Source organism: Flavobacterium ginsengisoli, assembly GCF_029625315.1.
In the GTDB taxonomy this organism is placed as follows: domain Bacteria; phylum Bacteroidota; class Bacteroidia; order Flavobacteriales; family Flavobacteriaceae; genus Flavobacterium; species Flavobacterium ginsengisoli.
Window position 1 is genome coordinate 2,365,001 of the sequence record NZ_CP121110.1, and the last position, 57,671, is coordinate 2,422,671.

Here is a 57,671-nt window from a genome sequence, read left to right on the forward strand (position 1 = left end):
AGCATTCGGAGTTTGTCAGGAATTGGTAGGCGGTGAAGCCCCCGCATCCAATCAGTAGCTCTACCTCTATATAACTATATCCAGCGCTGCACCTAAATGCATTTCGGGGAGTACGAGCTATTTCCGAGTTTGATTGGCCTTTCACCCCTACCCACAGGTCATCCGAAGACTTTTCAACGTCAACCGGTTCGGTCCTCCACTGTGTGTTACCACAGCTTCAACCTGCCCATGGGTAGATCACACGGTTTCGCGTCTAACACTACTGACTAAAGCGCCCTATTCAGACTCGCTTTCGCTGCGGATCCATGGCTTAACCACTTATCCTTGCCAGCAGCGTTAACTCGTAGGCTCATTATGCAAAAGGCACGCCGTCACCCCACGAAAGGGCTCCGACCGCTTGTAAGCGCATGGTTTCAGGATCTATTTCACTCCGTTATTCACGGTTCTTTTCACCTTTCCCTCACGGTACTGGTTCACTATCGGTCTCTCAGGAGTATTTAGCCTTAGCGGATGGTCCCGCCAAATTCAGACAGGGTTTCACGTGCCCCGCCCTACTCAGGATACCGCTATCCATTACACTCGTTACCCATACGGGGCTGTCACCCTCTATGGCGCTCCTTTCCAGAAGCTTCCGGTTCCTTGCGCATGAAATGTCGCGGTCCTACAACCCCAACAATGCCGTAACAATGCTGGTTTGGGCTAATCCGCGTTCGCTCGCCACTACTTACGGAATCACTTTTGTTTTCTTCTCCTCCGCCTACTTAGATGTTTCAGTTCAGCGGGTTTGCCCACCTATCGGTGTGCTATGTCTTCAACATAGCGGGTTGCCCCATTCGGATATCTGCGGATCGATCGGTGTGTGCCCGTCCCCGCAGCTTTTCGCGACTTATCACGTCCTTCATCGCCTCTGAGAGCCTAGGCATTCCCCATGCGCCCTTATTTTGCTTATTGCACCAAATCATAATTTAATATGATCCGTTTTGTTTTGTTTCCTATCATATGCATTGCCGCCATAACAGAAAACGCTTTCTACTTTCTTATTATTTTCTTATCCCAATATGTCAATGAACTTATGCCCTTTCGGACCTGTGGAGAATAACGGAGTCGAACCGTTGACCTCCTGCGTGCAAGGCAGGCGCTCTAGCCAGCTGAGCTAATCCCCCAATCTAATTATGAATTGTGAATTATGAATTATGAATTTTTTTTGTAATTCGTAACCTTTCAACTCTAGAATTTCCTTCTTTTAAGTCAAATAGTAGTCCCGGGCAGACTCGAACTGCCGACCCCTACATTATCAGTGTAGTACTCTAACCAGCTGAGCTACGAGACTCTGTTTTACTTAAGTTTTATCATTTTTTTAAATTAACAGCAAGAGCAATACAATTTCAAGATCCAAAAAACCGATGCTGCGCATCTTATTTCCCAAACGTGTGCAAGCACTAACATTAGGGCTCTAGAAAGGAGGTGTTCCAGCCGCACCTTCCGGTACGGCTACCTTGTTACGACTTAGCCCTAGTTACCAGTTTTACCCTAGGCAGCTCCTTGCGGTCACCGACTTCAGGCACCCCCAGCTTCCATGGCTTGACGGGCGGTGTGTACAAGGCCCGGGAACGTATTCACCGGATCATGGCTGATATCCGATTACTAGCGATTCCAGCTTCACGGAGTCGAGTTGCAGACTCCGATCCGAACTGTGACCGGCTTTATAGATTCGCTCCCCCTCGCGAGGTGGCTGCTCTCTGTACCGGCCATTGTAGCACGTGTGTAGCCCAAGGCGTAAGGGCCGTGATGATTTGACGTCATCCCCACCTTCCTCACAGTTTGCACTGGCAGTCTTGTTAGAGTTCCCGACACTACTCGCTGGCAACTAACAACAGGGGTTGCGCTCGTTATAGGACTTAACCTGACACCTCACGGCACGAGCTGACGACAACCATGCAGCACCTTGTAAACTGTCTTGCGAAAGATCTGTTTCCAAATCGGTCAGTCTGCATTTAAGCCTTGGTAAGGTTCCTCGCGTATCATCGAATTAAACCACATGCTCCACCGCTTGTGCGGGCCCCCGTCAATTCCTTTGAGTTTCATTCTTGCGAACGTACTCCCCAGGTGGGATACTTATCACTTTCGCTTAGCCACTGAAGTTGCCCCCAACAGCTAGTATCCATCGTTTACGGCGTGGACTACCAGGGTATCTAATCCTGTTCGCTACCCACGCTTTCGTCCATCAGCGTCAATAAATTGGTAGTAACCTGCCTTCGCAATTGGTATTCCATGTAATCTCTAAGCATTTCACCGCTACACTACATATTCTAGTTACTTCCCAATAATTCAAGTCCTGCAGTATCAATGGCCGTTCCACCGTTGAGCGATGGGCTTTCACCACTGACTTACAAGACCGCCTACGGACCCTTTAAACCCAATGATTCCGGATAACGCTTGGATCCTCCGTATTACCGCGGCTGCTGGCACGGAGTTAGCCGATCCTTATTCTTACGGTACCGTCAAGCTCCTTCACGAAGGAGTGTTTCTTCCCGTACAAAAGCAGTTTACAATCCATAGGACCGTCATCCTGCACGCGGCATGGCTGGTTCAGGCTTGCGCCCATTGACCAATATTCCTCACTGCTGCCTCCCGTAGGAGTCTGGTCCGTGTCTCAGTACCAGTGTGGGGGATCTCCCTCTCAGGACCCCTACCCATCGTCGCCTTGGTAAGCCGTTACCTTACCAACTAGCTAATGGGACGCATGCTCATCTTTCACCGTTGTGACTTTAATACTAGGTTGATGCCAACTTAGTATGCTATGAGGTATTAATCCAAATTTCTCTGGGCTATCCCTCTGTGAAAGGCAGATTGCATACGCGTTACGCACCCGTGCGCCGGTCTCAAGCACCGAAGTGCTCTACCCCTCGACTTGCATGTGTTAAGCCTGCCGCTAGCGTTCATCCTGAGCCAGGATCAAACTCTTCATCGTATATTTTAATATTATATTGCGATGCGCTAAACTTAGCGGTTCTTTATCGAATCTCTCGATTCTAATGCTCTTATTCTTTATGTTCTGAAATCTCTTTCAGAACGGCTGTCAATTCAATATGTCTACGAACGTGTCTTTATTTCTTCATCGCTTGTGTTTCAAAGCGGGTGCAAAACTAAAACTAATTTTTTAAACCTGCAAGAAAAAATTTGAAAAATTTTGAAGCTTTATTTTCGCCTCCATTTTCCTTTTTCCTTCCCAGTCTATCAAAGAGCTTTCCGTGTTTTGCGGGGTGCAAATGTAAATCGCTTTTTCAAATCTCGCAAGCTTTTTCGAATCTTTTTTTAGAAAATTTCTTCCCTTTTTAATTCTTATTCCCTTGCCGGCATTTCGATGAGCGTTTTGCTGTTGCGGGTGCAAAAGTAGAACCTTTTTCCGCTTTTCCAAGCTTTTTTAGCCGCTTTTTTTAATCTTTTTTTGCCTTTTTCCGTAACTGTCTGGAAGCAGTCCCTTTACGCTCTGCTTTTTTTGGCGCTGTGTGGGGTTTTTCTGAACTGCGGTGCGGTTTTGCCGTTTTATCGGGGTTTTTCAATGCCGCTTTTGCGGAGTTTCCGCCATTTCATGCCCTTTTTGCGCGGCTCCTTATATTCTTAAAGGGGCGCTTTCCGCAAAATATCTTCCAGAAAAGCTCTCCCATGGCCCCGATGGAAGCGGAAATCCTTTTTGGGCAGGGGTTCGGGTGCAATCTTTTGCAGCCCATAGCCACAAACGGCTCCCATTTATCATCAAAACTTCAGCTTGGCCGCACTTAATATATAATATCCGTATAAAAACAAACCCGACAGGTTTTCAAAAAACTGCCGGGTTTGAAATAAAAATTACTCTTATATATAATAGGAAACAAAAGCTATACTATATAAGTAGGTGTTACTGATTCAAAGTGTCTATTACTTCTTTGGTAATTTGAATGCTTTTTAGTTTTGCTTGATGATCGAAGATCGGACTTGTTACCATTAGTTCGTCGATTCTTGCATAATCAATAAACTTTTTCAAATCGGTTACTAATTGTTCTTTGTTTCCTGTAAAGGTTCCTGCTGTCATTTGGTTTACATGAAAACGTTCTGCTTCGTTCATGATATCATCTAATGAAGGAACTGGTGGTTGCAATCCTTTGCGGTCATTCCTAATTAGGTTTAGGAACATTTGATACAAACTAGTAGACAATAATTCTGCTTCTTCATTTGTGTCTGCTTGCTATAATATTGACACATGCCATTGTTTTTGGTTTATCCAAATACTGTGATGGCTGGAAATTTTCTCTATAAAACTCAAATGCCTGAATCATCAATTTTGGTGCAAAATGACCAGCGAAAGCATAAGGCAAACCATAAGCTGCCGCCAAAGCTGCACTGTCCATACTTGACCCTAAAATCCAGATTGGCACATTAAGACCTTCTGCAGGAAATGCACGAACTTTTCCTGTTGCATTTTCTGCTGAAAAATATTCCTGAAGTTTGCTCACGTTTTGCGGGAATCGTTGTGCTTGCTCAAAAAAGTCTTTTCGAATTGCTTCGGCAGTTGGCTGATCTGTTCCAGGAGCCCTTCCTAAACCTAAATCGATTCTATTTGGATAAAGCGTTTCTAGAGTTCCGAATTGTTCTGCTACTACTAAAGGAGAATGATTTGGAAGCATGATTCCTCCAGAACCTACACGGATCTTTTCAGTTTGACTTGCCACATAACCAATTAAAACAACCGTTGCTGTACTTGCAACGTGTGCCATATTATGGTGCTCTGCCAACCAGATTCTTTTGTATCCAATTTTATCGGCTAATTGTGCAATGTCTTTTGTTTTTTGAAATGTTTCTGTTGCGTTACTATCTTGAGTGATAATTGCAAGCTCTAATATTGAGACTGAAATTGGGTTTTTCATATTAATTAAGGCTAAAATGCAAAATTAAGTCATTTATACGAATGCCTTTGTTTTCTAATGTTAATAGAATTATAATATTTGTAGCTACAAATATTATTTCTCCAACTGAATAAAAATCTGCTTGTGAGTTGTTTTTCCGTCGTCTTTTATTTTCAAATCTTTATTTGGCTCGACTTCAAATTTTGATGCAGTTTCTACATTCAATGAAATTTCACGATTTCTGAAAGTTTCTGGAATTTCAGGAAGCTGAATTGTAACGGTCACTTCTTTATTTTTCTGCTGAAAATCTGCTTTTATTCTATCTCTTAACCAAATATATTCGTAAACTTCCTGCCATGGCGCCATCCAAATCGAATCATTTCCTTTTAATCCATATTTATTGGCTAGCGTAGTCATATAATATTTAAATTCTGGAAAACGCATGCTTAGATTCCATAGATTTGTATTTCCTGTTCCGTGTGTGAATTCGTTAAACCAAACTGTATTTGGCTGTTTCACGATCGAATCTAACATTTGTAAATAATGGTCCATAGTTTTAAAAGTGATAGTATCTTTTGAGCTTTGAACAAAAGTTCTAGCAGAAATCATTTTATCTAAATCTACTTTTGAGTCAACTTTAAAAACTGGACCAACACCATAATAAGAAGCTACTGAAAAATGTCCATTATTAAGCGCTTCTTTTTCATATTCTAAATAATATTTTTCATCACCTTCTCCGCCAGGAACTACAAAATGAGACATTGTAAAATCTAGATTCTGCTTTATTGAAGTTTTATTTTCGGTCACTTCTGCAAAATAATTCGTTCCATGTTTTGTGGCGTGATGAAAACCGTGATTCAAAATGTCCCAGCCTGCATTGTACATTTCCTTTACCTCAGCCCAAGAAAGATGTCCGCGATTTTCTGGTAATTCACGAATCGAACCTCCATTAATCGCTAATGCCAATTTAAACGGAATTTTATTTCCCATTCCGTCTGAATAGAAAAGTCCTTCCGAAGTTGTTCCGTCTCCGCCTTGATCGATTTTCCATTCGTTAATCAAAGAATTACTGATTTTTCCTCCATTCAATAATGGAAAAGCTGTTAAGTAAGCAGATCTATAACCATCGTCGAGCGTAAAACTATAGGCTAAATGTTTATTGTATTTTAAAGGCGAAACGGTAATTTTTACTTTATCAGCCGATTTTAGTTTTATTTTGAATGAAATGGTTTTCGGTTTTAAAGAATCCTTTTCGATAATTCCGTTTGAAAAACAATTGAAATTGCTAAAAAATAAAGCAGTTACTATTAAAAGAATTTGTTTTGACATAAAATTTTAGTGGTTCATTTTCGAATTAAAATTACATTTCTTTTTCAAAAAAATATTTTAAAACTGATTCTAGCACTAAAATAATTTCTGTCGATTCAAAAAAGCGAACAAATTTAAAACCTAAATTTGTAGATCAAATACCAAAATTTGATTTAGCATCTCTGCAAATGACACACAAAATTTTAATTATAGACGACGAAGAAAAACTGAGAAGTCTGTTGGTTCGTATTATTAAATCGGAAGGATTTGAAGTTTTTGAAGCGAAAGATTTAAAAACTGGTTTTAAAAAACTGGAACAAACCGATATTGATGTTGTTTTGTGTGATGTAAAATTACCTGACGGAAACGGCGTTGATTTTGTTCAAAACATAAAAAGCAGTTTTTCTTTAACAGAAGTTATTCTGCTGACGGCTTTCGGAAATATTCCCGACGGTGTTCAGGCGATGAAAAATGGTGCTTTCGATTATATTGTAAAAGGTGATGATAACGACAAGATCATTCCGCTTCTTTATAAAGCAGTCGAAAAAGTACATTTGCAGAAAAAAGTAAAACAGCTTGAAAAACGCATTGGCGATAAATACTCTTTCAATACCATAATCGGAAAATCAAAAGGAATTGAGCAAGTTATTGATTTAGCTCAAAAAGTAGCCAAAACCGATTCGACTGTTTTATTGACTGGTGAAACGGGAACAGGAAAAGAAGTTTTTGCACAGGCGATTCATGAAAACAGTAATCGTGCAGGAAAATCTTTTGTGGCTTTAAACTGCAGTACCTTCAGCAAGGAAATTTTAGAGAGTGAACTTTTTGGTCATAAACAAGGTGCATTTACAGGAGCTTTGAAAGATAAAAAAGGTTTTATTGAAGAATCAAACGGAGGAACTTTATTTTTGGATGAAATTGGTGAAATGCCAATTGATCTTCAAGCGAAATTATTACGTGTTTTAGAAACTTCTGAATATATTCCTGTTGGCGATACCACTCCAAAAAAATCAAATTTTAGATTAATTGCGGCAACAAATCGAGACTTAAAAACAGAAAGTGATGAACATCGTTTTCGTTCCGATCTTTATTTCCGTTTGAATATCTTCGAAATTAAATTGCCTTCGCTTCGTGAAAGAGCAAAAGATATTCCGTTGCTAGCGAATTTTTATGTGAAACAGTTTTCAGAAAAAACAAATAAAAAGACTTTACAAACCTCAGCCGATTTTATAGAGAAATTAGAAAATTATTCTTGGCCAGGAAATATCCGTGAACTCAAAAATGTCATCGAAAGATCGGTTATTTTGAGCAATGGAGATATTTTAACTTCGGATGTTCTTCCTTATGAAATGCAACATCAAACGGAAAATAATTCGAAACCAATGTCGGCTTTTTCAATGCAAAGTGTTGAGAAATTGCATATTCAAAAGGTTTTAAATTATACGAAAGGAAATAAGGCTGAAACGGCAAGATTACTTGAAATTGGAATTGCGACCTTATATAGAAAGCTGGAAGAATACCAAATTCAATAACAATTACAAAAATCAATTTTTAAAAGCTTCGGAGAAGCGACATATTTATAGCATAATTTAACCGCAATTTATTAAAAGCTCTAGCGGAGCGACACCGCCACAATCTAAAAAACATGTCACCCCGCTGGGGCTCTTGTAAATGTGAATACATCATTTTCTATAAATATGTCGCTTCTCCAAAGCTTCAAAATAACATATCAAAACGAGAAAAGCTTATCAAAATGATAGGCTTTTTTTATGCCTGATTTTTTGCACAAAAATACATTCCTTTTATTTACAACACTTTATACTCAACCTGACTTTTTCGGAACATCTTTTGGCATAAGAAGGAAGAACATAAAAATTCCTTCTCATGAAAAATCAAGTTAATTCTATTTACAAACAGGCTGAACGCTTTGCTGAGATAACTAAAAAAAACATTATCTGCGGCAATATCGTTCGGGCTAAAAAATGTCTAGCACTTGCTGAACGATTATTTATTACTGGAAGCATCGAAACTAAAAATGCTATTTCGAACGTGTATATTTTCTCAGTTTCGTCTTTTATGGAAATGCGTCATTGCAATATCTCTCATCTTTTCCCTCAAACCCTTAAAGCGGAATATATCAAGCAGGTTAATGCTTCGGGAGTCTAAAAAGTTTAATCGGTTAACTGTTTAATCGTTTAATCGCTTCAATACAATCTAAAATCTGAATTCTAAAAAAATTTCCTATGATCACTTTTCTTTTACTCGCATTAGCCGTTGTGCTGTTTGCCATTTGTTTTCTGTCAGTTGAATTCTTTGAAAAAATCTAAATCATGACCGCACTATTTATTATTTCAATCGCCGTTTTCGTGTATTTGATTTATGTACTAATCAAACCCGAAAAATTTTAAAAAAAGAATTTTAGAATTTCAGATTCTTTCAAAGAAATCTAAAATCTAAAATCAACAATCTAAAATTAAATAATATGAACACAGAGTTACTTGGCGTCATTAGTATTTTTATCCTAACTATTGTTTTAGCGATTCCTTTAGGAAAATATATTGCTAAAGTTTATTTGGGAGATAAAACACTTCTTGACCCAATTTTCAATCCAATTGAAAAATTTATTTTTAAAATCAGCGGTATAAATCCTGCCGAAGAAATGAACTGGAAACAGCACTTAAAAGCACTTTTAAGTATCAACATGGTTTGGTTCTTTCTTTGCTTTTTCGTTTTATTGTTTCAGGGATCTTTACCTCTTAATCCAGATAATAATCCCTCAATGTCACCAGATTTGGCATTTAACACTGCTATTTCATTTTTAGTCAATTGTAATTTACAGCATTATTCAGGCGAAAGTGGGGTTTCTTACCTTTCGCAAATCGTCTTGATGTTCCTTCAATTTGTTTCTGCTGGTATCGGAATGGCTGCTGCCGCTATGATTTTTACAGCAATGAAAGAAAGAACAACAGAAAAACTGGGTAATTTTTATAATTATTTCATCAAAAGCTGTACTCGTATTTTATTACCGCTTTCAGCAATTGTAGCTGCAGCACTAGTATTTAGCGGTACTCCAATGACTTTTGAAGGTAAAGATGCTATTACAACGCCGCAAGGGGATCATGTAGAAGTTTCTCGCGGACCAGCTGCAGCGTTTATTGCGATTAAACATATTGGTACAAATGGTGGCGGATTTTTTGGAGCCAACTCAGCGCATCCATTAGAAAATCCAACTTATTTTACGAATGGAGTTGAACTTTGGGCGCAGATGATTATTCCGTTTGCAATGATTTTTGCTCTTGGATTTTACCTCAACAAAAGAAAACTTTCAAATATTATTTTTGGTGTAATGACGGTTGGATTTTTACTTCTGGTTGTTCCAACAGTTACGAGTGAAATCAACGGAAATCCCGCTATCGAAAAAATGGGCATCGCACAGACAACTGGAGCGATGGAAGGAAAAGAAGTTCGGTTTGGTCCAGCAATTTCAGGTTTCTGGAGTATTGCCACAACGGTAATTTCTACAGGTTCTGTAAACAGTATGCATGATAGTTCTATGCCTATTTCTGGGGCTATGCAATTATTATCGATGATGGTAAATGCCTTTTACGGCGGATGTGGCGTTGGTATTTTGAACTACTATATTTTTATTATTCTGGCTGTATTTATCTCTGGATTAATGGTCGGCCGAACACCTGAGTTTTTAGGAAAGAAAATTGAAGCACGAGAAGTAAAAATTGTCGCTTTTATTGCGATTCTTCACCCATTATTGATTTTAGCAGGAACAGCTTTGGCTTCTTATTTTGCTGCACATGATACTGCAATGGGTTATTGGTTCAGCGGAAATGCAACAGGTTGGTTAAACAATCCTAGCAATCACGGATTCTCTGAAATGTTATATGAATATACTTCAAGTGCTGCCAATAATGGTTCTGGTTTTGAAGGTTTGGGAGATAATAATCCGTTCTGGAATATCACTACAGGAATTGTATTACTTCTAAGCCGTTTTATTCCAATCATTGGCCCACTAGCAATTGCAGGTTTATTGGCCGGAAAAAATACATTCCAGAAAGTGCTGGAACTTTAAAAACTGATACCTCAATTTTCGGAATCATGACTTTTGCCGTAATCGCAATTATCGTCGCTTTATCATTCTTCCCAGCGTTGGCTTTAGGTCCATTGGCAGAATTCTTTACTTTAAAATAATATAAAAAATGACAACTAATAAATCCACATCATTGTTTGAAAGTAAACAGGTAAAAGAAGCCTTAGTGCAGTCTTTTGTCAAGCTGAACCCAAAAATGATGATCAAAAATCCGGTAATGTTTACTGTAGAAATTGGAACTGCAATTATGTTTGCCGTTTGCATTTCTATCTTAATGGGCGCAAGCGATCAGGGAAGTTTTATTTACAATTTGATTGTTTTTCTAATATTACTGGCAACACTTTTATTTGCCAATTTCGCTGAAGCCATTGCTGAAGCACGCGGAAAAGCACAAGCCGACAGTTTAAGAAAAACAAGAGAAGAAACTCCTGCAAGACAAATTATGCCTAATGGAGAAATCAGAAATATCAGCTCTTCAGCATTAAAAAAAGATGATTTTTTCATTTGCGAAGCCGGTGATTTAATCGCTGCTGATGGAGAAATTATTGAAGGTCTGGCTACAATAGACGAAAGCGCTATTACAGGAGAAAGTGCTCCTGTAATTCGCGAAGCGGGCGGAGACAAATCTTCTGTTACAGGAGGAACAAAAGTCTTATCCGATAAAATTAAAGTAAAAGTAACTTCAGAACCTGGCGAAAGCTTTTTGGATAAAATGATTGCTTTGGTTGAAGGCGCAAGTCGTCAGAAAACGCCAAACGAAATTGCACTGACTATTTTGTTAGTCGCTTTTACCTTAATCTTCGTGATTGTCTGCGTTACTTTAAAACCTTTTGCCGATTACGCCAACGCTCCTATTACTATTGCGGCTTTTATTGCCTTATTCGTTTGTTTGATTCCAACCACAATTGGTGGATTACTTTCTGCGATTGGAATTGCTGGAATGGACAGAGCTTTACGTGCCAACGTAATTACTAAATCTGGTAAAGCGGTTGAAACTGCAGGAGATATCGACGTTTTGCTTTTGGATAAAACAGGAACAATTACTATTGGAAACAGAAAAGCAACCAATTTTTACCCAACAAAAGGCATTCCTTTCGAAGACTTCGTTAAATCTGCTGTGTTGAGTTCACTTGCCGATGATACTCCTGAGGGAAAAAGTATTCTAGAATTAAGCGAAATGATAGATGTAAAAAACGAAGCAAAAGCTAGCTTTTTACAAACAACTTCTGACATCTCACACACAATCAAATTTACTGCTGAAACCAGAACTTCGGGTGTGATTTTAAAAGATGGAACCAATATTAGAAAGGGAGCACAAGATGCTCGCTAAAAAAATCGCAGAACAAGCAGGTAACACTTTCCCCGAAGATACTTTGCAACAGGTTGTTTCTATTTCTTCTAATGGAGGAACACCATTAGTAGTAATCAAAAACAACGAAATTCAAGGTGTTATTGAATTGCAGGATATTATCAAAACTGGAATGAAAGAACGTTTTGAACGCTTACGCAGAATGGGAATCAAAACAGTTATGGTTACGGGTGATAATCCGTTAACAGCCAAATTTATTGCCGAAAAAGCCGGAGTAGATGATTTTATTGCCGAAGCAAAGCCTGAAGATAAAATGAACTATATCAGAAAAGAACAAGCTGAAGGTCGTTTGGTTGCCATGATGGGAGACGGGACAAATGATGCTCCTGCACTTGCGCAAGCCAATGTTGGTGTTGCCATGAACAGCGGAACTCAAGCCGCTAAAGAAGCTGGAAATATGGTCGATCTTGACAACGATCCAACGAAACTAATCGAGATTGTTGAAATTGGAAAACAGCTTTTAATGACTCGAGGCACTTTAACTACTTTTTCTATTGCAAATGACGTTGCTAAATATTTTGCTATTGTTCCTGCTCTTTTTATTACTACGATTCCTGCGCTTCAAGGTTTGAATATTATGCATTTGCATAGTCCCGAAAGTGCGATTTTATCGGCTGTAATTTTCAACACGGTAATTATTCCAATTTTGATTCCGCTTGCGCTGAAAGGTGTTGATTATCGACCAATTGGAGCAAGTGCCATCCTTAAAAGAAACCTTTTAATTTATGGTCTTGGCGGATTGATTGTCCCTTTTATTGGAATTAAAGTTATTGATTTGTTAGTAGCACTTTTTATGTAAGATACTGAGATGCTAAGATTCTAAGGAACTAAGGTTTTCTCTTAGAATCACAAATACAGGAATCTTTAAAAACTCTAATTAAAAACATGACTTCGATTTGCTAAGCTTCTGAAAAAAAACTTAGAACCTTAGCAACTTAGTCCCTTAGAATCTTCAAAAAAATGAAAAATCTATTTTCTATAATAAAACTTACTGTGGCTACTTTAATCTTATTCGCAGTTATTTATCCTCTTTCGATTTACGGAATCGCGCAAATTGCTCCCAATCAAGGAAAAGGAGAAACGCTTTCGGTTAACGGAAAAGTAGTGGGTTATCTAAAAATTGGACAAAAGTTCGATAAATCGAATTATTTCTGGGGAAGACCTTCGGCCATTGATTATAATGCTGCAGGAAGCGCCGGAAGCAACAAAGGTCCAAGCAATGCTGAGTATTTGGCTTTGGTTCAAAAAAGAATTGATACACTTTTATTGGTTCACCCATATTTGAAAAAAACTGACATTCCTGCTGATATGGTTACCGCTTCAGGAAGCGGTTTAGATCCGAATATTTCTCCGCAAGGGGCGCTGATTCAGGTTAAACGAATTGCTAAAGAAAGAAATTTAGCTGAAGCTAAAGTAAAAGCTTTGGTGGAATCTAAAATTAATACTGCTGTTGTTGGTCCTGAAACAGTGAATGTTTTGGAGTTGAATGTGGCTTTAGATGCGCTTCGCTAAGACTCTAAGATGCTAAGATTCTAAGATACTAAGTTTTTCTGTGCACATTCTTGTCATTTCGACGAAGGAGAAATCTTCGCAAGAAGCTCCGCAAAGAATGTCTAATCTGTGGCGATCTAGCAACGAAGATTTCTCCTTCGTCGAAATGACAAAGATTGGCGATTCACTAGGTGGAATTTCTAGTGTGATTTCTCCTTCGTCGAAATGACAAAACGAGCCGTTGAATCAAAAACGTAAAAAATTAAATACCTACAAGGTTTTGAAAACCTTGCAGGAAATGAAAACGCCTTTTTACCCCAAATGCCCTAGCCCCGATAGTAGTGGAAATCCTTTTTCTGGCTTCTTTAGCCAGGAAAAGATTGAAACGGATAGCGGGATTAGCTCCTAAAAAATCTACTAATAAATAATAGAATACCACAAAAATGAAAAAAATAATACTTACCGCTTTAATCGCTTTTGGTTATAGCAATTTACATGCACAAGAAGAACCCAAAAGTCCGCTAAAATTTTCAGGATATGTAGAAACCTATTATAGCTATGATTTTGGAAAACCTGAAAATCATACTCAGCCAAGCTTTTTTTATAACTTTAATAAAAGTAATGAAGTAAACATCAATTTAGGTTTGGCAAAAGTAAATTATACGAAAGAAAATGTTCGTGGAAACTTTGCTTTAATGGCTGGAACGTACGCTGAATATAACATGTCGGCAGAACAAGGTTTGCTGAAAAATATATACGAGGCAAATGTTGGTGTGAAGATCTCACAAAAACATAATTTGTGGATCGATGCTGGAATTATGCCTTCGCATATTGGTTTTGAAAGTGCAATTGGAAAAGACTGCCAGACTTTAACCCGAAGTATTCTGGCTGAAAATTCACCTTATTATGAAACGGGTGTAAAAATTGGCTATACTTCTGATTCTGGAGAATGGTATTTGGCTGGTATGTACTTGAATGGCTGGCAGAGAATTGAGAAAGTTGAAGGCAATCAAACGCCAGCTTTTGGAACTCAGGTTACTTACAAACCGTCTGATCGGATTGCTTTGAACTGGAGTACTTATGTTGGAAATGAACAGCCAGATATTGATAAAAAATGGCGTTACTTCAATAATTTTTACGGGCAGTTTAAAGTAGCTGAAAAAGTAAATTTAACGACTGGTTTTGATATTGGTTCTCAGCAATCGGCTAAAGGAAGCAATAAATATGATGTTTGGTTCTCTCCTGTTTTAATTCTGCAATACAAACCAACTGATAAAATCCAGCTTGTAGCACGTGGAGAATATTACAGCGATGAAAAAGGTGTAATCATTGCAACAGAAACGCCAAACGGATTTAAAACTTACGGTTTTTCGGCTAACTTTGATTACTTAGTTACTGATAATGTTATGTTTAGAATTGAAGCCAGAAATCTTTCCAGTAAAGACGAAATCTTCACAAACAAAAACAATCTTCCAACGGATACAAATACGTTTGTAACGACTTCCTTGGCGATTAGTTTTTAGAAGAATATTTCTTGCCACAGATTACACAGATTAGAAGGATTTTTTAATGTCTTTGTGTAGATTTATTTGCCACGAATTACACAAATTTTCACGAATTATATTAAATAAAAATTTGTGCAAATTTGTGCAAATTTGTGTAATTCGTAGCGAAAAAAAATCCTTCTAATCTGTGTAATCTGTGGCTTTTAAAAAAAACTTTGTGACTTAGCGCCTTCGTGGCAAAAAATATGGAAAACGAAAATAATAACGCGCAACACTTTCTCGATTTAATTCAGAAATCACGAAAGGGGAAGTTTAAAATCTACATCGGGATGAGCGCCGGCGTGGGCAAAACTTTTCGTATGCTTCAGGAAGCGCATTCGTTATTGAAAAACGGAATCGATGTGAAAATTGGCTACATCGAAACGCACATGCGAAAGGAAACGCATGGATTATTAGCGGGTTTGCCGATTATTCCAAGACGGACTATTTTTTATAAAGGAAAAGAACTCGAAGAACTCGATGTTCAGGCGATCATCAACCTTAGACCAGAAGTGGTGATCGTTGATGAATTGGCGCATACGAATGTTGAGGGAAGCAAAAACGAAAAACGCTGGCAAGATGTCCTAGAGATTTTGGAAGCTGGAATTAATGTGATTTCGGCCGTAAACATTCAGCATATTGAAAGTTTAAACGAAGATGTAAAACGTATTACAAACATTGATGTTCAAGAAAGAATTCCAGATAATGTTCTTCGTTTAGCGGATGAAGTGGTAAATATCGATTTGACTTCAGAAGATTTGATTGCGCGTTTAAAAGAAGGAAAAATTTATACGGCAGATAAAATTCCAACTGCTTTAGCTAATTTTTTTAAATCGGAACAAATTCTACAATTGCGGGAATTGGCTTTGAAAGAAGTGGCGAGTCAAGTGGTTCGAAAAGTTGAAAATGAAGTTCCTAATCTTCATGCTTTAAGGCATGAGAAATTGTTGGCTTGCATTAGCAGTAATGAAAAAACAGCCAAAATTATAATTAGAAAAGCGACTCGATTGGCGAGTTATTATAATGGTTCATGGTATGTTTTATATGTAGAAACGCCACACGAAAGCAGTAATAAGATTGCACTTGATAAACAAAGACATTTAATTAATAACTTTAAACTCGCTGTGCAATTAGGCGCAGAAGTTATTAAACTGGAAAATTCAAACATTACAGATGCTATTTTGACAACAGTAGAAGAAAAACAAATTACAACTGTCTGCATTGGGAAACCACATTTTAATTTGTTTAAAGTAATTTTGTCTACCACAATTTTCAGACGTTTGCTAAACAAACTGTCTTTGTCAAATGTTGATCTTGTAATACTGTCTTGAAAAAAATTTTAAACCATATAAGTTATATAAGTTCATTTAATCGGGACGTTGAATTTTAACCGCAAAGAGCGCAATGATTTACGCAAAGTTCGCTAGAGTTTTTTGCTCGCAAAGTCACAAGGACACAAAGCTTTTACTTTAATCTTTGTGTACTTTGCTAAACCTTAGCGCTCTTTGCGGTTAAAAAAAACTAATATTTCTTATATCACTTATATGGTTCAAAAAAAATTAAATGTTTTATAAAATGAGAATTAAAACCAAATTGAATCTGGGTGTTGGATTGTTATTTTTGATGATCATCATTCTCTCTTTAGTGAGTGCTTATTCTGTTTTTTTGATTAAGCAGGACACCGAGAATATTCTGAAATCTAATTATAATACGCTAGAATATTCTCGAAATATGATTTTTGCTTTGGACGAAATGAAATCGGATTCAAAAGAAACGATTCAGGATTTTGAGGAAAATCTCGAAAAACAAACCCAAAACATAACAGAACCAGGTGAAAAACAAGCAACCGAAAAACTGAAAGAAAGTTTTGCTCTTTTAGAGAAAAATAACGCTGATGAAAATATAAAAGCACAAATTCGTCAGGATATTTTTGCTATTATGAAGTTGAATCTCGACGCTATAAAACAGAAAAGCGACATTGCCAAACATTCTGCTGAAACAGCTAATCTGTCGATTGCGATTGTTGGAACTTTATGTTTTTTAATTGCTTTTAACTTATTGGTTAATCTGCCCAATAATATTGCCAATCCAATTAAAGAGTTAACGCTGAGTATTAAAGAAATTGCCAATAAAAATTATTCAGAACGTGTTCATTTTACAAGCCACAGCGAATTTGGAGATCTTGCCAAATCGTTTAATACCATGGCTCAAAAACTGGAAGAATATCATGACAGCAATGTCTATAAACTTCTTTTTGAGAAAAAACGATTAGAAACGCTTATCAATAATATGAACGATCCAATTATTGGTTTGGATAATGAGGGAATTGTATTGTTTGTGAATGATGAAGCACTGAAAATTATTGGTCTGAAATCGGAAGATATAATAGGAAAACCTACATCTCAATTAGCTATTTCTAATGACTTAATTCGTTCTTTAATTTTAAAAGAAAACGAAACTCCCAAAAAACAGCCTCTCAAAATTTTTGCTCACGGAAAAGAAAGTTATTTCGAAAAAGAAATACATAATATTACCATAACACCAACAGGTGAAGAAAAAGAAATCAATATTGGCGATGTAATTATTCTGCGAAATATTACCCTTTTTAAAGAATTGGATTTTGCCAAAACCAATTTTATTGCCACCGTTTCGCACGAATTAAAAACTCCGATTGCTTCCATAAAATTGAGTCTTCAATTGCTTGAAAATGCTAAAACGGGTGATATGAACGATGACCAAAAACAATTAGTAGAAAGCATTAAAGATGACAGTCAACGTTTGTTGAAAATTACGGGCGAATTGCTCAATTTGTCACAATTGGAAACAGGAAATATTCAGTTGAATATTGGCAAAAGCAATCCGCATGAAATTGTGAAATATGCTGTTGAAGCTGTAAAAGTTCAAGCCGACCAAAAACAGATTCAATTGATTATTGATGCCAATGAAAATCTCAAAAACGTAAAAGCAGATGCAGAAAAAACAGGCTGGGTTTTAATTAATTATTTATCGAATGCCATTAGATATTCGTCTGAAAAAAGTACAATTCTCATTAAATTAAAAGAAGAAAATAATCAGATGGTTTTTCAGGTTATTGATACTGGAAAAGGAATTGAACCTCGATACAAAGACAAAGTTTTCGATAAATATTTCCAAATTCCAGGAAGTCAGAAATCTGGAACTGGATTAGGTTTAGCAATTAGCAAAGAATTCATTGAAGCTCAAAATGGAAATGTTGGCGTTGAAAGCAATTTGGGGCTAGGAAGCACTTTTTGGTTTACATTGAAGGTTTAAAGTTGTTTTTTCTTCTTGAAATTGTCATTGATTTCATAATTTCTATTCCCTTGATTAATATTCGCTTAAGGTTCAATTAAGCCCAAAATACCAAGGTATAACATTCGTTAATATTGCAAAACATAACGACTACAACAATGTTCCACAAAACGATTTTCCTAGTGTCTCTATTCGGATTATTTTCTGCAAATGCACAGCAAAACGATTCGATTACAAAAATTGACAGTACTTCACATCAGCTAAAATTCAATTATAAACAATTGATTATTCCGGGTGTATTAATTGGCTATGGTGTTATTGGGCTAGAAAGTGATCAGTTGCTGAGTTTCAATTCACAAATCAAAAATGAGGTCACCGAAGATATTGATAACAAAATTACCATTGATGACTTTTCGCAATATGCGCCTGCAGCATCTGTTTACGCTTTGAATGCTTTTGGCGTAAAGGGCAAGAACAATATGCGTGACCGTTCTGTAATACTTGTAACTTCGTATGCAATTATGGCTACAACGGTTTTGAGTTTAAAATCGATTGTACATGAAGAAAGACCAGACGGAAGTTCGAATAACTCCTTCCCTTCTGGACATACTGCAACTGCATTTATGGGTGCCGAATTTTTATATCAAGAATATAAAGATAAATCGATCTGGTACGGAATTGCTGGTTATGCCGTTGCAACAGGAACGGGATTATTTAGAATTTACAACAATCGCCATTGGTTAACTGATGTTGCTGCCGGAGCTGGAATCGGGATTTTGAGTACTAAAATCGCTTATTGGATTAATCCGTATATCACTAAAAAATTGTTTAAATCATCAGCCGAAAATAAATCGACTTCTATGATAATGCCTTTTTATAATGGACAACAATATGGATTGGGATTTGCGAAGGTTTTTTAAGTTTTTTTGCCACAAAGGCGCTAAGACACAAAGTTTTTTAAGCCACAGATTGCACAGATTAAAAGGATTTTTTTACTACTCTGTATAGTTTGTTTGCTACGAATTGCACAAATTTTCACGAATTTTCACGAATTATGTTGATTATATTTTGAATAAAAAATTTGTGAAAATTTGTGCAATTGCTTCGCCTATTCGCTATCGCTCGGGTCGTGGCGAAAAACAATCTTTTTAATCTGTGAATCCCGATAGCTATCGGGAGTGGCAAAACTCTTTTTATGTATTCGATGTATTATTTTTAATCTCCCTAACTTCCCTTTTCAATTCTAAAAGCAAATCTTTCATTGCTCCAGTTTCTGTCATTTCTTGTTTTTTATCCGAACGGCCGATATTACATTCGTATTCCCAAATCTCCAAAATATCAGAAGCTTTCACTTCATAATTGGGGTAAAAACTGTTATCGGATTCTAAAACCAAACTATTCTTTTTGTTTTTATTGAGACGCTTATAAACCATTCCTTCATTTTTAGTAATCAGAATATAGGTTTTGCCATCCATCACCTCTCCCAGTTTTTCCACATAACGGCCAATAATGATAGAACCATCTTCGTGTGGTGGCATTGAATCGCCTTCAACTGGAAATCCGCGGTGTTTTCCTGGACCTAAAAACGGAAGTGTAATTTGCTGTAAACTTTCAATATATTCTGGGTCGGCATATCCGTTTAGATAACCTGCTTTTGCTTTTTGAGATACAATTTCGATATAATTTTCTCCAAAACTATCCACTTGAATGGGTAAAATAAGTCGATTGCCTTCTAGTTTTATCAAATTTTGCACATCAATTTTGCGTATATCGACAGATAATATCAAGTCGATACTCATATGAAAATATAATGCAATCTTCTTTAAAATGTCATACGGTGCTTCCGAAGTTCCGTCTTCGTATTTCACGTACCTTCCTCTTGTAATACTTAGGTTTTCAGCTAATTTTTCTTGTGATATTTTATGCTTAACCCTTAGTGCTCTGATATTGTCTGAAAATAAGGACATAATTAATTTGTTATAATTTGGAACAGCAAATATACAAAAAATTGTTACCACCTGTACTAATTTTGTTTCATACAAAAACAAAAGGAAAAAATGGCACGGGCAATTGTACATATGGATTTGGATACCTTTTTTGTATCCTGCGAACGACTCACCAATTCTGAACTTAACGGAATTCCGCTTATTATTGGCGGAGGCGATCGTGGCGTTGTGGCTTCTTGTTCGTATGAAGCCCGCAAATTTGGTGTACGTTCTGCAATGCCCATTGCAATGGCAATAAAACTTTGCCCACAGGCAAAAATCATGAAAGGAGATATGGAATTGTATTCGCGATTATCTCACGATGTCACTGAAATTCTTCAAGAAAAAGCACCTGTTTTAGAAAAAGCAAGTGTCGACGAATTTTATCTGGATATTACGGGAATGGACCGTTTTCATGGAAGTTATAAATGGACAGATGAATTGGCGCAAAAAGTGATTAAAGAAACCGGATTGCCTATTAGCTTTTCGTTATCGATCAATAAAACGGTTTCTAAAATTGCTACAGGCGAAGGCAAACCAGTAGGAAATCTCGAAATTCCAGAACACAAAGTACAGAATTTTTTAAATCCGCTTTCGATTCAGAAAATACCAATGGTCGGAACGGTGACCTTTCAGCTTTTGTCCCGAATTGGCGTTCGTAAAATTCAGACTTTGGCCGAAATGCCTGCTGAGATTTTACAGCAAATGATCGGTAAAAATGGTTTAGATATTTGGAAAAAAGCTAACGGAATCGATCATACGCCCGTTGAACCTTATAGCGAAAGAAAATCTATTTCGACAGAAAACACTTTTTCTCAAGACACCATTGACATTGCAAAACTCAAAAGAGTGCTTTTGGGAATGGTCGAAAAACTGGCTTTCCAATTACGTTCAGAACAATGGCTAACTTCTACGGTTACAGTTAAAATTCGTTACGCCAATTTTGATACCGAAACCAAACAATGCCGCGTTGCTTATACTTCAGCCGATCATATTTTAACTAAAACTGTAATGGAGCTTTTTGAAAAAGTATATCAGCGACGTATGCGTCTCCGCTTGATTGGTGTTCGCTTTAGCGGATTAGTGCGTGGAACATATCAAATTGATCTTTTTGAAGATACTCAGGAAATGTTGGCGCTTTATGCTCGCTATGGATAAAATGAAAAGCCGTTACGGTTTTGATGCCGTTATGCGCTGTGCCGGAGCTCATTTTAAACCTAATACTAAAGACGAAATTTTAAAACGCACTAAATAAACCATGTATCTTAATTGTCATTCTTATCATTCTCTGCGTTATGGCACGATTCCGCTGAAAGATCTTGTTGGTCTAGCGGTTTCTTGTGGCGTAAAAGCAATGGCATTGACTGATATTAATACGGTAACTGGAATTTATGATTTTATAAGAGATTGTAAAAAAAACGAAATTAAGCCTTTGGTTGGAATGGAATTTCGTTTTAATCATCAATTCAAATATATTGGTTTGGCTAAAAACGCAAAAGGTTTAGCTGAAATGAATCGTTTTTTAACGGAACATAATTTCAGCGGAGAAACTCTGCCTTTACGAGCTCCAAAATTTGAATCGGCTTTTGTGATTTATACTTTAGAGAATGCTCCCGAAACACTTTATGAAAATGAATTTATCGGAGTTCGTCCTGAGGAAGTTTCAAGTCTTCTGACTTCAAAACATAAAAATAAAATTGCCAAAATGGTGGTTTTACAGCCTGTGACTTTTAGCAATAAAAAAGAATATAATCTCCATAAAGTACTTCGCGCTATTGACACGAATATTATTCTGTCAAAACTTACCGAAGCGGATTATTGCAAAGTTTCTGATATGATGAAACCTTTAGAATCGATTCTACCATTTTATGAAAAATATCCTGAAATCATTTTGAACACACAACGTATCATTGACGATTGTAATTTTCAATATGATTTTTCAGCTAAAAGAAATAAAAAGTTCTATACTGAAAACCGTCAAAAAGATTTAGAAAAACTGACCGAATTAGCTTGGGAAGGATTTGAAAAACGTTATGGAGACGAAAATATTGAAGCAAAAGCTCGCGTAGAAAAAGAATTAAAAGTTATTGACGAATTAGAATTCAGCGGTTATTTTTTAATTACTTGGGATATTATTCAATATAGCAATAGCCAAGGTTTTATGCATATTGGTCGCGGAAGCGGTGCTAACAGCATCATCGCCTATTGTCTCGGAATTACCGATATCTGCCCTATCGAACTGGATTTATATTTTGAACGTTTTCTAAACCTAAACCGTAAAACACCACCTGATTTTGATATTGATTGGAGTTGGCAGGAACGCAACACCATTTTAGAATATATCTTCGGAAAATATGGCAAAGATCATGTTGCTTTTTGCGGTACAAATGTTGAGTTTAAATACCGTTCTATTTTCAGAGAAGTCGGAAAGGTTTTTGGTCTTCCTAAAGAAGAATTAGATCTTTTGGCAAAAAATCCACAAGAACTTCATCCAACCAATAAAATTGTAAAATTGGTTCAGGAATATGGACAAATGATGGAAAAATATCCCAATCAACGAAGCATGCATGCGTGTGGAATTTTAATTTCTGAAGAACCAATTACAAATTATACGCCTCTAGAAATGCCTCCAAAAGGTTTTCCAATCGTACTTTTTGATATGCACATTGCCGAAGAAATTGGTTTTGACAAGTTTGATATTCTAAGTCAGCGCGGCATTGGCCATATTGATGACAGCGTAAAACTGATTGCCAAAAATCGTGGTATAAAAGTTAATATTCGTGATACTTCGATTTCTAAAGACGAGGCTGTTTGCAATTCTTATTTAGCAAAAGGACATACGATTGGCTGTTTTTATATCGAAAGTCCTGCTATGCGTGGTTTACTGCGTCGTTTAAATTGTGATAATTATAAAATTCTTGTCGCCGCGTCGTCTATTATTCGTCCCGGCGTTGCACAATCGGGAATGATGAAAGAGTATATTTTTCGTCATAACAATCCAACTCAATTTGAGTATTTCCATGAAGTTTTCAAGGAACATCTTGGCGAAACTTACGGCATTATGGTGTATCAGGAAGATGTGATTAAAATCGCCCAGCATTACGGCGGACTTCCCGCTCCTGACGGCGATATTCTTCGTCGTGCCATGTCGGGAAAAGGAAGATCTTTGGAAGCGTTGCAAAAAGTAAAAGATAATTTCTTTGCGAGCTGTGCTCAAAAAGGACATCCCGAAACTTTGAGTCAGGAAATTTATCGTCAGATCGAATCTTTTGCGGGCTATTCTTTCTGCAAAGCGCACTCGGCTTCTTATGCGGTTGAAAGTTATCAGAGTTTGTACTTGAAAGTCAATTATCCTGTTGAATTCATGACAGCGGTAATCAACAATCAAGGCGGGTTTTACAGAACCGAAGTGTATGTACACGAAGCAAGAATGTCTGGCGGAACGATTCATAATCCGTGTGTGAATAAAAGCGAATATCAGACTACTTTGTACGGAACTGATATTTATCTCGGTTTTATGCACATTCAAAGTCTGGAATCTAAAATTGCGCATTTAATTGAAGAAGACCGAAACAAAAAAGGTGATTTTAGTTCTCTGGAAGATTTTATCAATCGAATTCCAATCGGAATTGAAGGCGTTAAAACTCTGATTTTTATTGATGCTTTTCGTTTTACAGGAAAAACAAAAAATCAGCTTTTGGTCACCGCCAGTCTGCTGTTGAATAATTTTAAACCTGAAAATAGAGATTTAAAATTACTGCAAGAACCCGTTAAAGAATACAAGCTTCCAAAATTAGAGCGTTCCGTTTTTGAAGATGCTTTTGATGAAATTGAGCTTTTAAGTTTCCCCGTTTCGTGTACTGTTTTTGATCTTTTACAAACCAAACATCGCGGAGATGTCATGGCGAAAGATTTGGTTCAATATCATAAAAGACAAGTTAGAATGCTAGCCTATCTGATTTCCAGAAAACATGTTCCGACAAAAAAAGGAACCATGTATTTCGGAACTTGGATCGATCACGAAGGAACTTATTTTGATACGGCACATTTTCCGGATAGTCTTGCTAAACATCCATTTCAGGGAGGAGGCTGTTATCTTTTGTTAGGAAATGTTGAGGTTGATTACCATTTTCCAACTATCACGATTCTAAAAATGGCAAAAATGCCTTTTATTCCAGATCCGCGTTATATGGATTCAAAAGATCAATACAGAACACAAAATCAAATAAAAGAAGATGTGAGTTTGACGCATCGTGCGCCTTATCCGCAAGGACATGAAATTAATCTGCCGAGACACCGAATGAAATTTTAAATAAGTACAATGATTTAACACATAGAAAAATAGTTTATTAGCTTGTAGAGATGCCAATTTTAATTTAAATCTATGTGTTAAATTTTAAATAACTAAAGAACAACTTACGTTATAAAAGATGAAAAATACGGAATATGCTATAGTCGATATTGAAACCACAGGAGGAAATGCCAGTGGCAGCCGCATTACAGAAATTGCGATCATTATTCATGATGGTAAAAATGTGCTGGATCGTTATGAAACTCTTGTAAACCCTCAACAGGACATACCTCCTTCTATTTTTGGATTAACGGGTATTAATAACGAAATGGTAGCCAATGCGCCAATCTTTGATGATATTTCAGAGAAAGTTTTAGAAATGCTTACTGATCGAATTTTCGTTGCACATAATGTCAATTTCGATTATTCATTTGTTCATCATCAATTGGAACAGTCAGGTTTCAAATGGTCTGCTAAAAAACTTTGCACCGTTCGAGCAGCCAGAAAAATCAAACCAGGATTGGGTTCTTATAGTTTAGGGAATCTTTGCAATTCTTTAAATATCAATTTAGAAAACAGACACCGCGCTGGCGGAGATGCCGATGCTACTGCTTTGCTTTTTTCGCTTTTATTAGAATGGGATGATGCCGGAGAAATTGATAAAATGATCAAAAAAACAGCAGAAGATCAACGATTGCCTCCAAATCTTCCTGCAGACGATTTTAATAATTTACCTGATAAACCTGGTGTCTACTATTTTTATAATCAGGCTAAAAAAGTAATTTATGTTGGAAAAGCAATTAACTTAAAAAAACGTGTCACTTCACATTTTACAGGAAATAACATTAAACCGCAAAGACAACATTTTTTAAGAGATATTCACGGAATTTCCTTTGAAGTATGTGCAACCGAATTAATGGCACTTCTTTTAGAATGCACCGAAATCAAAAAACTCTGGCCAACTTATAATAGAGCTTTAAAACGCTTTGAAGCCAAATTTGGCATTTATCAATACGAAGCTAGAAATGGCTATAAATATCTGGCAATCGGGAAAATGAGCAAATTTCAGACTTGTATTCATGAATTCAACAACCAACATACTGGTATTCATTTCTTGCGAAGTCTTGCAGAACAATTTGAAATTGACCATCGCTTCTGTAAATATTCAAGACCTGAAGAAGGTGATTTTCTCTATAACAATGAAATAAAAGAATTGCCAGATGTTTCGCTTCACAATGAACAAGTCGATAATGCTATTACTTTTTTATTGAATAACAGACCAAGTTTTGCCATTATAGACAAGGGACGATCTGCAGACGAAAGAAGTTGTATCTGGGTAGAAAACGGTCATTTTTACGGAATGGGATATATTTCAAGAGATGTAGCCATCAACGATTCTGATGAAGTTAAAAATTACGTTACACCCTATAAAAGCAATCAATATATTGATCAGTTAATTTTTGCTTACGCCGAAAAATATCCTCGTAAAGTATTCTTTAATAAACAACTTTTCGTTTCCTAAACCGAATACAAATAAAATAGAGCTGTAAAACTAAGATCTAAATTATGACACTATTTAGCGACACCGAATTATTTACTACAGGTTTGGGAGGAAAAAAAATATTTGACATTCCAGATTCTGAATTAATTTTAATCGATAACTTCTTCACCAAAGAAGAATCTGATTCTTTTTATGAGAGAATACTTCGCAAGACCAAATGGAGAGAACATGAAATGGAGGTTTACGATAAAACTTATACAGTTCCTAGAATGATTGCATGGTACGAAGACAAAGATAACGAAGGTGCAGATCCAAAAGGTCCAGATTGGACTTATGAATTATTAAAAATTAGAGGACGTGTGGAAAAAGAAACACAACTTGATTTTAATGCCGTCCTGCTCAATTTATATCGAAACGGAAATGATGGCGTAGGCTGGCATAGCGACCGAGAACATAATACGGGACCAAATCCTGTTATTGCTTCTGTTACTTTTGGGGAAACAAGAATGTTTAAACTTCGCCATAAATTCAGGAAAGAAATTCCGCCAATTGAGATTCCGCTCCATCATGGATCTTTCTTACTGATGGCTGGAACTACTAATAGTTTTTGGCAAGCATCAAGTTCCGAAAACAGCTCGCGATGTTTTGCCAAGGATCAATCTTACCTTTAGAAGAACCAATCGAAATCTTTGATTTTTATTGCATTGAATCTTTAAAAAGAAGTATTTTTTCTTCAAAACAACGTAAGATATTCCTTCTTTAAAAAGTTAAAACATGCACTATATGAACCTTTTACTAGGCAAAACCTATCTTTTTTACTATTTTTGCAACCTTTTTTAAAATACAACACCGTAATGGCTTATTCGAACAATGATTTAGCGCGTTTCTTAGACGCACAGAACAAACTTTATCTTACCGCTCTTTCTGAAATCAGTAAAGGGAAAAAAGAAACACACTGGATGTGGTTCATTTTCCCGCAAATAAAAGGCTTAGGAAAAAGCGATACTGCAAATCTTTATGCCATTAATAACTTAAAAGAAGCTACAGATTATTTGGAACATCCAATTTTAGGAAAGCATTTAATCGAGATTTCAGAATTATTATTAACTTTTAAAATGAAATCAGCTGATGGGATTTTTGGAGATTTAGATGCTCGAAAATTACGCTCATGCATGACTTTGTTTTCTTTAGTTGAGAATGCAAATCCTATATTTCAGGAAATTTTGGACGCTTTCTTCTCTGGAGAAACTGATCCAATTACTTTGTCTATTATTAATTCAACTATAAAATCTGTTGATGAACCGGTTACAATATAACTAAGTTTTCAACGATTATTTACATTCAAAAGACACTAATTATAGTGTCTTTTTTTGTTTACAGATTATTCTATTCGACAAAATGCAATCATAATTTATTTATTTAAAAAGAATTAGCCTTAACTTGCATAATCAACCTCAAATCTAACCACATCATGACCGAAAAAATTAGAGCTTTACAGATCATTCATTTTGGTATTTGCGCAGGAACAATTATTGCTTATTTCATTATTGGAGATCTTTCGTTAGAAAAATTACACTTCCCTATTATTGATTCTGCTTCCATAATTTATCTTGCAATACCAGTTCTAGCCTTTGTTTTGAGCAGTATATTATTTAAGGCGCAATTAAAACAAATTGATCCGAAACTAAAACTCGAAAATAAACTGCCAATTTATCAAACAGCCTCAATTATGCGCTGGGCAGTTTTAGAAGGCGCTGCTTTTATCATTTTATTTCTTAACCCCGATTTTATAATATTCGGAATTTTTCTAATTGTATACCTTCTTTTCCTAAGACCAACAGAAGAAAGAATTACTAATGATCTTTCTGACAATTAAATCATACTCAAAATAAAAAAGCATCTTGAAAAATCAAGATGCTTTTTTATTAAGTAGTTTTTTCAACTTAAAAATATTATTCGTTTGGCTTTGTCAAATAGTAAACTGGAATTCCAGTTAGCATAATTAATACTCCCCAACCGCAAGTTGAGAATTTTGTAATTAATAGCGATACGCAAATTGCTGTCGCTACAATGATATATAGCATTGGTAAAAACGGATACCCAAATGCTTTATAAGGCCTTTCTAAATCTGGCATCTTTTTTCTAAGAATAAAAATTCCGTAAATCGTCAAGATATAGAAAATCAATACAATGATAATTACAAAATCTAACAGATCACCATATTTTCCTGTAAGACACAAGGCAGATGCCCAAAAACATTGTGCCCAAAGTGCCCATGCCGGAACACTAGAACTATTTAAAGTAGTCGCTTTTTTGAAAAACAAACCGTCTTTTGCCATTGTATAATATACTCTCGCACCCGCCATAATTAATCCGTTGTTGCAGGCAAAAGTCGAAATCATAATCATAATTGCGATAATCAAGGCTCCGATATTTCCAAAAATATAATCTGAGGCCACAACCGCAACACGATCAAACTTTGCTGTTGCAATTTCGTCAAACGGAACTACAGCCAAATACATAAGATTTGTGATAACATATAGAGAGGTCACAATAAAAGTTCCTAGAAACAGACTAAGACCAACGTTTCGTTTAGGATTTTTAATTTCCCCAGCGATAAAAGTCACACCATTCCAAGCATCACTAGAGAATAATGATCCAACCATTGCTCGCTGAAATTCCAGAAATCAAAGCAGTTCCGCTAATTGGCAGCCATGAACCGCTTTCTTTGTCAAATGTTCTCGTGCTCCATCCGTCAGCCCAATTTGCATCCCAAACTGAAGCTTTAGCGACAAGAGTTAATCCAAAGATGACTAATCCAAGCAACGATAAAATTTTGATAATTGTTAAAACCGTTTGCAGAATTTTTCCGTTTTTTACACCGCGACTATTAATAAAAGTTAAGATGATAATAGTTAAAATTGAAACTAGCTGAGCTGCATTCAGTTTAAAAGCTCCCAATTCGTAAAGGATATTTTCATCACTTAACGGTTCATACAAATAAGCGACAAATTTAGAAAAAGCCACTCCTACAGCTGCAATGGTTCCGGTCTGAATAACTGCAAAAAAACTCCAGCCATATAAAAAGGCAATTAATTTGTTATATGCTTCTTTCAAATAAACATATTGTCCACCCGCTTTTGGAAACATCGCACTCAATTCGCCATAGCTAACAGCTGCGACAACTGTAATAAATCCGGATAAAAGCCAGATTAGTGTAAGCCATCCTGCCGAACCTACTTGTCGTGCAATATCGGCGCTTACGATAAATATCCCGGATCCGATCATAGAGCCAACCACAAGCATGGTTCCGTCTAAAAGTCCGAGTTCTCTTTTAAAATGTTCTTGGTCGTTTTCTTGCATTTTTATTGGTTTTGGTTGGCTAAAGATATACTTTTTTTAGAAATCTCAATCTTCACTGATAATTTTAAAAAAAGAAAAAAATATATAAGAAAACTTACTCCCTTACGGTTTTACGTAATGTTGTAATATTTAATTTACATAAATTTGAATATAGCGAAAGTATATATTGGCAAACTATTCGACAGTTACAAACAGAATAGAAACTTGTCAAATAATAAGTTTCAGAAATTTAACCTAACGTTTCAATAGTAATTTCAGGTGCTTTGATATAACTGCAAATAAATCAATTGAGCGGATTGTAAAATCTAAAGTTAAAATCTGAAAGGCGGAACAAACTAACCCAAATCTAGTACCTAAAGTTTTCGTCTTTAAAGGCTATTATGCCGCAAAAGGGAAATAAAAATCATGAAAAATTTAAAAACTTATTTTAGCATTTTAATCATTTCATTAGCAACAAGCACTATTTTCTTTGCTTGCTCTAACGAAGACAGCCAACAACAAACTTCAAGTTCTACAAAAAAAGAAGCTGTAAATAAAACAGCAACAACAAACAAATCGGCTTTAGTAAAGACAGTATGCAACGTAAATGGTCCTACTATAGTTAACATCAACACTCCTATTACTTATACCTATACAAATGATAGTGGCACACCTGCTAACGTTACTTGGGTAGCCAACCCAGCTAATCTTATAACAATTAATGGGAGTGGATCCACTATTACGGCGACATTCGCAGCAGGCTTTGTTAGTGGTTCAATAACAGCTACAGGCTTTGATGGAACTGCATTAATTTGCGCATCAAAATTAGATATAACAAAACAAGTTTCAACATGTTGCACACCAATCCTTTCTGCATCATATATTTGTAGAGGAAGTGGACCAAGTGCTGGAGGTGCAGTTGATATATTTTTGCCAGCAGGATGCAACATTGATTGGTCTGCAATTTCTAAAATTGATGTAAGTTTTACTAATGATGATGAAGACAATAATGATTCCAACAATAATAATACACGTTTTACAACCACTTCACCGAGTGACCTATACAACAAATCAAAAGGTACATTGACATATCCATATAATGTTAATAACAATAAAATTCGCTTATCTTTCACAAACCCACAATGTGTCTCAGTATTTTTCACTGCTACATTTTACTTTAACAATGGCTGTCCTCCAGTTACCGCAACCGTAGAGACATTAGGTCCACTTGAGACATCTGAATAATCTTTAATTTATAGAATTTGAAAAACTGCAAAATATTTTTGCAGTTTTTTTTATCTTTAAGAAAATCTACAACATAAAAAAAGATATCATGACTTGGGATCCTAAAAAATACAATGAGTTTAAAGAAGAACGTTCTAAACCTTTTGATGATCTAACAAGTCATATTATTGACAAACCCAATCTAAAGGTTATAGATCTCGGATGCGGAACAGGTGAACTTACCCAAAAATTGCATCAAAAACTAACCAATCCGTTTGTTCTTGGCATTGACAATTCTGCCGAAATGTTGGCAAAAGCTCCAGTGCAAGAAAATCTTGAATTTAAAGAAAAAACGATTTTAGAACAAATCGACGACGAAACCAAATGGGATTTGATCTTTTCGAATGCGGCTTTACAATGGATTGATAATCACAACGAACTTTTTCCGAAAATTATTTCACATATTAATCCAGGTGGACAACTAGCTGTTCAAATGCCGCAACAAAATGAAAACATTCTCAATAAAATTCTTTTGCAATTGGTACAGGAAGAGCCTTTTGCCTCCTATCTCAAAAATTGGACACGCCCTTCTCCTGTTTTAACTTTAGATGAATACGCTAGAATTCTTTTTGAAAATGGCGGCAAAGATTTGGTTCTTTATGAGAAAGTTTATCCTTTAATTTCCAATAAAAAAGATGCCTTTTTCGATTTTATTTCAGGCTCAGCATTAACTGTTTATCAAGAAAGATTAAAAGAACAAGAGTTTGCATTATTAACAGCCGAATTTAAGAATAGAATAGACACATATTTCCCAACTGTCCCATCGATATATGCTTTTAGAAGATTGATTATTTATGCTAAATTCTAACAAAAAAAAACGATAAAATCAATCAGTAATCTTTAAACAAAATAAAGCATTATTATTTTCTGTCCTAAGTCTTCTCTGATTCTCCTTTTCTACTCAAAATTGATTGCAAAATCTCTTATTTTAATTTTTTAAATTGTTAAAAATTCCATTAAAATAAGACAAGTTTCTAAAAACCAATAAGTTAAACAAAATAAAGAATAAATAGAAAATATTTTTTTTTCACGATTATTTTTTACAAAAATTATAGGATAATTTTTATTATATTTGAGATAATGATTTCAATAGCATTTATAAAAGCAAAATATTTTAACAAGTGTTTAATTTTTAGCAATAGATTAATTTGCCCATAATTATTTATTCTCGCTAACAAAAACACGCATAAGGCACTTTTTTATTAACCTACTAATTTTAAGATTATGTCTAAATTGCAAGCTTTAAAAAACTTTCGTTTTCCAAATGTTTTCATTCTTATTTTAATAGTTTTTATATCATGTGCCCTATTAATATGTATCAATTTTTTTACTATTAAAATCCTATCTGCCAATAGAGCTTATGTAAACGGTGAATCTCATTATTCAAAAGGACAAAAAGATGCATCAAGACATTTAATTACATATTTATTTACCAAGAGTCCCACTCAATGGAAATTATATCTAGAGGAATTAAAAGTACCTCAAGGAGATGGCATTGCAAGAATTACTCTTTTGAAAGCTGGAGACAATAAAGTTGCTAGAGAAGGTTTTTTAATTGGACGAAATAAAGAAGATGACTTAGACGATATTATTTGGCTATTTGAAAATTTCAAAAATGTAAGCTTTTTATCTAAAGCTATACACGAATGGGGACAAGGAGATAAGTTAATTTTCAATTTGTTTGTCATTGGACAACAGATTAACGCAAAAATCAAGCATAATTTATTAACTCCTGAAGATCAAAAAAAATACTTAAAAGAAATTAGTGCAATAAGCGATCAACTAACTATTAATGAACGCAATTTTTCAAACACATTAGGAGAAGGAACTCGAAAAATAAAAGACTTTTTAATTATTACAAACATCGTTTTCATTTTGATTATCATTTGTAGCGTTTGCATGTATTATTCGATTATGGTCAAAAGATTATTGGTTTCAAAGAAAGAAACTGACGTGAAAAATGAAAATCTTATTATTGTAAATCGCGAATTGGACCGATTTGTTTACAGTGCTTCGCACGATTTGAGATCACCGATAACTTCATTAAAGGGACTTATTGAAATTACAGCATTGGAGGATGATGTGCGGCAAGTTCGAACTTACCTCCAAATGATGCATCAAAGTCTTGCCAGACAAGATCAGTTTATTAGCGATATTATTGATTACTCTAAAAATAAAAGAAAAGAAGTGATCATGGAACCAGTAAGTTTAAAAGAGCTATGCAATGAAGCTATTCTACAGTTAATGCATATTGAAAACGCAAACAGAATTAAATTTACCCAAGAACTTATGGTTGATCAGATCGAAAGTGATGGTCTCCGCTTAAAAATCATTATCAACAATCTGCTTTCCAATGCTATAAAATATGCGGATTGCAACAAACAAGAAATGTTTATCACAATAAAAACTTATTTTAGTGAAGGTTTAAATAAAATTGAAGTAACAGATAACGGAATAGGCATTCATGACGATCATAAAGCTAATATTTTCGACATGTATTTTGGAACAAATAAAAACAAAGGTTCTGGACTTGGCTTATATATTGTAAAAGAAGCCGTTGAAAATATTAGAGGAGACATTTTTGTTTTTTCAGAAAGCAGTGTTGGAAGTAAATTTATAGTAACAATACCAAATTCATATGCCATATAGATCTCAATTTGTAATCATAGAAGACAATTTGATTGACCAATTTGTCACTAAAAAACTGCTTAAAAAAGGGCTCGATATTAATCCTGTCTGTATTGCCAATAATGGAAAAGAAGGAATTGACTGGCTTATAAAGAATCAGACCACAAATCCGCTGATTATTCTTTTAGACATTCAAATGCCTATAATGAATGGCTTTGAATTTTTGGAAGAATTTGACAAATTACCAGAAGATGTAAAAGCAAGAACTGAAATTTTCGTTCTTTCTTCAACTTTGGATACTGATGAAATTAAAAAAGTTAAAGCAAACAAATATGTGTCTGACTTCTGGAATAAACCCTTTAGATTAGAAATATTGACGAATACTTTTCTTCAGGTTTAATTTAAAACACGATTTACTTGAGAAAAAGCTCTCGTGTAGTATGGTTCTTTTGTAGAAGAAATAATTACCCCACCGTGTGTTGATGAATGAACAAATTTAATTTCGCCTCCTTCTGCTACTTCTACTATCATTCCGACATGGTTTATGTGGCGTCGACCATTAGTCCTAAAAAAAATCAAATCTCCTTTTTGAGCTTCTTCCGCACTTACTTTTGTTCCTATACGTGATTGTTCTATAGAACTTCTTGGCAATTTAATATCAAAGTTATTAAATGTGCAAATCATTAAACCTGAACAATCAAAACCAGCTTTAGTTGTACCACCCGATCTGTATCTTGTTCCGATATTTCCAGTAGCATTAGCAATAAGCTGTTCTATTAACTCAGAATGATTTCCTATTGTTCTAACAAAAGAAGAATCCTTTTTTATCTCTGGAAGAGTTTCTGCTACTTGATTAGAAGCAACATCTGTTTGAACGTTTGGTTCTTGTGGCGTCTGCGTTGCCTGAATTGCATCTGCTTTTTCTTTTGGAACACGAATTTTTAATAGATATCCAACTGGCATTTTTCTTTTGACCGATGGATTCTGGCGTTCTAACTCTGCAACCGTAATACCATATTCCTTCGAAATACCATATTTTGTTTCTTTAGCCCTAACTTCCCTCACAAGTTCCACATCTGTTGAAATGACTTCAGTAGAAGTTTCAGGTTGCTTTTCACTTGCCAAAGCCACATCATTATTAGAAGGAATGGCAATTTGTTGTCCAATTTTTAAGCCTTCTTTTTCTAAAAGCGGATTTGCTTTCTTTAGATCATCAACAGAAAGATTATATTTTTTAGCAATTCCCCAAAGCGTTTCTTTAAATGCCACTTCATGAATTCCTGAAGTATTAGATGGAGCATTATAATTATCAGCTACAGCAACTTCAACATTTTTAGGTTTTGCCTTTGCAGTATTTTTGTTTTTATTTGGAATTAAGAGTGTCGAATTTAATTTTAATATTTTAGGTGCATTTGGATTTGCATCTGCAATATCTTTTACTTTCACCCCGTATTTTTTAGCAATAACTGAAAGATTTTCTCCTTTTGAAATTTTGTGCTTAATAAAATTATCCTGCGCAAAAGCTCCAACACTGAAAAAAAACAATACTATTATTAACCGATAAACCATACTCTATTATTAAAGTTTTTACACTTTCTTTAAATTTCACATTAATATCAACTCAAAAAAGACAAATATATTGCCTAAAAGGCGAATTTAACTTATTAAAGCAAAAAAATCGATATTTTTAACAATTATTTTACTTCAAATTAACAGCCTCCGCATAGAAATTGAGCCAACTTTTTGAAAAGCGACTTTTTATAAAAAAGACATGTTTTTTGATTAAATTTAACCTTACCAAAAACTTATTATCGTGAAAAAACTACTCTATATTATCATTTTACTGCCTTTTATTGTAAATGCGCAAACTGTAAGCGGAATTGTTAAATCTCAAAACACCAATTTACCAATAGAAGACACCAATATATATGCATTGCGCACTCAAATTGGAACTTTAACGAACGAGAATGGGGAGTTTTCATTAAATAATAAGATAAAAGCAAACGATACGCTTCAGGTTTCTCATATTGGCTACATCACAATAAAAATTGCGGTTAAAGATTTAAAGAAATCAAACAATACTATTTCGCTTGAAGAAGATATTGAAACCTTAAGTAATGTAGACATTACAAGTCGAAAAGTGAAATTAAAATCGAAACTTGATTTTACCCAACTTGCATCTTTAGAAACAGGAATATATTCTTTTGGCTCTACAGTAATAAATGATAAGATTTATGTGACCGGAGGTGATAGCAGTGAAGAATCAAACGCGTTACACACTTTAAAAGAAAAAGGCATAGATAGTGAAGATCCTAAATTTGAACAAAAGTACTTGCAATTAGTAGGCTTTCAAGGCAGTAAAAACTTTTACAATGGCGATTTATTAATATACGATCCAAAAACAGATTCATGGGAAAAATCGGCTGAAAAATTTAAAAAAGAGCTTATCATAATATAAATTATTACGATAACACACTTTATATCTTAGGAGGTAAAAGACTATCTACAAACAAAAAAATTGAATATTTAGATAATGAAATTGAAGTGTTTGATATTAACAAAAAAACCATTGCAATTGACAAAACCAATCCTCATAAGGCTGCAGATTTTGCTTCTTTCGTTTACAAAGACAACATTATTGTGATGGGTGGCTCAATAAAATCAAATGAAAAAAATCAAAAAATATTCACTGACCAAGTCCACATGTATAATATCACTTCTGGCTTATGGTATGAACTAGCAAAAATGCCTGAGGCTAAAGAGGTAAAAGGAGTTTTGATTGGAGATAAAATCTTCACAATTGGCAATACTGACAGCAAAAGTTTCTCTGAAATTCAGAGTTTTGATTTAACAAGCGAAACTTGGAAAAACGAAACAACTTTGTTCTCACGTTTAGAAAATCCAGCAATCGCTTCTGACAATAACACAATTTATCTATTTGAGGATGGAAAATTATTGGCTTACAATGTAAAATCGAGGCAAATTAAAGAGTATCTCGTTCAGCTTGAGCTAAAATCAGCCACAATGCATTTTTTAAATAACAAATTATACATTATTGGAGGCCACACATTTACAACATATATAAAAACTCCATCAGAAAAAGTATACAGCATTTCTATAGATGAGCTTGAAACCACAAGACCTAGCCGCGTTAGAATCTTATCACAAAATAATGTAGCACAAAGAAACTAGTTTTAGCAACATAATTCAAATGTAAAATATCAAAATAAAAAATGCCTTGTAAATACAAGGCATTTTTTATTGAATATCAAAGAATCTTAACCTTTATGCCTTTTAAGACATAATTAAAACTTAAAAACAAGAAACATTTACAAAACGTATGAAGTAAAAAAATTCTGCACCTATTATATTTACTCAAATATTTTAACACTAAAATTACCTCTATTAAGTATTCTTACCTGAAAAATTGGATCCATTTTTTTGTATTTTTAAAAGAATTTTCAAACAAAATAAATTTATATTCGATTGTGAAAAAACTATTATACCTTATCTTCTTATTGCCTTTTATTACAAATGCGCAAACAATAAGCGGAATTGTTCTATCCAAAATCACTAATTTACCAATAGAAGACACCAATATATATGCATTGGGCACTCAAATTGGAACTTTAACAAACAACAAAGGAGAATTTGCATTAAATAAAAAAATAAATGCAAACGATACTCTTCAAATTTCCCATATTGGATACATCGCAACAAAAATTGCAGTTATAGATTTAAAAAAATCAAATTATACTATTTTGCTTGAAGAAGATATTGAAACCTTAAAGAATGTAAATATCAACAATACCAAATGGTCAAAATTAAAATCCAAACTTGACTTTACCGAACGATCATCTTTAGAGTATGGCATTTATTCTTTTGGTTCTGTATTAGCAAATGGCAAGATCTATGTTGTTGGAGGTGATAATAGCGAACAATGGAATATTTTAACTACTATTAAAGGAAAAAACATCGGTGGTGATCCTACCAGATTTAGCGACCCTGGTTTTGGAAATAGATATCTTCTAGAACTTGGAGGCGATCCTGCTGAAAGAATTTTCTTCAAGGGAAATCTATTTGTTTATGATCCAAAAACAGATTTGTGGGAGAAATCGAATCAAAACTTAAAAAAAGGGCTTATCATAATGTAAATTTTTATAACAATACACTTTATATTTTAGGAGGAAAAAAACGCCGCTCATTAAAAAACGCGAATATTTAGATAACGAAATTGAAGTTTTTGATCTAAACACAAATACCCTTGCAATTGATAAAACAAATCCACATCAAGCTATAAACTTTGCTTCTTTCACCTATAAGGATAACATCATTGTTATGGGTGGCTCAATAAGATCGACTGAAAGTGGTATAAAAACTTTTACTGATAAAGTACATTTGTACAATTTAACTTCTGGTCTATGGTATGAGCTAGAAAAAATGCCCGTAGCCCAAGAAGTAAAGGGAGTTTTGATTGGTGATAAAATATTTACAATTGGTAATACCAACAATAGAAGCTTTTCTGAAATTCAAAGTTTTGATTTAATAAATGAAAGCTGGAAAAGTGAAGCAACTTTGCTTTGTCGATTCGAAAATCCATCAGTTACATTCAATGATGAAACTATTTATATGTTTGAAGATGGAAAACTGCTCGTTTACAATATAAAATCGAAGCTAATCAAAGAGTACTATATTAAGCTTGAGCTAAAATCTGCCGCAATGCATTTTACTAATGACAAATTATACATTATTGGAGGATATGATTTCACCAATTACTATACCTCTCCTTCATCAAAAGTGTATAGCATCTCTATTGATGAGTTTGACACTACACGACCTTACCGAGTTAGGGTTTTATCAGAAAATAATTTAGCAAACAGGAATTAATTTTATCTGTAAATTTTGCACCAAAACAAAAAAAGCTCTGTTTTTACAGAGCTTTTTCAATATATAAAATCTAAATATTAAGCCTTTCCAGCGACAATTAAATTTAATGCAGAACCTGCAACAAACCAGCCTATTTGACCTTCGTTGTATGTATGATTTGCTAAGATAATATCTTTTGTGCCATCTGCATGAACAAACTCAATAGTTAATGGTTTTCCTGGAGCAAATTCTGTTAAATCTAAGAAGTTAATTGTGTCATCTTCTTGGATTTTATCATAATCTGCTTCATTTGCAAAAGTCAACCCCAAAAGACCTTGTTTTTTAAGGTTGGTTTCATGGATACGAGCAAAAGATTTTACCAATACCGCTTTAACTCCTAAGAAACGAGGTTCCATAGCAGCGTGCTCACGAGAAGAGCCTTCTCCATAGTTATGATCTCCAACTACAATAGACGGAACTCCTTCTGCTTTGTACGCACGAGCTACTGCAGGAACAGCATCATATTCACCAGTTAATTGGTTTTTAACTGAGTTCGTTTTTTGATTGTAAGCATTTACAGCTCCGATCAACATATTGTTTGAAATATTATCTAAGTGTCCACGGAAACGCAACCAAGGTCCGGCCATAGAAATATGATCTGTGGTACATTTTCCAAAGGCTTTGATTAATAATTTAGCACCTGTAATATTTTTACCATCCCAAGCATCAAATGGAGCCAATAACTGCAAGCGCTCTGAAGCTGGATTAACCACTACCTGAACGTTTGAACCATCCTCTGCTGGAGCCTGAAAACCTGGATCTTCAGCATAGAAACCTTTAGCAGGAAGTTCATCTCCTGTTGGTTCATCAAGCATTACCTCTTCTCCATCTTCATTGATTAATTTATCTGTCAATGGATTAAAACTTAAATCGCCCGCAATAGCCAAAGCTGTAACCAACTCTGGAGACCCTACAAAAGCTAACGTATTTGGATTACCGTCTGCACGTTTTGAGAAGTTACGGTTGAAAGAGTGAACAATTGTATTTCTTTCTTCTTTTTCCGCTCCTTCTCTATCCCACATACCAATACATGGTCCGCAGGCATTAGCAAAAACTGTTGCTCCAATTTTATGGAAAGTATCAATAAAACCATCTCTTTCGATTGTAGAACGGACAACTTCAGAACCCGGAGTGATTGTAAACTGTGATTTTGTTTTTAAATTTTTATCAGCAACTTGTCTTGCCAATGAAGCTGCACGAGAAATATCTTCATAAGAAGAGTTTGTACAAGAACCAATTAACCCCACTTGAATTTGTAAAGGCCAATTATTTTTAACCGCTTCATCTTTCATTTTAGAAATAGGAGTAGCCAAATCTGGAGTAAAAGGACCATTTAAGTGCGGCTCTAATGTAGATAAGTTAATCTCAATAACTTGATCGAAGTACTTTTCTGGATTAGCGTATACTTCTGGATCTCCAGTTAAGTAAGGAGCAATTTTATCCGCAGCATCAGCCACTTCTGCTCTATTTGTCGAACGAAGGTAACGACTCATTGAATCATCGTAACCAAAAGTTGAAGTTGTCGCTCCAATTTCAGCTCCCATATTACAGATAGTTCCTTTACCAGTACAAGACATAGCAGTAGCGCCTTCTCCAAAATATTCAACGATTGCCCCAGTACCTCCTTTTACAGTAAGAATACCTGCAACTTTAAGAATAACATCTTTAGGAGCAGTCCAACCAGATAATTTACCTGTTAACTTAACTCCAATAAGCTTAGGAAATTTAAGCTCCCAAGCCATTCCAGACATAACATCTACAGCATCTGCTCCACCAACACCAATTGCCACCATTCCTAATCCACCTGCATTTACAGTATGAGAATCGGTACCAATCATCATTCCGCCAGGAAATGCATAATTTTCAAGTACAACTTGATGAATAATTCCAGCTCCTGGTTTCCAGAAACCTATTCCGTATTTATTAGACACAGAAGACAAGAAGTCGAAAACCTCATTACTTTGTGTTTTTGCTCTAGCCAAATCAGTCACAGCATCTACTTTTGCCTGAATCAAGTGATCACAGTGAACCGTTGTAGGAACTGCCACTTTAGATTTTCCAGCATGCATAAACTGCAACAATGCCATCTGAGCAGTTGCATCTTGACAAGCTACGCGATCTGGTGCAAAATCAACATAATCAACTCCTCTTCCAAACGCCTTTGTCGGATTTCCGTCCCAAAGGTGGTTGTATAAAATTTTCTCTGTCAACGTAAGTGGACGTCCAACAATCTCTCGTGCTTTATCAACACGATTTGGCATGTTTTCGTACACTTTTTTAATCATTTCGATATCAAAAGCCATAAGTTCTATATTATTTTTTGTTTTTTTATTTTATTTTGAACATGACAAGTTACAAAAAATAGGAGAGTTAAAAAAGAAAAAGCCCGAGTTTATCGCTCGGGCTTTTGATATATTAATAATCGTAAGATTACATTACTAACGATTTATTAGAAGGTGCAAATTTAGTCAAGTTAATACCTTCAACCGCAGTTGTATATTCTGCTAATGTTGGAGTTCTTCCTAAAATTGTAGACAAAACTACAACTGGTGTAGAAGAAAGTAATGATTCCCCTTTTTTACCTTCTTTGTCTTCTACAACTCTACCTTGGAAAAGACGAGTTGAAGTTGCCATTACAGTATCTCCTTTTGCCGCTTTTTCTTGGTTACCCATACAAAGGTTACATCCTGGGCGCTCTAAGTATAGCATGTTTTCGTATTCTGTACGTGCAGCACCTTTTGGAGCATTATCGTCGAATTCGAAACCAGAGTATCTTTGTAAAACTTCCCAGTCACCTTCTGCTTTCAACTCATCAACAATGTTATAAGTTGGAGGAGCAACTACAAGAGGAGCATTAAATTCTACTTTTCCTGTTTGTGCCTCTACGTTTTTCAACATTTGAGCAAGGATTTTCATATCTCCTTTGTGAACCATACAAGAACCAATAAATCCAAGATCTACTTTTTTCTCTCCACCATAGAAAGATAATGGTCTAATTGTATCGTGAGTATAACGTTTAGAAACATCAGCATTGTTTACGTCTGGATCGGCGATCATTGGCTCAGCAATTTGATCCAAATCAACTACAACTTCAGCATAATATTTAGCATTTGCATCTGGAGTTAAAGCTGGTTTCTCTGCCGATTTAATTTCAGCAATTCTCTTATCAGCTTTATTGATCAATCCTTGAAGAACGTGTTTCTCGTTATCCATTCCTTTATCGATCATAATCTGGATTCTGCCTTTAGCAATTTCCAATGATTCGATCAAAGTATCATCTTCAGAAATACAGATAGAAGCTTTAGCTTTCATCTCTGCAGTCCAGTCAGTAAATGTAAACGCTTGATCGGCAGTTAATGTTCCAATATGAACCTCAATAATTCTTCCTTGGAAAACATTTTCTCCTCCAAATTGGTGAAGCATTTGAGCTTGAGTAGCATGAACCACATCACGGAAGTCCATATACCCTTTCATATCTCCTTTGAAAGTAACTTTTACAGATTCTGGAATTGGCATTGAAGCTTCTCCAGTAGCCAATGCAAGAGCAACAGTTCCTGAGTCAGCACCAAAAGCAACACCTTTTGACATTCTTGTATGTGAGTCACCACCAATGATGATCGCCCACTCATCAATAGTGATATCGTTAAGTACTTTGTGGATAACGTCTGTCATTGCATGATAAACACCTTTTGGGTCACGAGCTGTGATCAAACCAAAATCGTTCATGAATTTCATCAATTTAGGAATATTAGCCTGCGCTTTTTTATCCCAAACTGAAGCAGTGTGACAGCCAGATTGGTAAGCACCATCAACAATTGGTGAAATTACTGTTGCAGCCATAGATTCTAATTCTTGAGCAGTCATTAAACCTGTAGTATCTTGAGAACCTACAATGTTAACTTCTACACGAACGTCAGAACCAGCATGCAATACTTTTCCTGGAGCGATTCCAACTGCATTTTTGTTGAAGATTTTCTCAACAGCAGTAAGACCTTGTCCTTCGTGAGAAACCTCTTTTGAAGGCGCATACACTAAAGGAGCTTCAACATCTAAAACTTTCGCCGCTAATGTTTGAAGTTTTTTACCAAATACAATAGCATAAGAACCACCAGCTTTGATAAATTCCATTTTTTGAGGAGTAAATGCTTTAGAAATGTCGATCAATTCCTGATCTCCGTTATAAAGTTTTTTCTCTTTAATATTGATAGTTAAAACAGTTCCTGTAGCAACAGAATAAGTTTGCTCAAGAATTGGTTCATCGTTTTCGTTACGAATAACATTTCCTTCCGCATCAACTTTTTTAACCCAGTTTTTAAGGTCTAAACCTATACCACCAGTAACGTCAACAGTTGTTAGGAAAATTGGAGAAATTCCGTTTGTTCCACCAACAATTGGAGCAATATTTACGAATGGAATATAAGGGCTTGCTTGTTTTCCTGTCCAAAGCGCCACGTTATTTACACCTGACATTCTAGAAGAACCAACTCCCATTGTTCCTTTTTCAGCGATTAACATTACGCTTTTATCTGGATGCTGTGCTTGTAACGCTTTAATTTCTTGTTGCGCTTGAGGAGTAATCATGCACTGACCATGAAGTTCACGATCTGAACGAGAGTGAGCTTGATTTCCTGGAGAAAGTAAATCTGTTGAAATATCACCTTCACCAGCAATAAAAGTAACCACTTTAATTTCGTCTGCTACTTCTGGAAGTTTTGTAAAAAACTCAGCTTGAGCATAACTCTCAAGGATTTCTTTTGCAATTGCATTATCATTTTTGAATGCCTCTACCAAACGATCTGTATCTGCTTCGTAAAGGAAAACTTGTGTTTTTAGTACTTTCGCCGCTTCTTTTGCAATTACAGCGTCATTACCTAAAGCCAAATCTAATAATACTTCGATAGATGGTCCACCTTTCATGTGTGAAAGCAACTCAAAAGCAAAAGCTGGAGTGATTTCTTTTACTACTGATTGACCAAGAATAATTTCTTTTAAAAACTTTGCTTTTTCACCTGCAGCACTTGTAGTACCAGGTAATGTATTGTAAATAAAAAACTTAAGAGAGTCTTCGCGATGTGCGTTATCTGCATCTTTAATTTGGGAAATGATTTCGCTTAATAATTCAGCTCCATCGATTGGTTTAGGGTGCAACCCTTGATTTTTTCTTTCTTCAATTTCTTGAATGTAATCCTGATAAATATTCATAATAAAAGCGGATTTATTTTTTTGAGGCAAATTTAAGCATTAAAGACGATAATTAAAAAAATTTAATAGAACAAGCCTTTTCAAAAATTATTATTGTTAAAAAACGATTTTCAGTGCTTGTTTTTGCCAAAAAATCAATTTAATATTAAAATAATGAATTATTAATATTTAAAAATCTTTTCTTTAACAAAGTCGAAATTCAATGTTATAAAGCAAGTAAGTTTTTACATCTATTTTCGCAAAGAATCTTTCTAAATAAGTAATTATAACGTTATAGTTGGGATTTAAAACGTCATCTTGAAGACCTTTTTAGAGTCTCTGAAAACAAAAATCCTGACAATAAATTGTCAGGATTTCTATAAATGCAAATTTTAGATTTTACATTAGTTTTTTAATAATTACCTCTTCTGTTATACCTTCAGCATCAGCTTTATAATTTTTAATAATTCTATGCCTCAAAATACCCGTTGCCACAGCCTGAACATCTTCAATATCTGGCGAAAACTTTCCATTAAAAGCTGCGTGTGCTTTTGCAACAAGAATTAAATTTTGTGAAGCCCTTGGTCCTGCTCCCCAATCTAAATAGTTTTTTACAAAATCATTAGTCAAACTATTATCTGGACGAGTTTTACTTACCAAAGTTACTGCATATTCAATAACATTGTCTGCAACTGGAATTCTACGAATTAAATGCTGAAAATCGATAATTTCCTGAGCATTAAATAACGGATTAATTTCTGTTTTAACATCAGAAGTTGTTCGTTTAACTACCTGAACTTCTTCTTCAAAAGTTGGATATTCTAATTTGATAGCAAACATAAAGCGATCTAACTGCGCTTCAGGCAAAGGATAAGTTCCTTCCTGCTCAATAGGATTTTGAGTTGCTAAAACAAAATAAGGTAAATCTAATTTATGATGTTGCCCTGCAATCGTAACCGATCTTTCCTGCATGGCTTCAAGTAGAGCGGCTTGTGTTTTTGGAGGTGTTCTGTTTATCTCATCCGCCAAAATAATATTAGAAAAAATTGGTCCTTTAATAAATTTGAAGTTTCTATTCTCATCCAAAATTTCGCTTCCTAAAATATCAGAAGGCATTAAATCTGGTGTAAATTGAATTCTTTTAAAATCTAGCCCTAAAGCCTGAGATAAAGTATTTATCATTAAGGTTTTTGCCAAACCTGGAACTCCAATTAAAAGTGCGTGTCCCCCAGAAAATATACAAAGTAAAATTTGATCTACAACGGCGTCTTGCCCTACAATAATTTTCGCTATTTCTTTTTTTAATTCGTTTCTTTTTTGAACTAAATTGTGAATTGTCTGCTACGTCAGACATTTATAAATGTATTTAAAATTAAAAAGAGTTAATTCTATGAATTCATAAAACTAACTCTTTTTATTTATTTATTAAAACTTATTTTTTCAACCAATTGTTTGCAAACGTACAGTCTTTATATTCTCCAATAATTTTGATATACGTGTCTTTAATTTTAGCATCAAACCATTTTGCTATTGCATTGATTTGTTTTTCTTTTAATGCCAATTCTTTAATTTTAGTATAATCCTTCGCGTAATCAGCTGTATGCTCGTCAATTCTATTTGTAACCGTAATTAACTTATACGTCTTTTTACCTTTATCATCTGTATTTAAAAGTGGTTGAGAAACTTCGTCTCCTTTCAAATTTGAAACTTGGCTATATAAAGTTGGATCCATTTTTGTCAACTCAAAACGAGTATCTTGTGTTGTTGGATTTACCAATGTTCCTCCGTTTGCTCTAGTTTCTTTTTCATCAGATTCTGTTCTTGCGACTTCGGCAAAAGTCACCTCTTTATTGACAATTTTATTTCTAATATTTGTAATTCTTTCTTTAGCTTCTTTTAAAGTCGCTTCTGAAACAGTTGGAGAAATCAATATATGACGAAGCTCTACTTCTTGCCCTTTAATTTTTTCTACCATAATAATATGAAATCCGTAAATTGTTTCAAATGGTCGCGAAATTTCTCCTGCCTGTAAACTAAAAGCAACATCTTTAAATTCTTTCACAAAAGGAGTTTTTCTTGTCATTTTGTAATATCCTCCATTTGGAGCAGATCCAGGATCTTGAGAATATAAAACTGCTTTTGTAGCAAAACTAGAACCTTCAAGAACATCTTGTCTTATGGCATTTAATCTATCTATTACTTTTTGCTTATCTTCTTTAGAAACTTTTGGCTCAACAACGATATGAGCAACTTCCATTTCTGCTCCAAAAGTTGGCAATTCATCTTTTGGGATTTTCTTAAAGAAATTACGAACTTCCTCTGGAGTAATCTCAACATCTTTTACAATCTTATCCCTCATCTCACTAGCCAATTTCTGCTCTTTTAAGATATCTGCAAAATAGGTTTTAAATTCTTCAACAGAACCTTTTTTATAGTATTCTACTACTTTATTGATATCTCCAACTTGCTGTGTCATATAATTAAGACGTTCCTCCATCATACTTCTAACTTCAGCATCGCTTACAATAATACTATCCTGAATTGCTTGGTGAGCATATAATTTATCTTCCAAAAGTTTACCAAGCATCTGGCATCTTGTAATATCCTTTACAGATCCACCTTGTGCAGTAATTTCTAAAAATCCTTTGTCGATATCAGAATCTAAAACGATATAATCTCCTACTGTAGCGATAATTCCGTCAATTTTCATTTTTCCGCCAGAAGGAGTTTCAACTGGCTTTTGAGCAACAACATCAGGAATAACTTCTTGCGCTGTGATGATTGAAGTAAAAAAAGAAAAAAACAAATTGTTAGTGCAAACCTGTAATCAATTGTTTTTAGCTGTAATTTTTTTAATAGCATTATTTTAAATTTTATTTGAATGTAAGCCTGTTTTAGATAATCCCCCAGAAACTATATATGTTCGTCAAACATAAATAATTAAAGTATAGTTCTTTCGTAACTTATAACGAACAAAAATAACAATTCAATTACATAATCCAACTATCGGATATACTATTAACAAAAAATTATAGGATAGTTCGATTTCAATCTGCAAAATCATCTATTTCAGCTTTTTCAAATCACTTACAGGGACTTTTCTAATTGACTTTAAATCTTGATTTTAAACAACCAATAAACTGCTTATTATAAGCATTATAAAAAAAGTTCTTAACACTACAACGTTTTCGTAAAGAACTATTTTCTTACAAATTAAAATTAAATCAAAAAACATTTACTTTAGATGCGTAATTATCAATTTAGAGCATCTAAAAATAGTAATATCTACTTTTTTTAGAGCTTTAAGTTAAAGAATTACAAAGCTTACTATTTAACTTAACCACATCTATTATGAAAAAACCTATTTTAAAATTATGCCTTATTATGGCATTTAGCGGACTATTGTATTCGTGTTCTCAAAATGAAATCAATGAGTCGGATGCAAAAGCTGAAAGTCAAAAATTTAAAGTAATTGATGTTACACATCATGACGGAAAACCTTTTAGCACGGGAGTTTCGAGTACTTCTGCAACAGGAAAATATGTTGACAATCCTGGCGGTGGCGTTATGATGCAGGCTTTCTACTGGGATGTTCCATCTGGAGGAAATTGGTGGAATACCGTAAGCGAGAAAGTAACTGCATGGGGAAATGCTGGAATTGGCTCAATTTGGCTTCCACCCGCTTCTAAAGCCCAAAACGGAGCTTTTTCTATGGGGTATGACCCAACAGATTATTTTGATTTTGGAGATTACAACCAAAATGGAAGCACTGAAACAAGATTTGGATCTAAAGCTGAGTTAGTAAGCTTAATTACAGCGACTCATAATGAGAATATAAAAGTGTATGCCGATATCGTAATCAATCATAATAGTGGAGGGCAATCTGAAGCTAATCCTTTTACTGGAACAAATACTTGGACCAATTTTACAGGAGTAGCATCGGGTAAATTTCCTCGTAACTATAATGATTTTTACAAAAATAGTTATGGAAACAATGACGAAGGATCTTTTGGAGGTTTTCCAGATTTGTGCCACGCTGCACCAAATGTTCAAAACTGGCTTTGGCTTAGAGCTGATGGTGTTGGTAAGTATTATAAAAACACTATGAAATTTGATGGATGGCGATTTGACTACGTAAAAGGTTTTGGCCCTTGGGTTGTAAATGCTTGGAATGCAAACGTAGGTGGATTTTCTGTTGGAGAATATTGGGATTCTAACGTAAATACGCTTGAATGGTGGGCTAATAATGCAAACAGTTCTGTGTTTGATTTTGCTTGTTACTATAAAATGAATGATGCCTTTGACGGAAACAATTTGGCTTTATTGAATGATGATATGATGTGGAAACGTAATCCGTATAAAGCAGTAACTTTTGTAACCAACCATGATACTGATGAAATTTGGAACAAATTACTAGCCTATTCTTACATCTTAACTCATGAAGGTTATCCAACTATCTTCTACAGAGATTATGAAGAATGGCTAGACAAAAACAAACTAAACAACTTAATTTGGATTCATAACAATAAAGCAACTGGAACAACCTCTATTTTATATTCTGATAATGACGAATATGTTGCAAGAAGAAATGGATACAACGGAAATCCGGGATTGGTAGTTTACATTAACAACTCTGATGTTTGGCAAGAAAGATGGATTCAGACTAACTGGGCAAACACTCAAATTAAAGATTTCACAGGAAACTCAACTTGGTATCCAACTACTCAGGCAGATAAATGGGTAAAAATACAATGTCCTCCAAAAGGATATTCAATTTGGTCAATTAATCAGTAATTTTAAAAATGACTATTTAAGGCTGTTGCAAAACAGCCTTATTTTTTTGTTTTAAAATCCAGTTACAAGAAAGACTTCCAAATTTAAGAACTGAATATTTTTATAAAGCCGTAATTTAATAGTACTTTTGCAACCTATTTATACGAAATATGAGCTTTTTAAAAGAAATACAACGCAGAAGAACATTTGGAATTATATCGCATCCCGATGCCGGTAAAACGACATTAACAGAGAAATTGCTTTTATTTGGAGGTGCAATTCAAGAAGCAGGAGCTGTAAAAAATAACAAAATTAAAAAAGGCGCAACTAGTGACTTTATGGAAATCGAACGCCAAAGAGGTATCTCGGTTTCAACTTCTGTGCTTGCTTTTAATTATAAAGATAAAAAAATCAACATCCTTGATACTCCTGGACACAAGGATTTTGCTGAAGATACATTTAGAACTTTAACTGCTGTTGATAGCGTAATTGTTGTGATTGACGTTGCAAAAGGGGTTGAGGAGCAGACAGAAAAATTAGTTGCTGTTTGTAGAATGCGTAACATTCCAATGATTGTTTTTATCAATAAATTAGACCGTGAAGGTAAAGATGCTTTCGATCTAATGGATGAAGTAGAACAAAAATTAGGCTTAAAAGTAACTCCTTTAAGTTTCCCAATTGGAATGGGTTATGATTTCCAAGGAATTTATAACTTATGGGAAGAAAACATTAACCTTTTCAGCGGAGACAGCCGTAAAAATATCGAAGAAACAATTGCTTTTTCTGATGTGCAAAACAATCCAGAATTAGATAAAATTGTTGGTGAAAAAGCAACAAATAAACTTCGTGAAGAATTGGAATTGATTGATGAGGTTTATCCAAAATTTGAACGTCAAGATTATTTAGATGGAAAAATTCAGCCCGTATTCTTTGGTTCTGCTTTAAATAATTTTGGAGTTCGCGAGTTGTTAGATTGTTTCATTACAATTGCCCCATCTCCGAGAGCAAAAGATTCTGAAACTCGTACGGTTGAACCTACAGAAGAAAAAATGTCTGGATTTGTTTTCAAAATCCACGCAAATATGGATCCGAAGCACCGTGACCGTTTAGCATTTATTAAAATCGTTTCTGGAACTTTTGAAAGAAATAAACCGTATTACCATGTTCGTCAGAAGAAAAATTTAAAATTCTCAAGTCCGAATGCTTTTTTCGCTGAGAAAAAAGAAATTGTAGATATTTCTTATCCAGGTGACATTGTTGGTTTACACGATACTGGAAACTTTAAAATTGGAGATACTTTAACTGAAGGCGAAATCATGAGTTTTAAAGGAATTCCGAGTTTCTCTCCAGAACACTTTAGATACATCAATAATGCTGACCCTATGAAAGCCAAGCAATTAGAAAAAGGGGTTGATCAGTTAATGGATGAAGGTGTTGCTCAGTTGTTTACTTTAGAAATGAACAACCGTAAAGTTATCGGAACTGTTGGTGCACTTCAGTATGAGGTAATTCAATACCGTTTGGAGCACGAATACGGAGCAAAATGTACTTACGAGAACTTCCCTGTACACAAAGCATGCTGGGTAAAACCTGACGATGCTAAAAATGAAGAATTTAAAGAGTTTAAACGTATCAAACAAAAATTCCTTGCTCACGATAAGTATGGTCAATTGGTATTCTTAGCAGACTCTGATTTTACAATTCAAATGACGCAAAGCAAATATCCATCTGTAAAATTATACTTTACATCGGAGTTTGATTAAATCTAAACTTTAAAGAAATATAAAAAGGCTGTTTAAAATTTTAAACAGCCTTTTTATTTAGCTTCTCTTTCATACCAGCAAAAAAGTTTACATAAAAAAAGCGCTAATTCTAAAATCAGCGCTTTTTTATAATTTGAATTAAATCAACCTTACTAAGTCATTATATTTCAAAATTTAATCTTTTTTAGGCTATCCCAAATTAAGATAAAACACGGTTAAAACGAAATTTAGTCGACCAAAGTAAATTAAATCAGACAAACTGCATTTTCATTTCTGTATTCCAATAAAAAAGCCCCTTAAAAAGGGGCTTAAAAATTTATGCTTGTCCAGCAGGACCAAAATTAAGCGGAATTGGTGCTTGTTCCGTTTCTTTGATTTCGCCATGAGCAGCTTCAAATCTGTGGATGTTTTCACCTATTGCTCTCAATAATCTTTTAGCATGTTGTGGTGTCAAAACAATTCTTGACTTTACCTTGGCTTTAGGAATACCTGGCATAATGCTCACAAAATCTAAAACAAATTCTGATGATGAGTGATTGATAATCGCAAGATTAGAATAAATTCCTTCTGCAATTGTTTCGTCTAACTCAATGTTAATTTGCTCTTGTTGTTGTTTCGGATTACTCATAGTTTCCCTAATTAATAAATGTATTCTTCTTTATTAGCCATCATTTCGTTGTAATCGTCTTTAGATCCTACGATAGTGTTATCGTATTCTCTCATACCAGTTCCCGCAGGAATTCTATGTCCAACAATTACATTTTCTTTTAATCCTTCTAGATCATCTACTTTACCAGCTACAGCAGCTTCGTTAAGTACTTTCGTTGTCTCCTGGAATGAAGCCGCAGAAATGAATGATTTAGTTTGTAACGAAGCTCTTGTAATACCTTGAAGAACTGGCGTTGCAGTTGCAGTAATTACGTCTCTTGCTACAACAAGATTTTTATCATTTCGTTTCAATAATGAATTTTCATCACGTAATTCACGAGGTGTAATAATCTGACCTGGTTTCAATACTGAAGAATCTCCAGCATCTTCAACTACTTTCATACCGTATAATTTATCGTTTTGAACGATGAAATCTTTAGTGTGAATTAATTGATCCTCTAAGAATAAAGTATCACCTGGATCCTGAACTCTTACTTTACGCATCATTTGACGAATAACTACCTCAAAGTGCTTATCATTAATTTTTACCCCTTGTAAACGGTAAACCTCTTGAATTTCATTTACCAAGTACTGTTGAACAGCAGCTGGACCTTGAATTCTTAAGATATCATCTGGTGTAATTGCACCGTCAGACAATGGAACTCCCGCTCTTACGAAGTCATTTTCTTGTACTAAGATTTGACTAGAAAGTTTAACTAAATACTTTTTAATCTCACCAAATTTAGATTCGATAACGATCTCACGGTTACCTCTTTTGATTTTTCCAAAAGATACAACACCATCAATTTCAGATACAACCGCTGGGTTTGAAGGGTTACGAGCTTCTAAAAGCTCAGTAATTCTTGGTAAACCTCCCGTGATATCGCCTGCTTTAGAAGAACGACGTGGGATTTTTACTAATACTTTACCTGCTTTAATTTTCTCACCGTTTTCAACCATTAAGTGTGCACCTACTGGTAAATTGTAAGAACGAATCAATTCACCTTCTTTACCATAAACTAATAAAGTTGGAATTAATTTTTTGTTTCTAGCTTCAGAAATTACTTTTTCCTGGAAACCAGTCTGCTCATCGATCTCAACCATGAACGATTGTCCTTGCTCTAAATCTTCGTAAGCAATCTTACCAGTAAACTCAGAAACAATTACACCGTTATACGGATCCCATTTACAGATTACAGTTCCTTTAGCAACAGTATCTCCATCGTTAACAAAAATACTAGATCCGTAAGGAATGTTATGTGTATTTAAAACAATTCCAGTTTTCTCATCAACTAATTTTAATTCAGTTGAACGTGAAACTACGATATCAACAGAGTTACCTTCTCCGTCTTCTCCTTTAACTGTTTTTAAATCTTCAATTTCAAGTCTACCTGCGAATCTTGTAATAATACTAGACTCTTCAGAGATACCTCCAGCAACCCCTCCAACGTGGAACGTACGAAGTGTCAACTGTGTACCTGGCTCTCCAATAGACTGAGCCGCAATAACTCCGACAGCTTCACCTCTTTGTGTCATCTTACCAGTAGCTAAGTTTCTACCGTAACATTTAGCACAAATACCTTTTAAAGCTTCACAAGTTAATGGAGATCTAACTTCTACTTTTTCAATTGGAGAAGCTTCTATAGTTCTCATAATTGATTCTGTAATTTGCTCTCCAGATTTAACCATTACTTCGTTAGTAAGAGGATTAATAACGTCTTGTAATGCAACACGTCCTAAAATTCTCTCTCCTAAAGATTCAACGATTTCCTCATTTTTCTTCAATGCAAGAACTTCAACACCTCTTAAAGTTCCACAATCTTCGATGTTAACAATAACATCTTGAGAAACGTCATGAAGCCTTCTTGTCAAGTAACCAGCATCGGCTGTTTTAAGAGCCGTATCCGCAAGACCTTTACGAGCACCGTGAGTAGAGATAAAGTACTCAAGAATCGAAAGACCTTCCTTAAAGTTAGAAAGAATCGGGTTTTCAATAATCTCACCACCACCAGCAGTAGATTTTTTAGGCTTAGCCATCAAACCACGCATACCAGTTAACTGACGAATCTGTTCCTTAGAACCCCTCGCCCCAGAGTCAAGCATCATATATACAGAGTTGAAACCTTGTTGGTCTTCTCTAATATTTTTCATTGCTAACTCTGTTAACTGAGCATTTGCTGAAGTCCATACGTCAATAACTTGGTTGTAACGCTCGTTATTTGTAATAAGACCCATGTTATAGTTAGTTGAGATACCTTCAACTTGCTCTCTAGCATCTGCAATTAACTTCGTTTTTTGTTCTGGGATTCTAATATCACCTAAAGAGAATGATAAACCTCCTCTAAATGCGAATTTATACCCCATATCTTTCATATTATCCAAGAAAGCTGCCGTTGTAGGTACATCAGTCACACTTAAAATGTGTCCGATAATATCTCTAAGGTTTTTCTTAGTCAATACGTCATTGATATATCCAGTTGCTTCAGGTACTACTTCGTTAAATAATACACGTCCTGCAGTTGTTTGAATGATTTTGTACACTAATTCTCCAGCGTCATTAAAATCTTTTGCTCTAATTTTCACACGAGCATTCAATTCTAATCTTCCTTCGTTTAATGCAATGTTTACTTCTTCAGCAGAATAGAAAGTCAAATCCTGACCTAAAATAATGTGATCTTCTGTAGAAATACGTTCTTTGGTCATATAGTATAGACCCAAGACCATGTCCTGAGAAGGTACAGTAATTGGAGCACCATTTGCAGGGTTCAAGATATTGTGAGAAGCCAACATTAATAATTGTGCCTCTAAAATAGCCTCTGGTCCTAATGGTAAGTGAACCGCCATCTGGTCACCATCGAAATCGGCGTTGAAAGCCGTACATACTAATGGGTGTAACTGGATCGCTTTTCCTTCAATTAATTTTGGTTGGAATGCTTGAATACCAAGTCTGTGCAAAGTAGGAGCACGGTTCAGTAATACTGGGTGTCCTTTAATTACGTTTTCAAGGATATCCCAAACTACAGGCTCTTTCTTATCAATAATTTTCTTAGCAGATTTTACTGTTTTTACAATACCTCTTTCGATCAATTTACGGATAACGAAAGGTTTGTATAACTCAGAAGCCATATCTTTTGGCAATCCGCACTCATATAATTTTAACTCTGGACCAACGACAATTACCGAACGAGCAGAATAATCCACACGTTTTCCTAAAAGGTTTTGACGGAAACGTCCTTGCTTACCTTTTAAAGAGTCAGATAATGATTTTAATGGTCTGTTTGATTCTGTTTTAACAGCAGAAGCTTTACGAGTGTTATCGAATAATGAATCTACAGATTCTTGCAACATACGTTTTTCGTTTCTTAAGATAACTTCTGGAGCTTTAATCTCCATTAATCTTTTCAAACGGTTGTTACGGATAATTACACGACGGTATAAGTCGTTCAAATCTGAAGTTGCAAAACGGCCTCCATCAAGTGGCACAAGCGGACGTAATTCTGGTGGGATAACTGGAACCACTTTCATAATCATCCATTCTGGACGGTTTTCGCGGTTTTCGTTAGACTCACGGAAAGACTCAACTACTTGTAATCTTTTTAAAGCCTCAGTTTTTCTTTGTTTAGAAGTCTCGTTGTTAGCGCTGTGTCTTAATTCATAAGATAAAGCATCTAAGTCAATACGAGCTAATAAATCCATAATACACTCTGCTCCCATTTTGGCAACAAATTTATTTGGATCTAAATCATCTAAATATTGGTTTTCTTGTGGAAGAGTATCTAAAATGTTTAAGTATTCTTCTTCAGTTAAGAAATCAAGTCTTTGTAAAGATTCTCCATCTGCATTTTTAGCAATACCTGCTTGGATTACCACGTATCTTTCGTAGTAAATGATCATATCTAATTTCTTAGATGGAAGACCAAGAATATAACCAATTTTGTTAGGAAGAGAACGGAAGTACCAGATATGAGCAATTGGCACAACAAGGTTGATGTGTCCTACTCTATCACGACGTACTTTTTTCTCAGTAACTTCAACACCACAACGGTCACAGATGATACCTTTGTAACGAATTCTTTTATACTTACCACAAGCACATTCGAAATCTTTTACTGGTCCGAAGATTCTTTCGCAGAAAAGTCCATCACGCTCTGGCTTGTGAGTTCTATAGTTAATAGTTTCTGGCTTTAAAACCTCTCCTCTTGATTCTTTCAAGATAGATTCTGGTGAAGCCAATCCAATAGAAATTTTGTTAAATCTTTTTACTGGATTCTTATCTTTATTATTGTTTCTGTTATTCATCATAGTTTTTACTATTGATTTATTTGCAATTAAAAAATTGAATTTAGATTTATAATCTACTCTTTAAAAACTAAAGAGTTAATCATTCAGCTACTACCTCGGGTTACTTCTCTAAACTTCAAATTCTTATTTGAAGTGCTAGTCATAAAATGCCTTGCATTGTTATAAAAAATCGGAACGGTTTACGGGTATAAATCTTTAAAAACTTATTATAAATGAGTAATCAGTCCCGATAAAAATCGGGACTGATTCCAAAACTTTTATTATTCTTCCAAACGAAGATCTAAACCTAGACCTTTCAATTCGTGCATTAATACATTGAATGATTCTGGTAAACCTGGTTCTGGCATAGTTTCACCCTTAACGATAGCTTCGTAAGTTTTAGCTCTACCAATAACGTCATCAGACTTCACAGTTAAGATTTCACGTAATGTACTAGAAGCTCCATAAGCCTCAAGTGCCCAAACCTCCATCTCTCCAAAACGCTGACCTCCAAATTGAGCCTTACCTCCAAGTGGCTGTTGCGTAATCAATGAGTATGGTCCGATAGAACGTGCGTGCATCTTATCATCAACCATGTGTCCTAATTTAAGCATGTAAATTACACCCACAGTTGCTTTTTGTGCAAAACGCTCTCCAGTTCCACCATCATAAAGATAAGTATGTCCGAAACGTGGTACGTTAGCTTCATCAGTCAAAGCATTGATCTCGTCAAGAGAAGCACCGTCGAAAATTGGAGTAGCAAATTTTCTACCCAAGTTCATACCCGCCCATCCAAGAACAGTCTCATAAATCTGACCAATGTTCATACGTGAAGGTACCCCAAGTGGATTCAATACGATATCTACTGGTGTTCCATCTTCTAAGAAAGGCATATCTTCATGACGAACGATTCTAGCAACAATACCTTTGTTACCGTGACGTCCCGCCATTTTATCACCTACTTTTAACTTACGTTTTTTAGCGATATAGATTTTAGCCAATTTCAAGATTCCAGATGGTAATTCATCTCCAACTGTAATAGTGAATTTCTCTCTTCTTAAAGCTCCTTGTAAGTCGTTCAGCTTAATTTTATAGTTATGAATTAAATCATTAACCATTTTATTTGTAGCATCATCAGCAACCCATTGACCTTTGCTTAAGTGAGCAAAATCTTCTACTGCGTAAAGCATTTTTTGAGTATATTTTTTACCTTTTGGCAAAACTTCTTCACCCAAATCGTTCATTACACCTTGAGATGTTTTTCCGTTAACGATCAAGAATAATTTTTCAACTAATCTGTCTTTTAATTCAACAAATTTAGTTTCAAACTCCATTTCTAAAGCGCCTAAAGCATCTTTATCCTGAGTACGTTTACGTTTATCTTTTACGGCTCTTGCAAATAATTTTTTGTCAAGAACTACACCATGTAAAGATGGAGAAGCTTTTAATGAAGCATCTTTTACATCACCTGCTTTATCTCCGAAGATTGCACGAAGCAATTTCTCCTCTGGAGTAGGATCTGATTCCCCTTTTGGTGTAATTTTTCCGATCAAAATGTCGCCAGGTTTAACCTCTGCTCCAATTCTAATCATACCGTTTTCATCTAAATCTTTAGTAGCTTCTTCAGAAACGTTAGGAATATCGTTTGTTAACTCTTCGTTTCCTAACTTAGTATCTCTAACCTCTAATGAATAATCATCAACGTGGATAGAAGTAAAAATATCATCGCGAACTACTTTTTCAGAAATTACAATCGCATCCTCGAAGTTGTACCCTTTCCATGGCATGAACGCAACTTTTAAGTTTCTACCTAAAGCTAATTCTCCATTTTGAGTAGCATATCCTTCAGACAATACTTGTCCAGGAACAACTCTATCACCTCTTCTTACGATAGGTTTCAAGTTGATACTTGTACCTTGATTGGTTTTTCTAAATTTAATTAAGTTGTACGTTTTCTCATCAGCATCAAAACTTACCATTCTTTCGTCTTCTGTACGATCGTATTTAATAGTAATGATGTTAGCATCTACGTATTCAACAGTACCATGCCCTTCAGCATTGATCAATACTCTTGAATCTGAAGCTACCTGACGCTCTAAACCTGTACCAACAATCGGTGCTTCAGGACGGATCAAAGGAACTGCCTGACGCATCATGTTAGATCCCATCAACGCACGGTTCGCATCATCATGCTCCAAGAAAGGAATCAAAGATGCAGAAATCGAAGCGATCTGGTTAGGAGCAACGTCTGTATAATGAACTACAGATGGTTCAACAACTGGGAAGTCACCTTCCTCACGAGCAATTACATTGCTAGCTGTAATTTTACCAGTTTCGTCCATTTCAATGTTTGCCTGAGCAATCATTTTACCTTCTTCTTCTTCAGCACTTAAGTAAACTGGAGTACTTTCTAAATCAACTACACCATTTGTTACTTTACGGTATGGAGTTTCAATGAATCCCATTCCGTTAACTTTTGCATAAACACCAAGAGATGAAATCAAACCAATGTTTGGTCCCTCAGGAGTTTCAATCGGACATAAACGACCATAGTGAGTATAGTGAACGTCACGAACCTCGAAACCAGCTCTCTCTCTCGAAAGTCCACCTGGTCCAAGTGCAGAAAGTCTTCTTTTGTGTGTAATCTCAGCTAATGGATTCGTTTGGTCCATAAATTGAGATAACTGGTTAGTTCCAAAGAAAGAGTTGATAACTGATGATAATGTTTTAGCATTGATCAAATCAATTGGTGTAAACACCTCGTTATCTCTAACGTTCATTCTCTCACGAATAGTTCTAGCCATACGTGCTAAACCAACACCGAATTGTTGAGACAATTGTTCACCAACTGTTCTAACACGACGGTTTGATAAGTGGTCGATATCATCAATCTCTGCTTTAGAGTTGATCAATTCGATCAAATATTTAACGATTGTAATAATATCCTCTTTAGTAAGCACTTGCTTATCCATAGGGATATCTAAATCTAATTTTTTGTTCATTCTGTAACGACCAACTTCACCTAAATTATAACGTTGATCAGAGAAGAACAATTTATCTATAATACCACGAGCAGTTTCCTCATCAGGCGGTTCAGCGTT

Annotated in this window: 32 protein-coding genes, 2 tRNA genes, 2 rRNA genes and 7 pseudogenes (2 of these 43 running past the window's edge); 26 read left to right on the forward strand and 17 right to left on the reverse strand. The window is 35.1% G+C overall.

What is annotated here, in order from left to right:
• From P5P87_RS10980 to P5P87_RS11010, 7 genes and pseudogenes are all read right to left on the reverse strand, one after another.
• Positions 1 to 952 (reverse strand): 23S ribosomal RNA (locus tag P5P87_RS10980); it reaches 1,930 nt to the left of the window's first position.
• A gap of 137 nt (positions 953 to 1,089) precedes the next feature.
• A tRNA-Ala gene (locus P5P87_RS10985) sits at positions 1,090 to 1,163 on the reverse strand.
• A 93-nt stretch (positions 1,164 to 1,256) separates the two neighbouring features.
• A tRNA-Ile gene (locus P5P87_RS10990) sits at positions 1,257 to 1,330 on the reverse strand.
• A gap of 127 nt (positions 1,331 to 1,457) precedes the next feature.
• Positions 1,458 to 2,971, reverse strand: a 16S ribosomal RNA gene (locus P5P87_RS10995).
• Together the 16S and 23S rRNA genes with 2 tRNA genes alongside form the textbook arrangement of a ribosomal RNA operon.
• A 189-nt stretch (positions 2,972 to 3,160) precedes the next feature.
• Positions 3,161 to 3,418, reverse strand: a complete 258-nt coding sequence (locus P5P87_RS11000) for a hypothetical protein (RefSeq protein WP_278020618.1) — start codon at positions 3,416 to 3,418, stop codon at positions 3,161 to 3,163.
• A 480-nt stretch (positions 3,419 to 3,898) separates the two neighbouring features.
• Positions 3,899 to 4,904, reverse strand: a pseudogene (locus tag P5P87_RS11005) (LLM class flavin-dependent oxidoreductase).
• 93 nt (positions 4,905 to 4,997) lie between these two features.
• Positions 4,998 to 6,212 carry a polysaccharide deacetylase family protein gene (locus tag P5P87_RS11010; RefSeq protein WP_198857494.1) on the reverse strand — a complete coding sequence of 405 codons (1,215 nt, stop codon included), beginning with the start codon at positions 6,210 to 6,212 and terminating at the stop codon, positions 4,998 to 5,000.
• Positions 6,213 to 6,379: 167 nt separating this feature from the next.
• Between P5P87_RS11010 and P5P87_RS11015 the strand changes: the two genes are divergently transcribed.
• The 10 genes and pseudogenes from P5P87_RS11015 to P5P87_RS11060 all read left to right on the forward strand — a co-directional run bounded on the left by P5P87_RS11015 (position 6,380) and on the right by P5P87_RS11060 (position 18,887).
• Positions 6,380 to 7,723 carry a sigma-54-dependent transcriptional regulator gene (locus tag P5P87_RS11015; protein WP_278022572.1) on the forward strand — a complete coding sequence of 448 codons (1,344 nt, stop codon included), beginning with the start codon at positions 6,380 to 6,382 and terminating at the stop codon, positions 7,721 to 7,723.
• 352 nt (positions 7,724 to 8,075) lie between these two features.
• On the forward strand, positions 8,076 to 8,357 hold the full coding sequence (locus P5P87_RS11020) for a DUF7674 family protein (protein ID WP_198857495.1): 282 nt from the start codon (positions 8,076 to 8,078) through the stop codon (positions 8,355 to 8,357).
• A gap of 164 nt (positions 8,358 to 8,521) precedes the next feature.
• A complete protein-coding gene (gene kdpF / locus P5P87_RS11025) occupies positions 8,522 to 8,599 on the forward strand; it encodes a K(+)-transporting ATPase subunit F (RefSeq protein ID WP_073099479.1) in 78 nt (25 codons plus the stop codon).
• A gap of 74 nt (positions 8,600 to 8,673) precedes the next feature.
• A pseudogene (kdpA, locus tag P5P87_RS11030) lies at positions 8,674 to 10,394 on the forward strand (potassium-transporting ATPase subunit KdpA).
• An 8-nt stretch (positions 10,395 to 10,402) separates the two neighbouring features.
• A pseudogene (gene kdpB, locus P5P87_RS11035) lies at positions 10,403 to 12,461 on the forward strand (potassium-transporting ATPase subunit KdpB).
• Between the two features lie 161 nt (positions 12,462 to 12,622).
• Positions 12,623 to 13,174, forward strand: a complete 552-nt coding sequence (locus P5P87_RS11040) for a K(+)-transporting ATPase subunit C (RefSeq protein WP_278022573.1) — start codon at positions 12,623 to 12,625, stop codon at positions 13,172 to 13,174.
• A gap of 422 nt (positions 13,175 to 13,596) precedes the next feature.
• Positions 13,597 to 14,676: a porin gene (locus P5P87_RS11045; RefSeq protein WP_278022574.1), complete on the forward strand. Its 1,080-nt coding sequence runs from the start codon at positions 13,597 to 13,599 to the stop codon at positions 14,674 to 14,676.
• A 227-nt stretch (positions 14,677 to 14,903) separates the two neighbouring features.
• The gene (locus P5P87_RS11050) at positions 14,904 to 16,028 is read left to right on the forward strand and encodes a sensor protein KdpD (protein WP_278022575.1); all 1,125 of its coding nucleotides are present in this window, start codon (positions 14,904 to 14,906) and stop codon (positions 16,026 to 16,028) included.
• A 244-nt stretch (positions 16,029 to 16,272) separates the two neighbouring features.
• Positions 16,273 to 17,988 (forward strand): sensor histidine kinase, encoded by a 1,716-nt coding sequence (locus P5P87_RS11055; RefSeq protein WP_278022576.1) that lies wholly within the window; start codon positions 16,273 to 16,275, stop codon positions 17,986 to 17,988.
• Positions 17,989 to 18,125: 137 nt separating this feature from the next.
• Positions 18,126 to 18,887: a phosphatase PAP2 family protein gene (locus P5P87_RS11060; protein ID WP_198857502.1), complete on the forward strand. Its 762-nt coding sequence runs from the start codon at positions 18,126 to 18,128 to the stop codon at positions 18,885 to 18,887.
• Between the two features lie 273 nt (positions 18,888 to 19,160).
• Here P5P87_RS11060 and P5P87_RS11065 read toward each other — a convergent pair whose 3' ends face one another.
• Positions 19,161 to 19,934, reverse strand: coding sequence for an XRE family transcriptional regulator (locus tag P5P87_RS11065; RefSeq protein ID WP_198857503.1), 774 nt, complete (start codon positions 19,932 to 19,934; stop codon positions 19,161 to 19,163).
• 90 nt (positions 19,935 to 20,024) lie between these two features.
• On the opposite strand from P5P87_RS11065, the pseudogene dinB reads away from it, so the two are divergent.
• From dinB to P5P87_RS11095, 6 genes and pseudogenes are all read left to right on the forward strand, one after another.
• Positions 20,025 to 21,207: pseudogene (gene dinB / locus P5P87_RS11070) on the forward strand (DNA polymerase IV).
• Between the two features lie 3 nt (positions 21,208 to 21,210).
• On the forward strand, positions 21,211 to 24,264 hold the full coding sequence (locus tag P5P87_RS11075; RefSeq protein ID WP_278022577.1) for a DNA polymerase III subunit alpha: 3,054 nt from the start codon (positions 21,211 to 21,213) through the stop codon (positions 24,262 to 24,264).
• Between the two features lie 118 nt (positions 24,265 to 24,382).
• Complete coding sequence (locus P5P87_RS11080; protein ID WP_278022578.1) at positions 24,383 to 25,765, forward strand: exonuclease domain-containing protein; 1,383 nt, start codon at positions 24,383 to 24,385, stop codon at positions 25,763 to 25,765.
• Positions 25,766 to 25,809: 44 nt separating this feature from the next.
• Positions 25,810 to 26,415: an alpha-ketoglutarate-dependent dioxygenase AlkB family protein gene (locus tag P5P87_RS11085; protein WP_340696673.1), complete on the forward strand. Its 606-nt coding sequence runs from the start codon at positions 25,810 to 25,812 to the stop codon at positions 26,413 to 26,415.
• Between the two features lie 183 nt (positions 26,416 to 26,598).
• Positions 26,599 to 27,060: a DUF1810 domain-containing protein gene (locus P5P87_RS11090; RefSeq protein ID WP_278022579.1), complete on the forward strand. Its 462-nt coding sequence runs from the start codon at positions 26,599 to 26,601 to the stop codon at positions 27,058 to 27,060.
• A 155-nt stretch (positions 27,061 to 27,215) separates the two neighbouring features.
• A complete protein-coding gene (locus P5P87_RS11095) occupies positions 27,216 to 27,620 on the forward strand; it encodes an MFS transporter (RefSeq protein ID WP_278022580.1) in 405 nt (134 codons plus the stop codon).
• A gap of 76 nt (positions 27,621 to 27,696) precedes the next feature.
• On the opposite strand, the pseudogene P5P87_RS11100 reads toward P5P87_RS11095, so the two are convergent.
• A pseudogene (locus P5P87_RS11100) lies at positions 27,697 to 29,107 on the reverse strand (APC family permease).
• Between the two features lie 405 nt (positions 29,108 to 29,512).
• Here P5P87_RS11100 and P5P87_RS11105 point away from each other — a divergent pair.
• From P5P87_RS11105 to P5P87_RS11120, 4 genes are all read left to right on the forward strand, one after another.
• Positions 29,513 to 30,331 (forward strand): hypothetical protein, encoded by an 819-nt coding sequence (locus P5P87_RS11105; protein WP_278022581.1) that lies wholly within the window; start codon positions 29,513 to 29,515, stop codon positions 30,329 to 30,331.
• Positions 30,332 to 30,419: 88 nt separating this feature from the next.
• Positions 30,420 to 31,178 carry a methyltransferase domain-containing protein gene (locus tag P5P87_RS11110; protein WP_278022582.1) on the forward strand — a complete coding sequence of 253 codons (759 nt, stop codon included), beginning with the start codon at positions 30,420 to 30,422 and terminating at the stop codon, positions 31,176 to 31,178.
• A gap of 416 nt (positions 31,179 to 31,594) precedes the next feature.
• Entirely contained in the window at positions 31,595 to 33,019 is a 1,425-nt protein-coding gene (locus P5P87_RS11115) for a sensor histidine kinase (RefSeq protein WP_278022583.1), read from the forward strand.
• Positions 33,009 to 33,398, forward strand: coding sequence for a response regulator (locus tag P5P87_RS11120; protein ID WP_278022584.1), 390 nt, complete (start codon positions 33,009 to 33,011; stop codon positions 33,396 to 33,398). Before P5P87_RS11115 ends, P5P87_RS11120 begins: the two co-directional genes overlap by 11 nt.
• On the opposite strand, the gene P5P87_RS11125 is transcribed toward P5P87_RS11120, so the two are convergent.
• Positions 33,395 to 34,567 (reverse strand): C40 family peptidase, encoded by a 1,173-nt coding sequence (locus P5P87_RS11125; protein ID WP_278022585.1) that lies wholly within the window; start codon positions 34,565 to 34,567, stop codon positions 33,395 to 33,397. The two genes, P5P87_RS11120 and P5P87_RS11125, sit on opposite strands and share 4 nt — an antisense overlap.
• A 244-nt stretch (positions 34,568 to 34,811) precedes the next feature.
• Here P5P87_RS11125 and P5P87_RS11130 point away from each other — a divergent pair, with 244 nt between their 5' ends.
• The 4 genes from P5P87_RS11130 to P5P87_RS11145 all read left to right on the forward strand — a co-directional run bounded on the left by P5P87_RS11130 (position 34,812) and on the right by P5P87_RS11145 (position 37,885).
• Positions 34,812 to 35,456 (forward strand): carboxypeptidase-like regulatory domain-containing protein, encoded by a 645-nt coding sequence (locus P5P87_RS11130; protein WP_278022586.1) that lies wholly within the window; start codon positions 34,812 to 34,814, stop codon positions 35,454 to 35,456.
• Between the two features lie 86 nt (positions 35,457 to 35,542).
• A complete protein-coding gene (locus P5P87_RS11135) occupies positions 35,543 to 36,190 on the forward strand; it encodes a Kelch repeat-containing protein (RefSeq protein ID WP_278022587.1) in 648 nt (215 codons plus the stop codon).
• A gap of 296 nt (positions 36,191 to 36,486) precedes the next feature.
• On the forward strand, positions 36,487 to 37,152 hold the full coding sequence (locus P5P87_RS11140) for a carboxypeptidase-like regulatory domain-containing protein (protein ID WP_278022588.1): 666 nt from the start codon (positions 36,487 to 36,489) through the stop codon (positions 37,150 to 37,152).
• 184 nt (positions 37,153 to 37,336) lie between these two features.
• Positions 37,337 to 37,885, forward strand: a complete 549-nt coding sequence (locus P5P87_RS11145; protein ID WP_278022589.1) for a Kelch repeat-containing protein — start codon at positions 37,337 to 37,339, stop codon at positions 37,883 to 37,885.
• Positions 37,886 to 37,962: 77 nt separating this feature from the next.
• Here the strand turns inward: P5P87_RS11145 and P5P87_RS11150 are convergent, their stop codons facing one another.
• From P5P87_RS11150 to P5P87_RS11165, 4 genes and pseudogenes are all read right to left on the reverse strand, one after another.
• Positions 37,963 to 40,227, reverse strand: coding sequence for an aconitate hydratase (locus P5P87_RS11150; RefSeq protein WP_278022590.1), 2,265 nt, complete (start codon positions 40,225 to 40,227; stop codon positions 37,963 to 37,965).
• A 127-nt stretch (positions 40,228 to 40,354) separates the two neighbouring features.
• Entirely contained in the window at positions 40,355 to 43,126 is a 2,772-nt protein-coding gene (locus P5P87_RS11155; RefSeq protein ID WP_198857518.1) for a bifunctional aconitate hydratase 2/2-methylisocitrate dehydratase, read from the reverse strand.
• Positions 43,127 to 43,504: 378 nt separating this feature from the next.
• Positions 43,505 to 44,459, reverse strand: a pseudogene (locus P5P87_RS11160) (AAA family ATPase).
• Between the two features lie 78 nt (positions 44,460 to 44,537).
• Positions 44,538 to 45,967: pseudogene (locus tag P5P87_RS11165) on the reverse strand (peptidylprolyl isomerase).
• 489 nt (positions 45,968 to 46,456) lie between these two features.
• On the opposite strand from P5P87_RS11165, the gene P5P87_RS11170 reads away from it, so the two are divergent.
• Entirely contained in the window at positions 46,457 to 47,899 is a 1,443-nt protein-coding gene (locus P5P87_RS11170; RefSeq protein ID WP_278022592.1) for an alpha-amylase, read from the forward strand.
• 149 nt (positions 47,900 to 48,048) lie between these two features.
• On the forward strand, positions 48,049 to 49,641 hold the full coding sequence (locus P5P87_RS11175) for a peptide chain release factor 3 (protein ID WP_278022593.1): 1,593 nt from the start codon (positions 48,049 to 48,051) through the stop codon (positions 49,639 to 49,641).
• Positions 49,642 to 49,957: 316 nt separating this feature from the next.
• Here P5P87_RS11175 and P5P87_RS11180 read toward each other — a convergent pair whose 3' ends face one another.
• The 3 genes from P5P87_RS11180 to rpoB form a co-directional block, all read right to left on the reverse strand.
• Positions 49,958 to 50,269 (reverse strand): DUF3467 domain-containing protein, encoded by a 312-nt coding sequence (locus P5P87_RS11180; RefSeq protein ID WP_012024017.1) that lies wholly within the window; start codon positions 50,267 to 50,269, stop codon positions 49,958 to 49,960.
• Positions 50,270 to 50,280: 11 nt separating this feature from the next.
• Complete coding sequence (gene rpoC / locus P5P87_RS11185; RefSeq protein ID WP_278022594.1) at positions 50,281 to 54,591, reverse strand: DNA-directed RNA polymerase subunit beta'; 4,311 nt, start codon at positions 54,589 to 54,591, stop codon at positions 50,281 to 50,283.
• Between the two features lie 260 nt (positions 54,592 to 54,851).
• Positions 54,852 to 57,671 carry the 3' portion of a DNA-directed RNA polymerase subunit beta gene (gene rpoB, locus P5P87_RS11190; protein WP_177210640.1) on the reverse strand. Its footprint extends 993 nt past the window's final position, so the window shows 2,820 of its 3,813 coding nt (coding positions 994-3,813); its start codon lies beyond the right edge, outside the window; it ends in the stop codon at positions 54,852 to 54,854.

What these genes read in the sequence shown, in the direction of transcription:
- P5P87_RS11010 (WP_198857494.1), bottom strand. Translation starts at nt 6,212, where the DNA reads ATGTCAAAACAAATTCTTTTAATAGTAACTGCTTTATTTTTTAGCAAT.
- P5P87_RS11015 (WP_278022572.1), top strand. Translation starts at nt 6,380, where the DNA reads ATGACACACAAAATTTTAATTATAGACGACGAAGAAAAACTGAGAAGT.
- P5P87_RS11020 (WP_198857495.1), top strand. Translation starts at nt 8,076, where the DNA reads ATGAAAAATCAAGTTAATTCTATTTACAAACAGGCTGAACGCTTTGCT.
- kdpF (WP_073099479.1), top strand. Translation starts at nt 8,522, where the DNA reads ATGACCGCACTATTTATTATTTCAATCGCCGTTTTCGTGTATTTGATT.
- P5P87_RS11040 (WP_278022573.1), top strand. Translation starts at nt 12,623, where the DNA reads ATGAAAAATCTATTTTCTATAATAAAACTTACTGTGGCTACTTTAATC.
- P5P87_RS11045 (WP_278022574.1), top strand. Translation starts at nt 13,597, where the DNA reads ATGAAAAAAATAATACTTACCGCTTTAATCGCTTTTGGTTATAGCAAT.
- P5P87_RS11050 (WP_278022575.1), top strand. Translation starts at nt 14,904, where the DNA reads ATGGAAAACGAAAATAATAACGCGCAACACTTTCTCGATTTAATTCAG.
- P5P87_RS11055 (WP_278022576.1), top strand. Translation starts at nt 16,273, where the DNA reads ATGAGAATTAAAACCAAATTGAATCTGGGTGTTGGATTGTTATTTTTG.
- P5P87_RS11060 (WP_198857502.1), top strand. Translation starts at nt 18,126, where the DNA reads ATGTTCCACAAAACGATTTTCCTAGTGTCTCTATTCGGATTATTTTCT.
- P5P87_RS11065 (WP_198857503.1), bottom strand. Translation starts at nt 19,934, where the DNA reads ATGTCCTTATTTTCAGACAATATCAGAGCACTAAGGGTTAAGCATAAA.
- P5P87_RS11075 (WP_278022577.1), top strand. Translation starts at nt 21,211, where the DNA reads ATGTATCTTAATTGTCATTCTTATCATTCTCTGCGTTATGGCACGATT.
- P5P87_RS11080 (WP_278022578.1), top strand. Translation starts at nt 24,383, where the DNA reads ATGAAAAATACGGAATATGCTATAGTCGATATTGAAACCACAGGAGGA.
- P5P87_RS11085 (WP_340696673.1), top strand. Translation starts at nt 25,810, where the DNA reads ATGACACTATTTAGCGACACCGAATTATTTACTACAGGTTTGGGAGGA.
- P5P87_RS11090 (WP_278022579.1), top strand. Translation starts at nt 26,599, where the DNA reads ATGGCTTATTCGAACAATGATTTAGCGCGTTTCTTAGACGCACAGAAC.
- P5P87_RS11095 (WP_278022580.1), top strand. Translation starts at nt 27,216, where the DNA reads ATGACCGAAAAAATTAGAGCTTTACAGATCATTCATTTTGGTATTTGC.
- P5P87_RS11105 (WP_278022581.1), top strand. Translation starts at nt 29,513, where the DNA reads ATGAAAAATTTAAAAACTTATTTTAGCATTTTAATCATTTCATTAGCA.
- P5P87_RS11110 (WP_278022582.1), top strand. Translation starts at nt 30,420, where the DNA reads ATGACTTGGGATCCTAAAAAATACAATGAGTTTAAAGAAGAACGTTCT.
- P5P87_RS11115 (WP_278022583.1), top strand. Translation starts at nt 31,595, where the DNA reads ATGTCTAAATTGCAAGCTTTAAAAAACTTTCGTTTTCCAAATGTTTTC.
- P5P87_RS11120 (WP_278022584.1), top strand. Translation starts at nt 33,009, where the DNA reads ATGCCATATAGATCTCAATTTGTAATCATAGAAGACAATTTGATTGAC.
- P5P87_RS11125 (WP_278022585.1), bottom strand. Translation starts at nt 34,567, where the DNA reads ATGGTTTATCGGTTAATAATAGTATTGTTTTTTTTCAGTGTTGGAGCT.
- P5P87_RS11145 (WP_278022589.1), top strand. Translation starts at nt 37,337, where the DNA reads ATGGGTGGCTCAATAAGATCGACTGAAAGTGGTATAAAAACTTTTACT.
- P5P87_RS11150 (WP_278022590.1), bottom strand. Translation starts at nt 40,227, where the DNA reads ATGGCTTTTGATATCGAAATGATTAAAAAAGTGTACGAAAACATGCCA.
- P5P87_RS11155 (WP_198857518.1), bottom strand. Translation starts at nt 43,126, where the DNA reads ATGAATATTTATCAGGATTACATTCAAGAAATTGAAGAAAGAAAAAAT.
- P5P87_RS11170 (WP_278022592.1), top strand. Translation starts at nt 46,457, where the DNA reads ATGAAAAAACCTATTTTAAAATTATGCCTTATTATGGCATTTAGCGGA.
- P5P87_RS11175 (WP_278022593.1), top strand. Translation starts at nt 48,049, where the DNA reads ATGAGCTTTTTAAAAGAAATACAACGCAGAAGAACATTTGGAATTATA.
- P5P87_RS11180 (WP_012024017.1), bottom strand. Translation starts at nt 50,269, where the DNA reads ATGAGTAATCCGAAACAACAACAAGAGCAAATTAACATTGAGTTAGAC.
- rpoC (WP_278022594.1), bottom strand. Translation starts at nt 54,591, where the DNA reads ATGATGAATAACAGAAACAATAATAAAGATAAGAATCCAGTAAAAAGA.